The following is a 57671-nucleotide window of genomic DNA, read 5'->3' on the forward strand; positions in this document are numbered from 1 at the left end:
ACCCACTGACTGGCGAGCCGTATGCGGGAGAACCGCACGTACGGTTCTGAGGGAGGGGAGTCCGGCTCAACCGGACTTCCCTACCCCTATCACGATCGATGGCTTGAGTGATCCAGCCTCCGCCGAGGACTCGTTCTCCGTCGTAGACGACGGCGGCTTGGCCCGGTGCGACCGCAGCTTGTGGTTCGCTGAACATCACCTTCATTTGAGTTGGATCGGATTCGTCAATCTCAACACGGCCGGGGTGAGGTTTTCCGTTGTAACGAATCTGGATGCCGACTGATTTGGCCTCGGCAAGTTCTTCCGGTGTCACGAACCAATTGCATTGATCCGCAATCAATCCCGGACGCAGCAATTCTTCTGATCGCCCGATCACAACGCGGCGGGTATCCGGTTCGATGCGGATGACAAAGTGTGGCTCTCCCATCGCGACACCGAGTCGTTTGCGTTGGCCGATGGTGAAGGCTTCGAAGCCGTTGTGTTCGCCGACCACTTTGCCATTGGTGGTCACGATTTCGCCGGCGGTTGCGCCGACCATTTCAGGGCGACGCGATTTGACGAAGTCGCTGTGATGACCTTGGGTGACAAAGCAAATTTCTTGGCTGTCCTTTTTGTCCGATACACCCAGTCCAAGCGACGTCGCCATTTCGCGAATTTCGGGTTTGGTGAAATCGCCGACGGGCAACATCATGCGTGGCAAGCGGGCTGGGTCGATTCCGAACAAAGCGTAGGACTGGTCCTTGTGCCCGTCCAATCCGCGATGCAGTTCGGACCGGCCGTTGGAATGAACCATCCGCGCATAGTGTCCAGTCGCGACGAACTCAGCGTCGACACCATCGGCATAATCGAACAGGCGGCCAAACTTGATCCAGTGATTGCACTTCACACATGGATTGGGTGTACGTGCGGCGAGGTAATCGTCGACGAAGTAGTCCACGATCTTGCGGAAGTCTTCTTGCAGATCGAGCGAGTAGAACGGGATACCCATCGACATCGCGACTCGGCGGGCGTCGGCGGCATCGGTCGCGCTGCAGCAGCCTTGTTTGTGGTCGGCTCGTTTTCCGCCTGCGGAATCGCCCAGCACCGGCAGGTTCAGCGGATTCGCATTTTGGGGCTCGTCGGAATCGATTCGGCAAGCGGCGGCGGAGGCTTCGCCATGGCGCATGAAGACACCGATCACTTCGTGACCGTCACGCAAAAGCAGGTGGGCTGCGACGCTGGAATCAACGCCGCCACTCATCGCGAGAACCACGCGAGACATGTAGAATCCGATAACCAAAAAAGAACAATTGGCGGGCCTTGCACACGCCGTGCACGGCCTCGCCTATTTACCATCATATCCGAGAGGGACATTTCGTCATGGACGCTGAATTAACACAACGCAGCCAAGCGATCCGCAGCCGCCTGGTCCAGCTTCAGGACTCTCTTTGACCACTCTGGCAAAAACGACGCGATCAAAAAAATCGAAGGTCAGATGGGAGCTCCCGATTTTTGGGACGACAGCGAAGCAGCTCAAAAGGTTGTGATGCAGCTGAAGGGTCTGAAGGGAATCGTCTCTCCTTTGAATGAGCTTGAGTCATCAGCCGAGGACTTGGAAGCCCTCTTTGAGATGGCAGAGGAAGACGATTCGATCGAGGGCGAGGTTCGCTCGGAGATTGATCGGCTCGAGGTTGTCCTGGACGATCTCGAACTCAAGGCGTTGCTGAACGGACCGAACGATTCCGCCGGTGCGATCGTGACAATCAACGCTCGCGACGGTGGGACGGATGCCAACGACTGGGCCGATATGCTGCTGCGGATGTACTCCGCTTGGGCGGTGGGCCAGGAATACAAAATCGAACTGCTCGACCGTCAGGAAAACGAGGAGGCGGGGATCAACCATGCCTCGATCGCGGTTCGGGGGCCGATGGCGTATGGCTATTTGAAGGGCGAAGAAGGCATGCACCGGTTGGTTCGGATCAGCCCGTTCAATAGCGAAAGCAAGCGTCAGACGAGCTTTGCTGCGGTGAGTGTTTCGCCTGAGATTGACGATTCGATCGAGGTGAACATCGAAAAGAAGGATGTTCGCGAAGACACGTATCGGGCCAGTGGAGCGGGTGGTCAGCACGTCAACAAAACGGACAGTGCCATTCGTTTGACCCACATTCCGACCAACACGGTCGTGCAGTGTCAGAACCAACGAAGTCAGCACCAGAACCGGGACACCGCCTGGAAAATGTTGCGGGCAAAGATGGCTCGGGTGGAAGAGGAACGCCGCGAAGCGGAGGAAGCCAAGAAGTACGAGACTCAGGCGAGAACCGGTTTCGGTAGCCAGATTCGGAACTACTTCCTGCATCCCGATCAACGAGTCAAAGACGCTCGGACGGGCCACTACGTCGGCAACTTCAACAGCGTGCTCGATGGCAGCGAACTGCAGGGTTTCTTCGACGCATTCTTGCGATTGAAGGCCGGAAAGACAGAAGCCGTCGCTTCGGACGACGACTGATTCTTCAGTTCAGCGAGTGCTGTCGCTGAACGCAACCAACGGGCATAAAAATACCTGCGAGGACCACTGAGTCCTCGCAGGTAAAGTTGGTTTCTAATTCATGACCACTCTCTGTGGTCGCTTTGGCATGTCACTCGGCGACGGGCAAACTCAGCCGCCGTAGCTGTTGTCCAAGGTCAGGCCACCCTTGGTCTTTTCGCTCGATTCCAGTTTGTCCTGGTGGTTCTGAGCGATGCGTTTGACTTCGCTCACCACGTTGGATGCTGCACGCAATTCGAACGAGGTGAAGTAAGGCTCGTTGCCGGTGTACTGGCTTTCCTTGCGGTTCTTAGCAGCAAGCTCGTTCCAGGACATGTCGTCGGTCAGGTGCCAAGTCGCGGCTTGAGCGGTGTTTTGAGCGATGACTCCATTTCCAAGAGCTTCGCACAAAGCGGCAACGGCTGGGTCCTTGGTGACTTTGTCGAGCGGAGCGATTGTGTATTTCATTTTGGCGTTTGGCTCTGGCTTGCCGTGTTCGAGGCAAACTGTGTTGAGGGCCATCTTGGATGTGCGTCCTGGTGCGACTCGCATGAAGCCACCCATGCCACCACCCATTCCTCCCATGCCGCCACCCATGCCGCCGCCCATTCCTCCCATGCCGCCGCCCATGCCGCCACCGCCGCCCATGGCTTGACCGCCACCGCCACCGCCCATGCCACCCATGCCGCCGCCCATGCCTCCCATGCCACCGCCCATGCCTCCCATGCCGCCGCCCATCATGCCTTGAGCAAGAACAGGAACACCAGCGAAGGCTGCAGGAACGTGAATGTGAAGAGGTTTGTCAGTCAAGTTCTTGACCAACAGGTTGGCTTTTGCCGACGACTGAGGGATGAACTTGGCTTCGACGGTCCCAGCGTCCATGGCTTCGAACAAGCCGTTGACGACTGCTTCCTCGCCACCAGCGTTGGCAGTGGAAGGCGATGCAAAACTCGCGACGGCGAAACCGAGAGCGGCAACGCACATCAGAGAGCTCATTCCGAAGAACGAAGTTGGGGTGCAGCGAGAGAAGGTGTGGCGATTCACGGTCAACATCCTGAGAATCAGTGTGCAGGGAGAAGTAATGGTCGGGCGCTGAATCAAAGATGGTTGTTGGACGGCGAAATCCACCATCGATTCGGCACCCTGCGTGAGCGATCCCGTCGCCGAACAAACCACCACACCTGAAAAAGGCTGCAAATCGGTGGTTGAGAGGCTAGACCGGGAGCGATCAAGGTCGGATCAGTATACTTGGTTTCGGCCCCCAAGCCAAATTTTCTTACTGCGTTCACCAAGCATTTCCAACGGAAATCGCTCGTGTTGGCGGCCGATCCGGCTGAGTCGCGGCGGTCGAAAGTCAGTTTTCTTGGCCGCGGACGCTTTGCCGGTACTGGCCGGGGGTCATTCCCAGGTCACGTTTGAACACATAATGCATGTATTCCGGATGATCGAACCCCGCCCGATAAGCAATCTGCTCGGCGGCCATTTCGGTGGTGACCAACAGTTCTCGAACGCGTTTGAGCTGGACGTTGCGGATTTCTTGTTGTGGCGTTCGCCCCAGGTATCGGCGGAGTTGCCGTTCCAAGGTGCTGCGGCTAACGGCAACGTTTTGCAAGACTTCGTCGACGGTCAGTCCTTCGCAAGCATGTTGGCGAATGTAGGCCAAAGCTGATGCGACCTCGGGGTGATCGATCGCGACGACATCGGTCGACAAGCGAGTCGCGACACCGGTCGGGGCCACGACTTGCTGTGATTCGTGATGCGATTCGCCTTTCATCCAACGGGACAAACGTTCAGCAGCCAGGAACCCAACGGCTTCCGCATTCGGGATGACGCTGGAAAGCGGCGGCTGACAGAACTGGCACAGCAGTTCGTCGTTGTCGACGCCAATCACGGCAACTTCTTCGGGGACGGTCAGTTCCAATGTCGAGCAAACGGCCAGGACATGTTGGCCTCGCAAGTCGTTGCAGGTGAAGATTCCGCAGGGTTTGGGGAGCGTTTGCAGCCACTGCGAGATCGCTTGCTGGTCTTCTTCCCAGGGGCGTGCGAGGTTCATCCATGGCGAATTGAAGGAGTCGCAGTGGCCACCTTCTTGTTGGATCGTTTTGACAAAAGCTTCTTCGCGTCGTTGCGACCAAGCTTCGAAGTCGAAGCCGCAGAAGGCGAAGTGTTGGAACCCGCGTTCCATCAAATGTCGAGCCGCCATTTCGCCAATCTTGGCGTCATCGCTGCGGACGTGAGCTTTATCGACTTCGCTGCGATCATTCAGTTCGACCACGGGAATGTTCCGCTGAACTGCGGCCTCGATCATCTCGTCCGTAGATCCTCGCGAAATGATTCCGTCGCCCTGCCAGTCGTTCAACCACGAAGGTGGCGAGGTCATCAGGTCGCGTTGTTCGAGGAAGACCGACCAGTCTTCTTGCGTTCGCATAAAACGCATGATTCCGGAGAGAACTTCACGTCCGTAGACGGTCGCGGTCTCGACCGTCAGAGCCACATGAGGTTTGGAGCGAGCAGGCTTGTTCAACGCGCGTCCTTCGACAGAAAAGTCAGCTGAATAGAAAAGGCGATGGGTATCGCAGGAAAAGTGTGATTGCTTCAGACGCCTTCCGCAAACGCGGGCGAAGCGTCTCCGTCTTGGGTGGAGCCCTCCGATGATTCCGATTCGCGTTTCTTGCGGCCGCTGATCGGCACTGCCAAGGGGCCCCCAAACGCGTCGTAAACCACCAAGAAGTTCAGCAGCCCGGCAATCATCGTGTACCAAGTCCCCATTTCGTATCCCGAACCGCGCCGGGCGTACCAAGCGGCAACTTCGTCAGCCTCCGATTCATCGACGGGACGATGCGGAGGTGCCATGAAACCATTCCACAAAGGCTCGTAGTCCGAGCGGGTTCGACCACGATTGTCCGTCGCCAAACGCATTCGGTTGCCTTGAACCAGAGCGGGCAATGCCGCAGAACCCACGCCGGCCTGAAGAAAATAATGCCAGCGTTTGTCACCGGGATACCAAGAGGCGTAAACGACGTGGAAGCCACCCAAGGCGAAGCCCAACATCCAGATCGAGAGAATACTGATCACGAACAAAGTGCCCTTGGTGTGGCGACCTTGGTAGTAGTGACCCGCACCGGGAACCAGCCACGCCAAAAATGCCGCCAGGTAACGATTTCGCAAGTCGACCTGGATACCGTCGACTTCAATTTGCGAGTCGCCGTTGAACACCTTTGGATTGACTTTGATTTGCTCCGGCTTCGGTTTGGAGCCTTTTGCGGAGTCCGGCTTTGAATCGGTTTCGGTCGATTTCTCGCCAGGATTGGACTCAGCGTCTCGGGATTTGCGTGAACGTTGGGCCATGAGTGTGGAGCAGGCGAAAATTCGGATAGCGGGCGGATGCCCTGACGGTGGGGCGGGCGTGGAACGAGTCATTTTGCGAAATTCAGCCGGTGGGCGATAGCCAGTCCCTCCAATTCCGACGAGCGGAACGCCAATTCGCTGGCAAAGACCTGACGTCACTCGCGGGAACAAAAAGGTAATATGTCTTAGTTGTGTGTGCCGGATTGCTGGTCCGTTCCGAGGCGATCGGCGGACATCGGTCGCCTGACGGGAAGATCAGAGCCATTTACGTGCATCGAAAGGCAGAAAAATCTTTGTGGCGGCTGTAAGCGACCATATGACGCTGTATGGTATGTCGTCTTGCCGCGAACCCATTTGCATGATGCAACCCCGAGGATGTCCATGAACACCACCACGCTGATTTCCTTTCTCTTCTTCACCGGCATGGTGGCGTTTTTGACGTGGTGGAAAACGCGTGGCAGCGATGTGGACACGGATGAGGGCTATTTCTTAGCCGGGCGGTCGCTGACGGGAGTCTTCATCGCCGGTTCGCTTTTGTTGACGAATTTGTCGACGGAGCAATTGGTCGGGCTCAACGCGGACTCGTTCAGCGATGGGCTGTCGGTGATGTGTTGGGAGGTTGTTGCCGGGATATCGCTGGTTGTTTTGGCATTGGTCTTCCTTCCCCGTTACCTGAAATCCGGTATCGCCACGATTCCGCAGTTTTTAGAAGAACGTTACGGTCGCGGGGTTCGCGCCCTGACCGCGGGAATCTTTATCGTGGCATACATGCTGATCCTGTTGCCGTTCGTGCTGTTCCTGGGTGCCAACGGACTGAACAGCATGCTGTCGCTGAACGAAAAGTTCGGTGTCACCGACTACCAAATGATTTGGATGCTGCTCGTCTTCATCGCGTCGCTCGGTGGTGCCTACGCGATTTTTGGTGGTCTGCGTGCGATCGCGGTGTCCGACACGTTCAACGGCGCGGGTCTGCTGGTGGGCGGATTGATGATCACCTACTTCTCGCTGCAAGTCGTTGCCGGCGATGATGGAGGGATCAGCGGAGCTCTTCAGAAAATTCACGAAGCCGACCCTGATGCCTTTCACTCGCTCGGTGCAGAGGATGAATCGACTCACTGGCCGACGTTGTTCACCGGAGTGTTGTTGCTGAACTTTTTTTACTGGACCACGAACCAGCAAATCATTCAGCGGACGTTCGGTGCGAAGAATTTGGCCGAGGGTCAAAAGGGTGTTCTTTTAGCCGCTTTCTTCAAAATTCTGGCACCGCTGATCTTGGTCCTGCCAGGAATCGCCGCAGCCTACTTGGTCGTCACCGCTGGTGATCAGGAGATGATCGATTCGGTGGGCGTCAACGAAGATGGAGAATGGAAGTCGAGCCAAGCCTACGGTGCATTGGTTGCCCGAGTGTTGCCGGAATGGTTGCTGGGATTCTTCGCGGCGGTCGTGATCGGCTCGATACTTTCGACGTTCAACTCCGTCCTGAACTCGGCCGCGACGTTGTTCTCATTGGATGTCTACAAGCAATACATTCGACCGGACGCGACCACCAAACAGGTGCGTCTGTCGGGCCAGGTTTGCAGTTTCGTCGTGGCGATTTTCGCGGTCATCGCCGCGCCGCTCGTGTTCTACGGACGCGACGGTGTGTTCAGCTTTTTCCAAGGTTTGAATGGTGTTTACTTCATCCCGTTGGCATCGGTGATTCTGCTGGGACTGTTCCACAAGACCGCAGACGGGCGATCCGCGATGGTCGCGCTGCTCGTCGGGTTGGTGCTGATGGTGATTGGCACATTCTTCAGCGGAGGTGACGGAGGATGGTTGGCATCGGTCTTCGGCAATGGGTTCCACTACATGGGCGCTGTGTTCGTTCTTTTGGTCGCGTTGCAATTGATCATGGTCGCGATGGGGATCCGCCGAGATTCGCCCTACGAACAACGCGATGCCAAACTGGTTGACCTGACACCTTGGAAACCAGCACCTTATGTCGGTGGCGTTTTAGTCCTGTTGTGTTTAGGTGTTTACGCCTTCTTCGCCATCTGAGTCCGTCGCGACCGCTCGCCAACGTCCCCTGTCAAATTCACGTTTATCGCTTCTTGGAGATTTCAAATGAACCAATCAGTTGCCCAATGGTTCGCGGGTTTGTTGATGACCGGATGCCTCGCCATTCCGGTCTATGCTCAAGACGCGATGCAGGTCGAAGACTTTGATTCGATCGAGCTTTACACTCTGGAAAACAAGTCCGGTGCGAAGGTTCAGATCACAAACTTTGGCGCAATCGTGACATCGATTGTGGTTCCAGATCGTGATGGAGAAATGGGCGATGTTGCGTTGGGTTACGACTCAGTTGAAAGCTACATCAATGCGGTCGACAAGCCTTACTTTGGTGCCATCGTTGGACGTTATGGCAACCGAATCGCCAACGGTGAATTCTCGTTGGATGGCGAGAACTATTCGTTGGCGACCAACAATGGTCCCAACCATTTGCATGGTGGTGTGATCGGGTTCGACAAAGTCGTTTGGGATGCCGAGCCGACCGCGGTGGATGGCAAACCAGCACTCAAGATGTCGTACTTGGCCAAAGACGGTGAAGAAGGCTATCCGGGCAACTTGAACGTTGTGGTCACCTACCAATGGACGGATGAGAACAAGTTGATCGTCCGATACGAAGCGACCACGGACAAAGCCACGCCGATCAACCTGACTCAGCACACCTACTTCAACTTGGCGGGTGAGGGCAACGGAACGATTCTTGATCACGAACTGATGTTGAACGCGTCGAAGTTCACTCCGGTTGATTCGACGTTGATTCCCAACGGTGAGTTACGTGATGTGGAAGGAACGCCGTTTGATTTTCGCAAAGCAAAGTCGATCGGACGCGACGTCGGTGTCGAGAATGAACAACTCAAGTTCGGTTTGGGATACGACCACAATTTCGTGTTGAATGCGTCCGATGAGTCGGGCGAGCTGACGTTGGCCGCTCGTGTGTCCGAGCCAACGACCGGCCGCATGATGGAGATTCACACTAGTGAGCCGGGAATCCAATTCTATTGCGGAAACTTCTTGGACGGTCGGCTGGAAGGGAAGTCTGGCAAGCCTTACGTGCATCGTGGGGGTTTCTGCTTGGAGACCCAGCACTATCCAGACAGTCCCAACCAACCTTCATTTCCATCGTCGATTTTGAAGCCGGGTGAGAAGTACGACACGACCACCGTGTTCCACTTTTCCGCGAAATAGTCGCTGTGGTCTTTGGATGCATTGCGAATCGCTTGGAGGTCTTTGCCTCGAAGCGATTTCGCGTTCCTGGACAGATCGATCCCTTCACCAATTGTGTCCTTTTCCGAAAGCTGCCATCATTCTTAGAGGGAAACCCGTCTCAAGTCCGCGTCTCAGGAATGACATTGGCCGCAAATCAATTTCAGCGAAATGACTGGGTGATCTACCGCAAACACAAAAGCAGTGTTTCGCCGGGACCACGTGCGTCAGACGTTCATGCCGCAGGAAAAGGCAACACCTACCGGTACGTTGTCGAAAAGTACTGGGTCGTGGAGGAGGTTCTTGACGACAGCCAATTGAAGATTTGCACCCGTCGTGGCAAACGCCATTTGGTGAACGCGGGCGATCGATCTTTGAGAAAGGCTCGTTGGTGGGAACGCCTTTTGTATCGAGGTCGATTCGAAGCAATCGACTTGAATTCGCCAGTCAGCTTGGAAGACGAGATCGGCAGCGCAACAAACTGATCACACTCATGTGATCGGTTCGCGAATTCGATGCTCTTGCAGACATGTCGCTGAGCAAATTAGCAGCTCGCCATCGTCAGCTCGCCGGCTCGGTCTCTGGCACCTTTGAGGTCCAGTTTGCCCGTTCCGAGCAACGGGATCTCGCTGACTTCGTAGAAGCTATCGGCTGATGGGATGAACAGGTTGGCCAACCCGGCCGCTTTCAATCCTTCTCGAAGTGAGTCCGGAGTTTGGGATGTTGGCAGGTGCAAGACGATGATTCGTTCACCCTTGCGATCGCAAGGAACTGCGGTGACACAAACACGAACTTGATCGTCGTCATCGCCTTCCGAAAGAAGTTTTCCGAGCTCTTCTTCGATTCGAACGTGTGGCACCATCTCGCCAGCGATTTTCGAAAAACGGCTCAGGCGACCGGTGATGTGCAAGAAGCCATCGCTGTCGATGTGGGCGATATCGCCGGTTGTGTACCATCCATCGACGACGGCAGTTTTGGTCAAGTCGTCTCGATTCGCGTAGCCTCGCATCACGTTGGGGCCGGTGACCAGCAGCATTCCATCTTCGTTCGCGTCCAGTTCGGTTCCATCATCGGGCGAAACGATTTTCGCTGAGATGCCAGGCAATGGACGTCCAACGCTGCCTTCGACTCGGTCGGGTTGAAACTTTGCCGCCGAACGCGAGGGCGGAATGTTTACGCTCACCAACGGGCTCATTTCCGTCGTGCCGTATCCTTCGACAGGACGCACGCCGAAACGTTTTTCGAAGGCGTCGAACAGGTCGGCTGGCATCTTCTCGGCTCCAACGACAGCGACGTCGAGGTTTTTGAACTGCTCCGGAGTGATGCGTCGCAGGTAACCTCGCATGAAGGTCGGTGTGCCGAGCAACACGGTGGCTTTGTACTTCTCAGCGAGCTTGCCGATTTGCTTGGAATCCAAAGGATTGAAGTGATAGACACCCGCGGGCCCCAGTGTTTGTGCTGCCCACAAAGTGACCGCGTAGCCAAATGAGTGAAAGAATGGCAGCACACCGATGACGACGTCCTCGGTGTTGAGACGGATCGCACGATTGACCGCATCGACGTTGTGACTGACGTTCGAGTTGGACAGCAGCACGCCCTTGGGCATTCCAGTGGATCCGCTTGTGAAAATGACCGTCAGCAAATCATCGCTTTGGACTTTGTTGAGGCCCAGGATCCGATCGAGCAACCAGCTTGGAACGATGGTCGCTTGCAATGCAGCGATGACCTTGTCGGCCAAGCTCACCTTCTCTTTGAGTTTGTCCAACGAGACGATCTCTGCATCCAGTTCCACATCGATCTTTTCGAGGAAGCGGTCGCTGGTCAGCACATGCTTGATGCCAACGTCGCGGATGCAGTGATTCATCACTTCGCTGCTGACGGTGTAGTTCAGGTTCGCACTGACGCGACGATCGGCAGCGAGTGCCACGTTCACCGCGACTGCACCCACGCTGGGTGGAAGCAAAATTCCAACGAACTGTTCGTCTTTCGCGAAGACTTCTCGACGAAGGCAACGACGAAGTGCCAAAGTGTTGATCAAAAGTTTTCGGCCACCGACTTCGGTGCCCAAAGTGTCAGCGGCTTGTAGTCGTTTGCCTCGGCGTCGCCAGACCCGCAGGACTTGTCGTGCCAACACAGGAAATTCGCGGCGGTGATCGATTTGGGCTTGGGAACCCAACGCTTGCACTTTGTTGCGAACGGCCGAGATGGGAGCATCGGCGGGAAATGGTTCACCGACATAAACCGTGATCGTGCGACGCAGTTTGTCTGGCCATTTCCAAAAATAGTTGCCGCCGGAGAAGCTGAATATGCTGCCCCACATTCCTTCCAAGTGAACCGGAACGATCTTCGCATCGGTGTTCTTCAGGATCTTGGTCATCCCTGGACGGAACGCTTGCAGTTGCCCGGTTCGGGTGATCGTTCCTTCGGGAAAAATCCCCACCACGTCGCCGTTGTTCAGTCCTTCTCGCGCGTCGCGGATGGCTCGCCCGATCGATTTCGGGCCGCCCATCATGAAGATCGTATCGAAGGCTCGACCGAGATAGTCACCGATCTTGGACGTGAAGTTTCCACCATCGACCACAAATCGAACGTTTCGCGGAAGAGCCCACAGAATCAAGATTCCGTCGATCCACGACATGTGGTTGCTGACCAAGAGGCAGCCGCCTTCGGCCGGAAAGTTCTCCAAACCCACGACTCGTTTTCGATAGAAAACTTCCAGCACCGGACGAAACAAGCAGCGAACAAAAAAACGCGGTTTCCAGACGGCTATGGCGATCGCGATGGCCAGCAAAGCGACTAGAACAATCAGGATGATTAAATATGTGTCCACCGTCAGCGGCTCCACCTACACAAGTCGAAAAGTTTGTGGCCGCATCCTCGTGAGCAGCCCAACGCATGATGATACGGTCTGGAGCCCCGCTTCGAGAGAGCGACTTGCGGAAATCCTCGGTTGCTGCCAAGAAGTCGCGAAAAAGTTACGATGAGCGTTTGCACCAAGAAGGAAATTGGATGAACGAAGAAAACGCCGCTGAAAACGAAACCAGCCAGCCGAAGCCATTGTCCGCCACCGCGAGACGATGTCTGGGCGTGTTGGTTGAAAAGGCCAAGACGACTCCCGACGGCTACCCGCTTTCGTTGGCAGGTTTGATCACGGGCTGCAATCAAAAATCAAATCGATCGCCGCAGATGCAGGTGGATGAGTCCGATGCATTGCTGGCACTCGACGAACTTCGTGCGGCCGGTGCTGCCCGTGAAATTCAAGGCAGCGGGAGAGTGACGAAGTATCGACACGCCGCCTACGAATGGTTGGGAGTCGACAGTCCCGGGGCGGCAATCGTGACGGAGCTGATGCTGCGTGGGCCTCAGACGGCCGGCGAACTTCGCACGCGAGCGTCTCGCATGCACAAGTTTCCTGATCTGGATTCGCTCAAAACCGAACTGGATTCGCTGACCGAAAAGGGACTGGTCGAATCATTGACGCCGCCCGGTCGCGGGCAAACGTTTTCGCATTGCTTGTACACGCCGCAAGAACGCTTGTACCTGGTCGACAAAATCAACAAGCAAGATGCTTCGAGTGCGACGGCGGCGAAATCGGAGCCCGCCGAAACGCTTGCGGCAAAAGCGGCCAATGACGACCGCATCGACAAGATTCAAAATCGGCTCGACAGCGTGACCGCGAAACTCGAGGCTCTCGAAAAACGGTTGGAGTTCCTCGAGTCGTGATGCATTCCGATTAGGCTGCTCGACGTAGCGGCTCGGATTGAGTTGTGTCGGTCTGAGGTTGGGCGGCGGCGAACTGAGCTTCCATCTCGGCCGAAGTGAGTGTCGCCACGCAGGATCCATCGGCGTCGTGGATCTTCAATTCGTGCTCTTCCGTGAACCAGATCGCCGATGCCGAATCGGTTCGAAAACGGCGGCCTCGATAGAATCCGTCGCAGATGAAAACCGATTCGCTCCATTCAGCCTTCGTTTCACTCGGGCGAATTTGAATGGTTTGCGGTGAATCGTCTTCAGGCTGAGCGTTCAGCCAAGCTTGGAAGCAGTGACGAGCCCGAGCCAATTTTTGCGATGGCGTCATGCGTCTGTTCGATCCACGATTGATAGGGCAAAATGGGTTGCCGATGGAAACGACCCAGCACTTACCTTCGGATCAAATCCCGGCCTGGCATCGATCGACCACGTTCCCGCATCAGGGGTGACTCGATCGGGAAATTTGATGCCGTTTCGCCGGTTTGCGCAATCGGAACCATTTAACACTCGTCGCGCGACATTCAATCGCGTTGCCCGCTCTGATCTTCTTCGAACCTCGATTTCACTTTGACCCGCCATGCGAACGCTGATTGACGAATCCCAGCTCGATGACGGCGTTTCCAAGTTGGCCAAGGAAATCGATTCCAACTATGGCGGCCGTCCCATCACGGTAGTTGCTGTGATGACCGGATCATTGGTGTTGTTCGCGGATTTGATTCGCCGGTTGTCGATGCCACAGCGGGTCGGCGTGATTCACGCGTCGAGTTATCGCGGTGGAACTCAAGCGGGCAAATTGGAGATCGATTCCAAAATGCTGATCGATGTGCAGAATCGCGATGTGTTGTTGGTGGACGATATCTATGACACGGGAGCCACCCTGACCAAACTCAGCGCAGCAATCGCCGAGATGGGAGCCTCGAGTGTTTCGACGGCGGTGCTGCTGAAGAAGTTGCGGCCAAAGCAGATCGGTCCGAAGCCTGATTTCGTCGCGTTCGAAATCCCGGATGAGTTCGTGGTTGGCTACGGTCTGGACTACCTCGACATGTATCGCAATTTGCCATTCATCGGTGTGTTGGAACCCGACGAGATTGAAGCGACGGCACGCCAGTGAGTGTGGCTCGGGTGATGTTCGTCGCTCGGCATTTTTGGCCACACTGCGCGGGGCGACACGAAGCGGCCGCGGCAACATTTGATTTGACCCAGCGATTGGCGAACTGGGGCATGCAGGTGGAAGTCGTGACGCCACGTCATGGCAACACATGGCCGACCGAAATCATGTTGGGCGATGTGAAGGTTCACCGTGTGGCCTCGGCCCCGCGAGGTGATTGGTCGACGCAGCGCTACGTTCGGCATCTGAGCCACTGGTTGGTCGAACGGATGCCGCGATTGGACGCGATCGTTTGCGATCAACTGCGAGAGGAGTCGCGAGCGATTTCCATCGCGATGGAGTCAGCGGCTGCGGAAGCACCGCGAGATGATTCGCCGGTGGGTGTTGCTATGTGTGGTGGTTGGGGCGATGACTCCGACACGGAGTGGTGCCAGACCGCGCGAAGTGGACGACGTGCACTTCAATCCTGCAGTCGTTTAGATGCTGTGATCACGGAACACGCCAAGACAGATCGGTTCTTGGTTTCTCATGGAGTCCCTGCGGAAAAGCTTCGGCGACGACCCATTGGATTTCATCGACCAATCGCGGTGACGCAAGAAGAACGCGATGCAGCACGCCGAAGTTTGCGCGGCATCAACCTTGATCTGACCACCGATCTCGATTCGCGAGTCCTTTTGTGGTGCGGTCCAATGTCCGGGCCGGCGTCGTCCAAAAGTGGCGTGGGAGCATTGGTCCAAAGTGCTAGGTTCCTGGCCGCACGCGATCAGGATTTGAGGATCTGGATCCTCGGTGATGGGAAAATCCGCGATTGGGTTCATTCCGAATTGAAGGCGGAAGGCGTTCGCAGCGTCGTCGCGATTCCTGGGTCGTTCTCCGACATGACCGAGATTTGGCGTTCCGTTGACGCGGTCGTCCAGAACGAAGACGCTCAATTGCGGTCCACATTCCCGGCCGCACTGGCCGCTGGAATTCCGATCATTGTCGCGGATCGGCCAGCAGCGCGAGACTATTTGCAAACGCATTTGGATCCATCCATTCTGGATTCCTTGGCTTGGTACGATCCGGCCAAGCCGAGTACGCTTCGCAAGGCATTTCGTTCCGTTTGGGGTGATTTGGAAATGGCCAAAGACCACGCCTTCGAGCTTGCAAAGGATCTTTCGCGGCGTCATCCCTTGGAACAGGAACTGACTTTCTGGCAATCGATTCTGCGTCCCAATCCCAACCAAAACATGCCCAGCCCGAAAGCCTCATGAAGACTGCTTTGGTCATTCCCACCATGGACCGCGGTGGCGCCGAGAAACAGGTGGTCCTGCTCGCGAAAGGGCTGCACGCGGCTGGGCACGATGTTCGTGTTTTCTTGTTGACGCGAGACGGGCCGCGAAGCGAGGAGTTGCGGGAGTCGAGCATTCCGGTCGTTTTGATCGGCAAGCGTTTCAAGGTCGATCCGACAGCGCTCTTCCGGTTGAAGAAGCGGCTTGTCGAGTTCGCTCCAGACGTTGTTCACACGTGGCTCTTTGCGGCAAACAGTTTTGGCCGCGTGGCTGCCAAGTGGGCCGGTGTTCCGGTCATCATTGCCAGCGAGCGATGCGTCGACCCTTGGAAGACAAGCTGGCATTTCCGAATCGATCGCCGACTGCAGAATGTCTCGCATGCGATTACGACGAACAGTTCCGGCGTCCAAGATTTCTATGTTGCCAATGGATTGGATCCGGCGCAGTTCGTGGTCATTCCCAACGGCGTCGAGTCAGTCGAAACGAACCGAAATGTCGCGATCGATCGTGAGGAGGCCTTGCGTCGTCTCGATGTGCTGCCGGATCGTCGCTTGATGGTGGCCGTTGGAAGGTTGTGGCCCCAAAAAAGAATTCGCGATTTGATCTGGGCGGGTGAACTTCTCGCAACGGCTCATGGCGCCACGACGTTGGTGCTCATCGGTGATGGACCACAGCGAGAAGAGTTGGTTCGACACCGTGACGCTGTTTCAGCTCCGTTGCATGTGCGGTTTGCCGGGCAACGGGACGACATCGCGGAATTGCTGCCTCACGCGGACCAATTCTGGATCGCGAGTGAGTACGAAGGCCAAAGCAATGCGGTGATCGAAGCGATGTTGGCTGGCGTGCCCGTGATCGCTTCTGACATTCCTGGCAACCGAGACTTGGTCATTGAAGACGAAACCGGATGGTTGTTCCCGGTTGGTGACGAAGCGGCATTGGTTCGTCGGAGTCTGGCCGCACTGAAAAACCCAGCCGAATGCGATCGAGTTGCAAACCTCGCTCGGCAACGAATCATCACCGAATTCTCGCTCGATGCCATGATCAAGCGTCACATCGAACTCTATGAACGACTTCTCGCCGAGCAGCGATCGAGTCGCTGAGCACACTCGCTCGCCGCACGGCAGCCAGATCAAACGGCAATCACTGTTTTTGATCGTGAGTGCAGTCGGGATCACGATCGACCGGCGTTCCGACTTGGTCGACGGGATGAGTGAAGAGGTATCGCCAGACCGCTTCGTGTTTGTACTCGCCGGTTTTGGGATCCTTGGCGGCCGAGCGTCCCGGTTGCACGCTGCTGTGGGCTCGTCTGGCGTCTCCGTTGACATCGAAGTCCGTGATCAAACGACGAGTGTGTCCGTAAGGAGGAGCTTGTTCGTCGACGTTGACAATCGGACCGAAAGCGTTGAGTCCGAGCATTTCCCAGCTGCGGCAATAGTGGTCATCGACCCAACCACCGTCCAACACGTGCGAGAACGCGAAGTAGCGGTTCGGCGGCGTTGCGGACGGAAGGGCTTGCCAGTTTTGATGCTGATCTCGCGGTCCACATAGGGCGACGACGCGAGCGACCCGTTGGTGCTTGGCGAATCGCGAAGCGGTGGTCGACCCGTGAGAGCTGCCGGCCACGATGACTTTGTCCCAGTTCAGGTCGGTTCGGTCTTCGTTGAAGAATTGGCCCCAGTTCCCGGGGGAGTTTTTCTCGGCCAGCCAACGGACAAACTGAAACGCTCGTTCCGACATCCCGTCCGGTTTAGCCAGGTCAACTTCGTCGGTGTAGTCCTCGCCCGTGGCGGCTTCCAATCGCATGTTCCCGCGACAGGTCGGCGGAACGGGAGTTTCCTGGCAACAAATACTGAACCACTTGTTGGCGTAGTGGACTCGGATCGCGTGCAGGCCATAGTCGCCCAATTTCTCGAACAACTGTGAATTGTGACCCATCAACCAGATCACCAATTGGCCTCGCGAATTGACGTTCGGATTGAACATCGCTTGTTGTTGATCTGCGGGTTTTCCCTTCGCATCCTCGATCAAAAAGTTGATTTCGGGGTACGCCTTCACCCGCGGATCGATCTCAGAAGCACGTGCTGTGATATGAAAACGTTCTTGTTTGGCGGCGTTTTCAACTGGCCCACGGGTTTGGGCTGTGACGATGGAAGGGAAGAGAAGGGCCCATCCGGCGAGTACGGCGGACGTGGCTGACAGACCAGAGGCTTTCAAGCGAGATTTTCGCGGCGAAGGAAATTTGAGTGTGAAACTCGGCATGGGGTCACTTGCGGGGGGACAGGGGATTTGGGGAGGGGACGCTGCAGCGTCGTCACTACGATAGCCAAATTTCAGAGGGTTTTCGTGATCGGACGATCAGTGGTACCTTTAAACCACCGAATTTAGGCCTTTTTGTCGTCCGTTTGACCCGCGGTCGAAGGTGAATGATCGCCCGATCTTGGCCGTGTTTGCTCCACATCAGTTTGCCGTGTGGCACGTTGCCCATCCGTGTTGGCGCGGTCGTTATCTGCATCTGTCATCGAATCGTTCGTCCATTGTTTCATTTTTGACTTCCAGGTAATCCGTTGACCTACTTTGGTTTCGTGCTCAAAGGCCTGTGGCGGCGACCGCTGCGAACGGGACTGACGCTGATGGCCTTGGCCACGGCGATCGGTTCGGTGATGGCTTTGTTGGGCGTGGCCGAAGGGTTCACCGAATCATTTCGAGGCGTCTATGAATCGCACCGCGTCGACGTCGTTGTTTCACGGCAAGGATCGGCGGATCGGCTGAGCAGTTCGTTGGAAGAGGCTTATGTCGCGGACGTCACTTCGGTCGAAGGGGTCGCCGATGCGGCGGGAGTCTTGCTGGAAACTTTGTCAGCGGAAGACCAACAGGTGTACGGAATACCGGCGATGGGGATGAGAACCGATTCGTGGTTGTTCACCGATTACGAAATGCGTGTTGCAGATCAAGAGACAATCGACAATGCCGACGCAATTGGACAGGTCTTTCTGGGTGAGAATTTGGCCGGACGATTGGACTGTGAACCTGGTTCGACCCTGAACTTGTTCGATGAGCCATTCGAGGTCGCGGGAGTTTTCCAAAGCGGAAGCGTTTGGGAAAACGGATCCATGATCGTGCCGCTGCAGCAACTCCAGGAGTTGACCGGACGAGACGGCCAAATCACTTACATCAACGTGGTATTGGATGAGTCCATCGAAGCGATCCAGGTCGGCTCGGTCGTGGAACGGATTACGGCGGTGGATGCGAAGTTGTTGCCGTTGGCCACGGATGAATTCGTTCGATCGGACACGCGGATGCAACTGGCCGGCGCGATGGCTTGGATGACATCGACGATCGCACTCTTGGTCGGTGCAATCGGAACGCTCAACACGATGATGACCAGCGTATTGGAACGGACCGGCGAAATTGGAATCTTGCGAGCGATTGGGTGGCCGGCAAAACGAATCGCGGGCGTGATCCTTTGCGAGTCAGTGATGCTGGCGCTGTTGGCTTCGGTTTTAGGCGGAATCGGAGCGAGTGTGTTGTTGCAGCTGTTGGCGGGCAGCGAAGCGACAGGCGGAATGTTGCAACCGACCATTGCCATGAATGTCTGGGTTCGCGGAGTGGCGGTTGGTTTGGGGATAGGAATTTTGGGGGCATCGTTGCCCATATGGCGTGCGTCGCAGATGCGACCGACGGATGCCCTCCGCCACCAAGGATGACCGGTGAGCGATTGACAAATGACAGCTACGAAACTTTTGAAGACAGGGACTGGCGTGAGGAACGAACCACTTGCCGTTGTGGGCATCGGTTGCCGCTTCCCAGGGGATGCGAATGATCCGTCCTCCTTTTGGGATCTGTTGGCATCGGGAAAGGATGCCATCTCCAAAACGCCCGAGGACCGTTGGAACTTGCAGAAGTTCTATCGCCCTGGTGAGCCATTGCCGGGCAAAACCCAAAGCCAATGGGGCGGCTACGTTCGCGGCATTGACCAGTTCGATCCAACGTTGTTCGGGATCTCGCCTCGCGAAGCGGCAGCGATGGATCCGCAGCAACGCATGTTGTTGGAGGTCGCTTATCGGGCGATGGAAGACGGAGGTGCGCCGCTTGGATCGTTGGCTGGTCGCCCCGTCGCTGTGTTCACTGGCATCAGCAGCATTGATTATGCGGTCGCCAGTTTGAGCTTTGAAGATCGCGGTGAACTGGGGCCCTACACCAACACGGGATCCTCCAGCAGCATCGCAGCCAACCGTATTTCATATTGCTTTGATTTGCGAGGCCCGAGTGTTGCCGTTGATACCGCGTGTTCATCGTCCTTGGTTGCGCTTCACATGGCTTGCCAAGCGATTTGGAACGGCGAAGCCGAAACGGCGCTGGCCGGGGGCGTCAACGCGCTGATCATGCCCGACTTCTATGTCGCATTCAGCCAACTTGGCGTGCTTTCGCCCGATGGTCGTTGCAAGACATTTGATTCGCGCGCCAACGGTTATGCGCGGAGTGAAGGCGCTGGAATGGTGATGTTGAAACCACTCCGCGAGGCGCAGAAGGATGGCGACCGGATCTACTGTGCGATCCGAGCGACGGCTCTGAACCAGGACGGACGAACGCCTGGGTTGACCGTTCCGAGTGGCGAACAGCAAGAGCGTTTGGTCAAACGCACTTGCGAGTTGGCCGAGGTGGATCCCTCCGACGTGCAATACTTCGAAGCTCACGGAACCGGAACCTCCGTCGGGGATCCAATCGAAGCAGGGGCTTTGGGGCGTGTCATCGCTTCGAGCAATCAAAACCGCGAATCGCCGTGTCGGATTGGTTCGGTCAAAACCAACATTGGCCACTTGGAGGCCGGTGCCGGAATCGCGAGCTTGATCAAAGTCGCGTTGTCGATGCATCATCAAGCTATCCCGCCTCACTTGCATTTGCAGACGCCCAATCCAGAGATCGATCTTCGTGGTTGGAACCTGCGAATTCCGACTGAACTGGAGACTTGGAATGCTGAGGGTGCGGCACGAATCGCGGGCATCAATGGGTTCGGTTATGGCGGAGCCAACGGCCATGTGATCGTCGAGGAAGCTCCAAGGCGTAAGAAATCGAGCGTTTCGGTTGTTGGTGGATCAGGTGAAGGTCATGCCGGATCGGAGCGGGGAAACAAACAAGAGCGGAGCACCAAGGCGATCGTTTTGCCTGTCTCAGCGACCGATCGCAAGTCGCTGGCGAAGGTTGCTGAGCATTGGAATGGATGGCTGACCAAACAAGCAGAATCTAACGACAAAAAACTCGACATGGCGGCGGTCGCCGCCGTCGCGGCTCATCAACGAACGCATCATGACGTCCGCACTTTGGTCCTCGGCGATGATCTGGAATCGCTGCAAGACGAACTGAGCCATTTGTCCAAATCGTTGTTGACCGACGGAAGCACGAACGAAGCTCCCGCCGTACCGTCACGATTGCCCAGCGAAGATCGATCCAAGGGGATTGTGTTTTTGTGCTGTGGTCAGGGACCGCAGTGGTGGGCGATGGGACGTGGGCTTTATCGAGACAACATGGTGTTTCGGCAGACCATCGAGCGGATCGACGGTGAGTTTCAAAAGCATGTGTCGGATTGGTCGCTGATCGAAGAGCTTCATCGCGACTCGGAAACGACTCGCATGAATCGCACTTCGATTGCGCAGCCAGCTTTGTTTGCAATTCAAGTCGCTCAAGCCGCCATGTGGGCTTCGGTGGGTGTGCGGCCGAGTTTGATCATCGGGCACAGCGTCGGCGAGATCGCGGCGGCTCACTTGTCTGGTGGGTTGGATTTCGCGGACGCTTGCCGAGTGGCGATTCATCGCGGCCGGACGATGGATTTGGCAACCAGTCGTGGTGCGATGATCGCAGTGGGGCTGACTGAAAAGGAAGCCGAACGAAGGATCGCGAATCTTGCGAGTGTTGATCCACGAATGCCAGAGTCTGTTGCCATCGCGGCGGTCAACGGTCCCGCTTCGATCACTTTGTCCGGTGACAGCGACGCGATCGAACGCTTGGCGACTTCGATTGAAGACGATGGGATCTTCTGCAGGCGTTTGGCGGTGGAGTATGCATTCCACAGTCCGCAAATGGATCCGGTTCGCGACGAATTGTTGCGATCGCTCGACGGGATACAGACTCGGCCTCTGCACACCCCGATGATTTCGACAGTGACGGGACGAGCGATCGTCGAATCGGATTCCTTGGCGGGTGATTATTGGTGGACCAATGTTCGGAATGGCGTTCGGTTTGCCGACGCGGTGATGACGGCTGCCGAAGCGGGTCACGGAGTCGGCATTGAGCTTGGGCCGCACCCGGTGTTGGCTTTCGCGACGACGGAATGCTATGGCCACACGACCCAGAACATCCAGTTGATTGCGACGGCCCGTCGACCGAAGTCGGATGGAAGTTCGAGTGATTCGGAGTTGTTTGACGAGGACGAAAACCAGTGGCTCGATGGAGTCAGCGACCTGTTCTCATACGGGTTTGATCTCGACTGGTCTGGATTGGTTCCACGGCCAAGTGAACGAGCGGAGTTGCCGCTCTATCCAATGCAGCGACAATCGTTGTGGCAAGAATCCGAGCAATCGCATCGTTGTCGTTTGACGGCGTCTGCGCACCCATTGCTCGGTGACGCCGACCCATCAGCCGACCCCGTTTTTCGCGGCCGAGTTGATGGCGACAATCAAGCCTATTTGCTCGATCACCGCGTTCGTAGCGCAGCGATGTTCCCGGCGGCGGCCGGAATCGAGATGGCTTTGTCGGGAACGCGGTCGGTGTTGTCGCGGGCCAGCGAAGTGGTGGGCGATCCCGAACCAACGCGGATCCGGCTTCAGCGATTGCAGTTGCTCAATGCGTTGATCTTGGACGAATCACAGCCGCACCGACTGGAAACCTCGTTGGCCGGTGATCGTCGCTCGATTGGAATTCGATATGGCGAGATTCCCGGCGATGCGTGGACATCATTGCTAGCGGCAACCCACGGGACTCCTTCGCCGATCGATGGTGATGCCAAGCGAGCGGACTTAGACGCGGGCCGAGCACGGTGTCAGCAAACATTCAGCACCGATGATTGCTATAAGTACTGCCGGTCCATTGGGTTGAACTACGGTTCCGCGTTCCAGGGCATTCGTGAAGGCGTTCGTCGCGATGGTGAGTCGATTGCTACGGTGCAGTTGGATGAGTCCGTTCGCACGCCCGCTTTTGATGCGGAGGGATCGCTGTATTTGGTGCATCCCGCTGTGCTGGACAGTTGCTTTCATGCGATGGTCGTTTGCGATCCGCTGTTCGGTCGTTCGCCGGGCGGGTTGTACTTGCCACATGAAATTGAAGACATCCAAGTCGATGTCGAGGCTATTGCATCAGCGGGACTGGATTGCCCGCTCACCGTGCATGCGAAGATCCGCCTGAAAACGGAACATCGCCTCTTGGCGGATCTGGATCTCTATCTCGAAGACGGAACACACGTTGGATCGATTGTCGGATTTGAGAGCCGCCGGGTGGGCGCAGAGAGCGAACAGTCGACCAAGGATCTGATGTATCGGTATCGTTGGCAGGCCGACGAGTCGGAAGACGTTTCCATTGCAGCGGACGAGAGAATCGTCGTTTTCTCGCCGGCGGATTTGGCGGATGAGCTCGTTCGAGGTTGGGGGAAATCTCGCGAAGATTTCATTTGGGTGCATCCCATCGATGATGCAACTCAACGAGCGGAACAGTTCAACGGTGGTGTTTCGGCTGACCCGAACTGTTATTGGGTCGACGCCGACGATCTGCAATCGTTTTCGCGGTTGTGGGATGAGCTTGGGATCAACAAGCCAGGCAACAACTGGCATTTGGTTTATTTGTGGGCCATCGATGCATTGGACCCGCTTTCTTTGGAAGCGATGTCGCCGAGAGACGCCAGCGATGCGCTGCGTGACAGCACGTTGATGACCACACGGGCTCCGCTGCACTTGGTTCAGAGCTGGGAAGCGATGTCCGATCGGCCTGCGAGCCGGTTCACCATCGTGACATTGGGGGCTCAGTCGGGCGACGAATTGGATCAGCCCGTTGCTGCGATTCAAATGCCTTTGGTCGGAATTGGCCGAGTGATCGTCAGCGAAATTGGATCGCTGCAAACGCGTCTAGTTGATTGCGACCCGGCTGCCAATTTTCCGTTGGAAGGTCTGGCGGCCGAGTGGGCTCGCGATGACTCAGAAGACGAAGTGATGCTTCGCGATGGCGTGCGTTATGTGCACCGTTTCGTGCCCGACACACATCGGGAATGTCAATTGACGCAGGTATCACCGGGCGAGCGACCTGCGTGCCGTTTGACGAAAGGGGCTGCATCGGGCGTCGATGAATTGAAGCATCAAGCCTATGGCCGGACCGCTCCAAATGTGGGCGAAGTTGAAATAGAGGTCGCTGGAGCGGGGTTGAACTTCAGTGACGTGATGAAGGTGCTGGACTTGTATCCTGGGTTGCCACCCGGGCCAGTTGCGTTGGGCGCGGAAGTCAGCGGCACCGTCACGGCAGTTGGAGAACGGGTCGACGAATTCGCGATTGGCGATGAAGTCATTGCGGTCGCACCCGGTGGATTCGCGACGCATGTGCTGGTCAACGCCGCGTTGGTGGCCAAAGCTCCCGAGGCAATTGACCTTGTCGATGCGTCGGCGATCCCGGTGGCATGGTTGACGGCGGACCATGCAATGAGCACTTGTGCTCGGTTGAGGAACGACGAGTCGATCTTGATTCATGCCGCCAGTGGCGGTGTGGGGTTGGCTGCGATCGAGGTGGCTCAAGAGTTGGGCGTCGAAATTTTCGCGACAGCGGGGAGCGATCTCAAACGCGATCACGTGCGATCGATGGGCGTCGAGCACGTGCACGATTCTCGTTCGCTGAATTTTGTTTCCGAGATCGCGAATTTGACCGAGGCTCGTGGCGAACCGGGGATCGATGCGATATTGAATTCGCTTCCGGGTGAGGCGATTCCGGCTGGGATGAGTTTGCTTCGTGTCGGCGGCCGTTTCTTAGAAATCGGCAAACGCGATATCTATTCGGATCAGTCTTTGGGGATGTACCCGCTCCGCAACAACCTTGCTTTCTTTGCGATTGATCTGGATCAATTGTTTCAACAGCACGCCTTGCGAATGGGCAAGCGTTTGCGAGACGTGGTGCAAAAGTTCAATTCGCAAGTTTATCGCGGACATGTCCCCAAGCGATTCGAAGCTTCGGAGGCCACGGCCGCGTTCCGCTTCATGCAGCAGGCCAAGCACATTGGCAAAGTGATTGTCGACTACACCGCTCCACCCGCCAAAGTGCGAGCACGCGATGAGAACGCAATTGAGTTTCGTGCTGATGGCACGTATTGGTTGGCTGGTGGACTGGGTGGTTTTGGTTTGCGAGTCGCGGATTGGATGTCCGAGTCTGGTGCCGGCACGTTGGTGTTGAGCGGCAGAAGCAAGACGATTCGCGAACAAGCCGTGCCGGTGATTGAGCAGATGCGATCGCGAGGGACTCAGGTGGTTGTTCTGCCTTGCGATATCACCGATCCGGACGACATACAGCGGACGCTGGATCACATTGATGAAGAGTTGCCACCATTGCGTGGTGTGTTGCACACGGCGATGGTGCTGGAAGACAAGATGATCGTCGACTTGGACCGGGAGACCTTGGACCGTGTCTTGTGGCCAAAGGTTCTTGGTGGATGGAATTTGCACCAAGCCACTCGCGATCGTGTGTTGGATCAGTTCATTTTGTTCTCGTCGTTGTCCAGTGTGTTTGGTCACGCCGGACAAGCCAATTACTCCGCGGCGAATGCGTTGCTGGACGGGTTGGCTCATCATCGCCGAGTGTCTGGATTGCCCGCGACGGTGGTCAATTGGGGACACCTCGGCGAAGTCGGCTACTTGGCCGAGCGAGAAGAGTTGAGCGAGCGATTGAGACGCCAAGGTGTGCTTGATTTTTCGTCATCCGAAGCGACCGAATGCCTGGCTCGTGCGCTGCATCGTGGAGCCACTCAGTGCAGTGTGTTGCGGATGGATTGGAGTCGCTGGCGAGGGTTGGGGTTGACCAAAGATGTCTCGCCTCGATTTGCACATTTGATTCGCGGAGGCAGCGACGCCGAGCAGACCATCAACGGTGAGTCACTGCGTCAGATCCCCGCTTCGGATCGTGAGCGGTGTTTGACCGAAGTCGTGTCGGTGAAGCTGGCTTCATTGCTGGGCGGCAACGTTGCGGAGTTGGATGCCGATCGGCCATTGCTGGAGATGGGGTTGGACTCGTTGATGGCGGTTGAGCTTCGCAACTGGATCGAAGGCCAACTGCAACTGAAGCTGCAAATCGGCGCCTTGATGCGAGGATCGAGCTTGCGGTCGTTGATCGAGACGCTGAGCGAATCGTTGGCGATGGAAACGGGCGACTCGGCTGGCGTGCCGATGCAGGTTGGTGCGGTCGCTCAAGAGGAAATCGCGGATGACCCGGCGATGCAAAATCGTCAGTGCTATCCGATGTCCGATCAGCAAACGGGGCTTTGGTACGCGTTTCGACGCAATCGAAACGGGACGGCATTCAACGTCTTCCTGCCGACTCGTTTGAGGTCACCGCTGGATGTCGAAGCGTTGCAGAAGTCGATGGAAAGTGTCGTGCAACGCCACGCGGCGTTGCGAACGACTTTCACTGATTCTTCTGGTGAGCTTCAGCAAATTGTGCATGACGAATTAAAGCCGGAGTTTGTTGTTGAGGATTGGTCAACGACGAACGGGCGCGTCAGAGATGAAGATGAGTTGCTTCAATCGGTGATCGAGGAAACCCAGCGACCGTTTGATTTGCAGAACGGACCGATGATGCGAACGCGTCTGTTCCGATTGGCGGAAGACGATTGGGTTGTTGTCGCGACGACGCATCACATCGTGGTCGATTTTTGGTCGTTGATTTTGATTTTGGGTGAGATCAAACAGTTCTACCCGCAGTTTCTGTCCGGCGACGTTCCCGCCATTGTTCCGCCGGAAAAAGACTACTTTGAGTTGGTCCTGCGTCAGCGTCACTTGTTGAATTCGCAACGAGGCCAATCTTTGAAAGAGTATTGGGCGTCGACGCTGGCGGATGTACCCAAAGTACTGGAAGTGCCTACCGATCGCGTTCGTCCGACCACGTTCACTCAGGCTGCCAAAGTCGTTGGGATCGAATGCGGTGATGAAGTCGGTGCGGCGATCAATCAAGTTGCCAAACAGGCTCAAGTGACATCCTCATCGGTGGTCATGGCGGCTCTTCAGGTGATGTTGAAACAGGCCAGCGGACAAGAAAAGTTTGTTATCGGAAGTCCATTCGCGGGAAGAACGTATTCGGACTTGGAAGACACAGTTGGGTTCTTCGTGAATATGTTGCCGTTGGTCGCGGACGTTTCCGGCAACCCATCGTTCGTCGATTTGGTGCGGCGTGCAGGCGATCGCTTGGTCGATTCGATGCAGAACGAAGAGTATCCGTTTGCCCAAATTGTCCGTGATGTGGATCCGCCACGAGACACAGGACGAAGCCCACTGATTCAAGTTTCTTGCACGTTTGAGAAAGCTCATGTGCGAGAGGAGGAAGGTCGTGCGGGTTACTTGTTCCCGTCGGCGACTGAAGTCAAAGAAGTGGCGGGATTGAGGCAGGAGAGTTTCCCCGTCCCGCATCAAACCTGTCATTACGATTTGGAGTTCATCTTCGAAATGACAGGCGATCACCTCGTCGGGATGATCGTCTATTGCGAGGATTTGTACGAAGCCGACACCATGCGGGCGATGTCAGATCAGTTCGTTGCGTTACTCGCAAAGTTGGTTGCCGACCCGAATGCGTTGATCGAAACGGTCCAGGCTGTTGAGACTGCCAAGTCTGGCAAAGTGCAATCGAATGGATTGCGAAACGGTGCTGCGAGGAACGAACCTCAGACGTTAAACGCCTTGATCGTCGATGGTGCGAATAGGCCAACCAAGGTGGCGACCTCAGATTCCCGAGAGAGCGTTTCAGTTGGACACAACGGCGGTCGATCATTCAATCGGTTGTTCCGTTCGCCAAAATTGAAGCCAGCCAGTCCTTCGCTGCCGGGGACATCCGATCCAGTTGTTCCGGGTTCGATGGCGACTCGAGAGGTGATTGCTCGGAGTTTGCGATCGCATCACGTGGAAGCCGGCAATCACGTGCCTGTGCTCGCAAGGCCTGGGAAGCGGGCGATGGATTTGATTCTGTCCTTGCAGCAAATTGGGGCGATTCCAATTCCTTTGGACGCCACTCGGCCATCTGTGATGCTGGATTTGGTGCTTGAGCAAACAGGTGCCAATACATTGGTCGTGGATGAGCCCATCGGCAATCGGACTTCTGGATTGCAGACGTTGACTTGGGACCAATTGACGAGTTCGCAGAACGGTGCATCAAATGGGAACGGCAAGTCATCGGCCAATGGGAAATCCAAAACTCACGCTATCGTGCCGGATGACGCTGCCTATGTGATTTACACATCGGGGACGACTGGCGTGCCAAAGGGTGTCGTCGTTTCGCACGGTGCAATCGCGAATACGTTGCGTTGGCGCGGTCGGATCACGCCGTTGACTACCTCTGACAAAATGTTGATGCCCTTGTCGCATCAGTTCGATGCGGGGTTGGGGATGACGCTGTTCGCTTATTCGCAGGGTGCCGAAGTGATTTGGCCGGACGCGGATCGAGTGGCCGACATCGACTCGGTCGTGGAGCAAATCATTCGCGACGAGGTGACGGTTCTGGTCGGGGTGCCGTCTTGGATCGATTTGATCGCGTCTCATCGTAAGTTCGCTCACTGTCACTCACTCCGCCATGTTTGGATTGGTGGCGAGGCGATGCCGGAAAGTTTGCCACGGCTGATTCGTCGTAGCAGCGAAGCTCAGATTTGGAATTGCTACGGGCCAACCGAAGCCGCGGTGGAAGCGACCGCGTACCGCATCAACGATGTGAATTCTCGTCGTCGGATTCCAGTTGGTTTGCCTGCTGATCACACCGACGCAGTTGTGGTGGATGAGAACCGTCGTGAAGTCGCGCCGACGTTTGCGGGCGAAATTGCGTTGGTTGGAGCAGGTTTGGCGGACGGATATCTCGGCGATGAAGGCTTGACCAAGCAACGATTCGTTACGTTGACGGACGGAAGGCGAGCCTACCTGACTGGTGATCAAGGCCGCCGCCGTGTTGATGGATTGGTCGAAGTGTTGGGACGCATGGATCGGCAGCTTAAAGTCGGTGGTTATCGCATCGAACCTACCGAAATCGAAACCATTCTGCGGGATCATCCCTCGGTCGCGCAGGTGGCCGTGGTGCCTCGCGAAATCGGTGACTCTGAGTCGACCAAGTTGATTGCATTCGTTCAGTTGGATGCGATTGACTCAGCGATGAAAGAGAACGCGAACGGTCGGCCGGTACAACAGGCAGCTTGGAGTGACGTTGTGCTGTCATTGCAGCATCACGTTGCCGAGCATTTGCCGCCGTACAAGCGACCGGCGCATATGCAACACGTCGAATCGTTCGTCATGACCGCGAGCGGAAAAGTGGATCTGAACGCTCTGCCCGAACTCGCGTTGGACGCATCTGATCTCACCGCTCATCAGCCTCCGAGAACCGATCTGGAGCGGCATCTTGCCGATCGGTGGACCGACGTGCTGGGAGTGCATTCGATTGGGATCAATCAGAGCTTCTTCGAGTTCGGCGGCAGTTCGCTTCAGGCGGCAATGTTGACGAACCGGTTGAGCGAAGATTTGGGCGTCGACGTTCCGTCTTCGCTGTTGTTCGATCTTGCCGATATTTCCGCAATGGCCGAACGGTTGGCTTCGCTCTATCCAAGCGAATTGTCACGTCGGTTCGGAGAGTCTTCGGTGTTGTTCTATGCCGACGAATCGAACCAGCGAAATAACGGGCTGAATGAATTGCTGGCACCGCTCAAGGTCACTGGCGATCGGGCTCCGCTGTTCATGGTCCACCCACCCGGTGGGATCGTGGTGTGCTACCGAGAACTAGCGGCGCACCTTCCAGACGACCAACCGATGTACGCGATTCGAGCTCGGGGATTGCACGGAAAAGAGGAGTTGCCACCCACGATGCAGGCGATGGCAGCCGAATATGTCGAAGCGATTCGCTCGGTTCGACCCGAGGGACCTTATGTGATTGGCGGATGGTCGGTGGGCGGGGTCATTGCCATGGAAGTTGCGCAGCAATTGATCGCTGACGGGCACGAAGTCGACGGATTGATTCTGTTGGATTCGTCGATTCCAAGTGGCGCCAGCGATTTGGTTCCCGCCGAAGATCAAACCAATGTGGGATTGGAATACGGCATTGATTTGTCGTTGGATGAGTTGTTGCAACTACCGAGTGAAGAGCAGTTGCCGTTCTTGTGGCAACACGCGGAAAAGCTGGGTGTGCTCGATCAAAACACGCCGGCCGACGTGGCCGCTCGGGCGATCGACGACTTGAAAACTTTGTTCCATCACCATTTGAAATTGACCACCCAGTACAAGATGCAACCTATCCCGACGCGAATCGTTTTGTTCCGTCCGACGGACGTGCCGTTTGAAACCGAGGGCAGTGCTGATCGTGGATGGTCGCACCTGGCCCATCGTGCGGACGTGATTTCGACTCCTGGCCATCACCACAGCATGGTGCAGGATCCTCACGTCAAGCAATTGGCCCAGTCAATTTGTGAAACGTTGGATTCGAGCGTTGTTTTAAGCGACGCGAATTCCAGCGTGAGTCACGCGGGTGGCTGAACTGACGAATGACACGCACAGCCGTGATCTCAAGATCGGATTGGTGTGCGCGCTGCTGGCTCACACAATGTGGGGCTTGTTTCCGATTTACTGGCGACAAATCGGCGGCGCAGATTCCTTGGAGTTGGTTTGCCACCGAGTTGTTTGGTCGTTTGTAACGCTCGGTTTGGTGTTGCCCGTGATGTTATGGCGGGGCCGTTGGGGCGGGTTCTCGGCTGTCTTCCGCGAACTTCGAAGTCGTCGCGTGTGGACGATTTATGTCATCGCCGCTGTCATGATTGCGATCAATTGGTTGGCGTTCATTTGGGCGGTCAACAACAATCGCGTGTTAGAAGCATCGCTGGGGTATTACATCAACCCGCTGCTGAACGTGGTGCTTGGGGTCGTCGTCTTGGGCGAGCGACTTCGGTGGCCGCAGTGGATGGCGGTTGGGTTCGCAGCCATTGGTGTGTCGGTGATGGCGATCGGCAATGGAGGTTTGCCATGGGTTTCGATGGCCATGGCGACATCGTTTGCGATCTACGGCCTCGTGAAGAAGAAGGCCTCGCTTCCCGTGCTGCTTGGTTTGATGTTGGAGGTCACCGTGCTGGTGATTCCAGCAGCGATCTATCTGGGCATGAGATTGGCGGACGGCGTGTCCACGATGCAGACGGGCACATCGGTCGAGTTTGGGATGCTGCTCGGTGCTGGATTGATCACGATTGCGCCGCTGGCGTTTTTCGCAGCGGCTGTTCAACGAGTTGACTTGTCGTTGATGGGAATCTTGCAATACATCGGCCCGACGTTGCAGTTCCTGGTCGGCTATGTCCTGTTTGGTGAGACGCTCGACACGTCGCGCAAGATTGGCTTCGTTTTCGTGTGGACAGGGTTGCTGATCTTTTTGGTCGCATCCCAATTCAAACGACGAAGATCGACATTGGTCGCGGAAGCAACTTAATTCTCGCTCGACCGTTGGGTCTGCCGCGGACTTTGTTTCGCCCGACTGCCAGCTGAGACGGCTAGTAAATCTGAATCTCGATCGGCTCTTCGCTGTTTTCTGGGCGATCGATCACCGCCTCTTCGAATGCCGGCGGTCCAAATTTTCCACGAGCATCGTTGCTGAAACCATATCGCTCCGCGGGAATCCCAAACTGGTTTCGCGTCAGGGCGCCGTCATTGTTCGTGTCATGGAACGCGGCGATGGCGAAGCGTTTGGGAAGCTGGTCGATAGGAATCGTGCACGCGGCAACGCCGTTGGGCTGGACCGGGACCTGCGCCGCGACCAAAGCGTTCTCTGGATCGTTGAAGGAGGCCTCTGCGTTGTAGATCGCCAGCCACACCAGAGAGTCGCTGGGGATTGCACCGATCACGCGAATCATGATTCGATCGGTCGATTCCTCGCCACCCTGGAAAGATGCTTCACCGCTGGCCAAATCCAAGGTTGCCGTTTGATCATCATTCGGCGGAACGATGCTGGATGCATCGGGAAAGGCCGGCGGGCGAAACTGGTTGCGTCGGTAGGTGAGGATCCCAATTCCGGTCAAAAACACAAGCGTTGCGAAAACCATCAGCAAAGACCCGTGGTTTTGCTGCCATCGTTCAGGGAGGGATTGCCAAGCGTTCCAGCTTGGTTCCATCTCAACCTCTTCAACGGGGGCCGGTTTGGTTTCTGCTTGGGATTCGAACCCGTTTTCCATCTGTTTCATTCCCGACAAGAATCACCCGAGTGGGCTATTGTTCCGCCTAGCGACGGCATTTTGCGAGATTCGAAGGCGAATCGATCGTAGGCAAACCGTTTCCAGGCATCGCCGATTGCGAACAACATTTCTGACAGAGTAACCGAATTGCCGGCTCAATGCGATGAAGCGTTTCACGCAGCAAGTTCGTCATTCTGCGTTCTGGATGGGTTTCGCAAAAACGATGATTGACCTACACTAGCGGAGCGATCTGCTCGATGGTGGCGACCCTTGCGACTGTGAGTCGTGAACCTGGTCAGGCCTTAACTGGAGCAGCCATAAGCGGTGTAACTTTGTGTGAGGGTTGCCGCCACCGAGCAGACGCGATTGCCAGCTGGTTTCCTGCCCGTTTCTACGACTTCACGTGAATCTGTGAGCGACGATCAATCTGCGGACAACGGTTCTTACGTCGTTGTCGCAAGACGCTATCGGCCGCGGGACTTCACACAACTGGTTGGCCAGGATCACGTCGCCCGGGCTTTGCAGGGCGCGATCGAAACTTCTCGCGTGGGGCACGCTTACCTGTTCACAGGTGCTCGCGGGGTCGGCAAGACCAGCACGGCTCGGATCTTTGCAAAAGCACTCAACCATCCCGACGGTCCGACGGCGAACCCGGACAACGAAAGCGACGTCGCTCAAGCGATTGATTCGGGAGAAGACGTCGATGTGATCGAGATCGACGGTGCCAGCAACCGCGGCATCGACGAGATCCGTTCGTTGCGAGCCAATGTGGGCGTGCGTCCCAGTCGCTCGCGGTACAAGATCTACATCATCGACGAAGTTCACATGTTGACGGGAGCCGCGTTCAACGCACTTCTGAAAACATTGGAAGAGCCGCCCGAGCACGTCAAATTTATCTTCTGCACGACGGATCCGGAGAAGATTCCGATCACCGTGCTCAGCCGTTGCCAGCGATTCGATTTCGCTCCGGTTGAGAGCGACAAGATCGTGCAGCGTCTGCGAGAAATCGTCGAAGCGGAAGACAACACAGTCGAAGACGAAGCGTTGGAATTGCTGGCGCGTCGTGCCGCTGGTTCAATGCGAGACAGTCAATCGTTGCTCGAGCAAGTTTTGAGCTTCAGCGATGGCCACCTGACAGCGGACCATGTCCACACGATGCTGGGGACGGCGGATGATCAGCGATTGCATCGATTGGCCGAAGCCATGGCCAATCGAGATGCGTCGGCTGCCCTTCTTCAAATTGATGAAGCGGTTGCAGCCGGTGTCGACGCGGGACGCTTGGCGGAACAGATGCTCGGCTACTTCCGCGACTTGATGGCTGTCGCGGTTGGTTGCGAAGCATCGTTGATGCGTTACGCGGCTGCATCGATGCACGGTGCGCTTGGCGAACTGGCGAGTCGTTGGGGTTTGCAGACCGTGCTCGCGATCGTTGGTTTGGTCGACGAAACACTGGTCCGAATCCGGCACAGCGTTCACGCTCGAGTGTTGCTCGAGGCCACTGTGATTCAGGTTTGTCATTTACCCGATCTGCAAGCGATCTCGGACCTGGCCTCGGCGGCGTCCGGAGCGGGTGGCAAATCAGCGGGCGAAAAAAAAAAGCGAGCCGCGGTAGCTAGTCCGGCCGCAAAATCGGTTGCGGCCCAACCGGCTTCGGAGCCATCGGGTTCGGCACCGGCTTCGGTGGATGAGCCTGCAAAAATGCGAGTGGATTCTGCGGCGACTCCTTCCGGGGGCCATCTTGCAGTCGCGAATTCGGCTGCTCCGGCCGCGGTCGCAGGGGTTCCTTCCGGTCGTGTTCCCCCGGTAGCTTCATCCTCTCAGGCAGGTGTTCAACCTCAAGCCGTTTCGGCGACTGACACCGGTTCGGCAGGCTCGGGGGCTCCTTCGCAGTCGACCGCGGTCGCTGAAAAGCCAGCCGCGTCAGCCGACTCCACGACATCGACTGATGGCTATCCGCAGATCTCCGGTGACGAGGCCAAGACGAGCTGGACCCAGGTTTTGCAAGAGATGGACCCGATGACGGCGACGCTGGCGAAAGCCGCCGAACGGGTCGATTCACCAGAGCCCGGCGTGCTTCGGTTGATCTTCCCCGGCAACTCGGGGCTGGCATTGAGTCGTTGCCAAATGCCCGAGCACAAAGAGGAAATCCTCCGCACGCTTTCACGAGTGACTGGACGGCGTGCTACCTTGCAGTTCGAAGCAACAGCGGTCAAAAAAGTTGAGCCAGTTGCTGCTGCGAAACCGAAGAATCGAAATCGAATGCAGCGAATGCGCGAGATTCAGGCCAACCCTTTGGTCCAGTCTTGCGTCGAATTGCTCGGAGCCGAAATCGTTCGCGTCGATACGCCTCGCGGATGAGGCCGGTCGACTCGATCGGCTTTTGCTCACCCATCGTTAACTTGTCATCACTGACTCTCGTTCCACTGGATTGGACCCATGTTCAAAGGCCTCGGCAATCTCGGCAACATCGCATCGATGGTTGGCAAACTGCAAGAAATTCCGCAGAAGATGCAGGAACTCAACGAGCAGATGCGGAGCGAACGTGTTTCCGCCAGTTCGTCATGCAATCACGTTGAAGTCGTGATGAACGGTATCGGTGAAGTTCAATCGGTCGAGATTGCACCCGAAATTTTGGGTGTCGGCGGTGGTGAAGTCGTCGCTCCCGAAGACCTGGAACATGCAATTCGTGATGCCACCAACGCGGCGGGCGCAGCGGCCAAACAGTTGTACGCCAGTGCGATCAGCCAGCTTGCATCGGACATGGATCTGAACATGCCCGGAGTCGATGGTTTGCTAACGAGCTTGACGGGCGGCAATGGATGAGCGGACACGCCGGTGCGGTATCCGATCTGGTAGACCAGCTCAGCAAGCTCCCCGGAATCGGGCGCAAAAGCGCTGAACGGTTAGCGTTTCATTTGTTGCGAGTCCATGAGGACGAAGCTTTGGCTTTGTCGACGGCCATTCGCCGCGTGCGAACCGACGTTCGCTATTGCTCGGTTTGTTTCAACCTGTCAGAGAACGAGCTTTGCCGAATTTGCTCTGATCCAAAACGCGATGCGACACGTTTGTGTGTCGTCGAGCAGCCACGCGACCTACTCAGCCTGGATGCTTCCGGAGTTTATTCCGGGATGTATCACGTGTTGCTCGGGCGGATTGCACCCCTCGATGGGATCACTCCAGACCAGTTGACCATCGATTCGCTGATCGAGCGGGTTCGAACTGGAAATTTTTCCGAGATCATCATGGCGACCAATCCGACGGTCGAAGGTGACGGCACATCCCTGTATTTGTCAAACTTAATGCAGGAATTTCCGGTGGAAATCACGCGGTTGGCCCGCGGAATCACTTCGGGCAGCGTCCTGGAATATGCGAATCGTGAGATAATTGCCGATGCGTTGACGGGTAGACAGCGGTTATAATCACCGTGCCAGTGATGAATTGGCATCGAATTCGCTCACTCGGTTCTCACTGATGTGGCGACCTTCCCTTTGATTCGCGTCACGCATTTCAGAAAAGATTCTCATGCGGATGTCAGTGGGGCTTCAGGCCCGGCAAAGCCAAGTACAAAAACTCGCTCCACGGATGATCCAGTCGATGGAAATCCTGCAGATGCCCACGTTGGCATTGCAGGAACGCATCGAGCAGGAGATGAACGAAAATCCGTTGCTGGAGCAGCAAACCGGGGACCCATTGAACCCGGATGACGGCGATGACGAGGTCCCTGACAAAGACACTCGAAGCGAGAACGAAAAAGAGTTGGTTGTCGACAATGATCACGACAACAAAGACGACTTCGAGCGTTTACTGAACATGGACTCGGATTTGCCGAGCACGTTTGACGATTCTTTTCGTCAGAGTGCCAACCGCATGTCCGAGGATGCTGATCGTCGCCATGACATGATGGCGAATGCCCAGTCGCGGCCCGAATCGCTGAATGACTACCTGCTGCACCAACTTGCAGAGATGGACATTGACGACGAGGTCGAGCAAATCGCCGAGCGAATCATCAGCACGTTGAATGCGTCCGATGGTGGTTACTTGCGAATGCCGTTGGCGGACTTGTTACCAGCTGGTCATTCCAAGGAAGACTTTGACAAAGCTGAAGAAGCGCTGGCCGTGGTTCAGTCTTTGGAACCCAGTGGCATCGCTGCTCGTGATCTAAGTGAATGCTTGATTTCACAGTTGGATTCTGCGGTGCCCCACTTCGATGAGCTGTCGACTTTGATTCGGTCGCATCTCAACGATCTCGCCGAAAACCGACTGCCGCAGATCTCGAAGAAAACCGGTTTCTCAATTGAGCTGATTCAAGAGCTCCGCGAAGATTTGCATCTTTTGAATCCGAAGCCCGGTGCAGCGTTCCTGGAAACGTACGTACCGAACGTGACGCCGGACATCATTTTGGAGCAGGACGAGTCCGGCGAATATCGAGTTCGTTTGGATGATGATCGTGTGCCGACATTGTTCATCAGCGAGTACTACCGCCGCCGTTTGCAGGCTTCTGATTGCAGCGATGCGGAGCGGGAGTTCATCAAGCAAAAAATCAATGGTGCTCAGTGGCTGATCGATTCGATTGAGCAACGACGAAGCACGTTGACTCGAGTTTCTGAAGCGATCGTCGAGCATCAAAAGCGATTTCTGGATGAAGGTCCTGAGGCGATCGAGCCTTTGAAGATGCAGCAAATCGCCGACAAAGTTGGCGTTCACGTGACGACGGTCAGTCGTGCGGTGGACGACAAATGGATTCAGACCCCGCGAGGTATCCTCCCGTTGCGTCGATTCTTTGTCGGTGGCACCCAAACCGAAGATGGAGATGATGTGGCTTGGGATACGATCCGCCTGAAACTGCAAGAGCTGATCGACAAAGAGGACAAGAGCAGACCTTACAGCGATGAGAACTTGGTCGACGAACTGAAAAAGGCGGGCATGACAGTCGCCCGCCGGACGGTCACCAAGTACCGCAAGAAAATGGGCATCCCGAGCAGTCGTCAACGGCGTGACTGGAGCCTCACCAATTCCTGATGTCTGCCGTGAAGCGATCCATCATCGTTGTCCTGGCGGTCATGAATCTGAGCTTGTTGCTCATGGTGGCTGCATCTCTGTTTTTGCGTCCTGTCCTCACCAAGCGATCTGACTCCTCGACCGCATCCGATCAACCAAACGCGGTATCCGGCGTGCGTGATGGTGCGTCGCAAGATGTTCCTGTGCACGCTCCGACCGCTGGCAATTTGGCGGACACCGAGACGCGAACGATCGAACTGTTTCGGGTCACTTCTCCGTCCGTCGTTCACATCACGACATCCAAAGTGGCTCGCGATTACTTCAGCATGAATGTGCAGGAGATTCCGCAAGGCAGCGGGACTGGGTTCGTTTGGGACAAGGCCGGACACATCGTGACCAACAACCACGTCATTCAAAACGCGGATGTCGCGATGGTCGCCTTCGATGATCAAACGAGCTACCCAGCGAAGCTGGTGGGTGTCGCACCGGACAAAGACTTGGCCGTCTTGTTGATCGATGCTCCCGCGGAACGATTGCGTCCCATCCCTCGAGGCGTGTCGGCGGATTTGGAAGTGGGCCGGACTGCACTCGCGATCGGCAATCCATTTGGATTGGATCAAACGCTCACAACCGGTGTCATCAGTGCCCTGGGACGCGAGATCAAGTCGGACTCAGGCGTACCGATCAAGGATGTGATTCAAACCGACGCTGCGATCAATCCGGGAAACAGTGGCGGCCCGTTGTTGGACCGATCCGGTCAATTGATTGGCGTCAACACAGCGATCTACAGTCCGTCCGGTGCCTACGCTGGAATCGGATTCGCGATTCCGGTCGACACGGTTCGCTGGGTGGTTCCAGAACTCATTGAACATGGACGCATCATCCGGCCCGGAATCGCGATCACCGTTGCAAGCGATTCAATGAGTAAGCGATTCAAGCTCCCGCCCGGGGTTTTGATTCTTGATGTGCCGGAAAGAGGCAATGCGGTGGACGCCGGTTTGCAGCCCACTCGTCGGACTCGGTTTGGCGACATTGTGCTCGGCGATATCATCGTTGCTGTCGATGATATGAAAGTCACATCGACGGCGGATCTGACGCTCATCTTTGAGAACTACGAAAGTGGCGATGTTGTTGATGTAACGGTCATTCGCCAAGGAACCGAGCTGGATTTATCGGTTGAACTCGAAACATTGGATTGATCGAATTCGCACTTCTTCTCAGACCGATCCCGCTCCATGGTACGAAGTGGAGAATGTCGACCAGGTCTTTTCTCCGGCGTTGTTGATCCACCCGGACCGAGTCCAAGCCAACCTAGATCGAATGATTGAGATCGCGGGTGGAGCGGACCGACTGCGGCCTCACGTGAAAACGCACAAGATGCCCGCGGTGGTCGAGATGAACATCGCCGCGGGAATCTCGCGTTTCAAAGCAGCGACGATTGCGGAAGCGGAGATGACAGCCGCTGCTGGTGCAAAGGATGTTCTGTTGGCAGTTCAGCCAGTTGGACCAAACATCCAGCGTTTCGTAAGGCTCGTCGAAAGTTATCCTTCCTGCGAGTTCTCCTGTCTCGTTGACGACTCGTCAATTCTGACGCAATTGGAAACAGAGTTCCGAGCTGCCGATGTGCAGGGACGCGTTTGGTTGGATCTGGATGTTGGAATGAACCGGACGGGCATTGCACCATCCTGTGCGGCGACGGAATTGGTTCGGTTGATCGACGCGAGCAAGCATGTTCGCTTGGCGGGACTTCATGTTTACGACGGTCACCTGCATGACACGGACACGGAGCACCTGAAGCAACAGTTCGATGAATCAACGAAACCGTTTTGGGATTGGTTTGGCGAATTGCAGCGGACTCTTGGACACACCGTGAAGTTGGTCGCCGGGGGAACGCCCACATCAGCTTTTTGGCAGGCGGAATCGCGATCGCGGAACGTCGAGATCGAAACAGGGGCGGGAACGACCGTTCTTTGGGACGCGGGCCAGCCGACGTTCTCACCGGTGATGCCGTTTGAGCCCGCCGCGTTGGTGATGACTCGCGTGATCAGTCGGCCAACCGAGTTCGATGTTTGCCTGGATCTCGGTCACAAAGCGGTCGCATCGGAAATGCCGTTGCCGCGAGTGAAGTGGCTGAACTTCGATGCCGACCACGAGGTTGTTGGGCACAACGAAGAGCACATGGTTCTTCGGATGACGCGGCCTAGCCCACTACGGTGTGGCGACGTGCTGTACGGAATTCCCGTGCATATCTGTCCGACCGTTGCATTGCATCAGCACGCAGAGTGCGTCAAAGATCACCGAGTGATCGAGAAATGGCCTGTGGTGGCACGCAACCGAATGTTGACGATCTAAAGACTCGCTTTTCGACTTTGATGACTTCGCGTCAGTGGATCGCCAACCTAGTTCACTTGAACTGGGTTGGTTGCCTCTTTAATTTTTTTCCGCATCAAGTCGATCGAAGCTTCTTGGCCAGTGAAGAGCTTGTACTGATAAGCAGCTTGGCGGACAAACATGTCCACACCCGTGATCACGCGAGATTGTTTCTGGACCGCCTGCTTAATCAGCAAAGTGTTCTCTGGGTTGTAAACCGTGTCGAAAACGACCATGAACTGATTCAGTGAGGACTGGTTGAACGGGGTGTTGTCGACATCGGGGTGCATGCCGATTGGCGTTCCGTTGATCAGTAGCTGGACCTTTGCCTCGTGGCGTTCTTCCCAATCAATGACCCGGCAACCGATGTCGGCGGCCAGCATCTCAGCACGTTCACGGGTTCGCGAACTGATCGTGACGTCGCATTTGCGTTGACGCAGCCCCCATGCAATGGCTCGCGAGACGCCGCCGGCACCCAAAATCAACGCAGTCTTTCCCTGCAGTGAATTCTCGGTGCCGCGTTCGATTTTGAACGCTTCTTCGATGCAGTCCATCGCAGCGCGGTAGTCAGTGTTGTAGCCGAGGCAATCGTCGCCGTTGAAGATCATCGTGTTGATCGCGCCGATACCCGTGCAGCTGGATTCGGCTTGCGTGCAGTACTGCAACGCCGATTCCTTGTGAGGAATTGTGATGCTGATTCCTTGAATGCCCAGTTCTTTGCAGGTCCTCATGAAGGACGGCAGGTCATCCTTCGGCACGCGAAGTGGCAGGTAGCGTGCGTTCAGTCCCGCATCGACGAACGCGGCGTTGTGGATCAATGGGCTGTGGCTGTGGGCGACCGGATCCGCGATCACGCCGAACAACGCAGTGTCTTCCTTGATCGTTTCGTAGTGATAAACGCTGTTCATTTCCTTCCAGTTGAGCTGGCCGGGGGCAAGCTTTTTGTCGGAACTGAACGTCGCGTAGGTGAACGGAGATCCGACACGGTTGGCAAGGATTCGCGTCAGCATGCCGATTTCGCCCATGCAGATTCCGATCGTCGGAATTTTCGCGTTCTTGCACAGGTTGATCATTCGGATGTTGTCCGAGAATGAATTCGCCATGCAAGCGATTTTGACGATGTCCGCGTCTTCGGCGGCCATGGCCTCGTGCAATTCGTCCAAGTTCTCCGGCGTGCCACTGAAGTCGTGGTAGCTGATGATCCGTTTGGTGTTGCCGTAGCGAGGAATCTGAGCCGCGACGTCGGCTTCGATATCGACGTACTCGGCACCTGCCGCGATGACACTCCGCAGAAGCATCAAGCGATCTTGTTCGGATCGTTCCCATCGACCGCCATCTTCTTTCCTGCGAACCGTGGCGACCACAGGGCCCGGACGGTCATTGAGTAATCGTTTCAGGTCGACGGCGCGGGAAATGTAATCGAGACGCAGTTCAACGAGCTGAGCACCTTGTTCGACCAAGAACTGGTGTTCGGCAATCATGCGTTTGTGGCGGGCGCGGCCGAGACTGACACAAATCATAAATGTTCGGTGGTCGGGATGGAGGATGGATGGGGCGAGACTTCGCCACGAGGTTATAATAGTCGGCAGCGTTCCGAAGGGCAGTACGGGAGGCCGATCTCAACGTCACAAATTGTGCTGAATTGACCATGTTTTACTGCCGCCAAGACACGTTTCAACGCTTCCAAGACAACTCGTCGGCCAGAAAGGTTCCCACCATGCTTCGCTTCGGTTGCTGCTTTGCCTTGCTGCTGGGTGGATTCGTTTTGCCATCGGTGACGGCAGAGGATCTCAGCTCACAGATTTGGCCCACGTCCAGAGGCGATTTTGCCGCAACAGGTGCTCGCTCGAAGGGAGTTGCCGACGAGTTGGTTCTGCAATGGGAAACGAAAACCGCCGAGGCAATCGAGGCGGCTCCAGTCAGCGACGGCAAGCATGTTTTCGTCGTCGATGTAATGGGCGGAATGGAAGCTCTCGAGCTGTCGACGGGAGAATCGCTCTGGCGTCACGAACTGGATACTGGCTTCGTCGCTTCGCCTTCGTTGTTCGTTCCGCAAAACATCAGCCAGGCAATTGGTGCGGTGAATGTTTTGGATGCCGGTGATCTGCCCGAAGGGACCACTCCGATGACGACGGAACAGATCGATGCATGGTCGGCGACTCAAGCCACCGTGTTGGTGTCGGGAGACGTCGAAGGGAATGTCGTCGCCTGGGATCCAGCCTCGGGGGAGCAGCTTTGGAAAGGTTTGACGGATGGTGAGATCAGTGCTTCGCCATCGTTTTATGTGCTGCGTCGTCTTGGAGCATCCGGTGAAATCGAGCTGCAACCAAGAGCTTTGGTGACTAGTCAGGACGGCAGCCTGTATTGCTTCGCGATGAAGTCTGGAGAGCTGGTTTGGAAATACGAAACCGGCGATCAGATTCGGTGTGGAGCTTCTGTCGGCGATGGGAAGACTTATTTAGGAGGGTGCGACGGTGGCCTTCACGTGGTGGATTTGACCACTGGGAAGGCTTCGCGGGATGCAATTCCACTTGGCGGACCAACTGGAAGCACGCCAGCGATCCGCGACGGCAAATTGTTTGTGCCGATCATGGATGGAGTTTTGTACGCGTTCGCTCCGCAGGGCGATTCCGAAGAGGACGGCATGCCGACGTGGGAGTACAGCGATCCGGATCGAGCCCAAGAATATCGCGGCAGTGTTGCGGTGAATGATGATGTGGTGATCGTCACGAGCCGAAACAAGACGGTGGATGCGATCGAGCGATCAACGGGCAGACTGCGCTGGAGGGTGACACTGAAACGACGTGCTGATGCCTCGCCCGTTATCGCCGGTGACGATGTCTGGGTCGCTTCCACTGACGGACGACTCTTGCGTTTGTCGATTGAGAATGGGGATGAAAAATGGAATTTCGAGATTCGGGGGGCCTTCATCGGCGAACCTGCCATCGTAGGGGAACGCTTGGTCATCGCGGATGACGAAGGCGTGGTTCGAAGTTTTGGGCCGAAGTAAACATTCTTAAGAAATGCGTTTCTGAACTCGATTCGGAGCTCACCGGTTCGGTGTTTGCAGCCAATCGACTATTCTGAAGTAGACCATTCGCACGCAAACGGGAAACCTATGACGACTGCATCGACCCAGGACGAGTCTCGCGAAAAACAGCCCGAAGGCAGCAAGACTGAAGTCGGTAGTTACTTCATCAGTAATTATCCGCCCTACAGTCAGTGGAAGGCGGATTCGCTCGATGAAGTGAAGCAGCGGATGGCTTCTGCGCCGACCAGCGAAAATCCGCTGGGGTTGTACCTGCACATCCCGTTCTGTCGGAAACGCTGCAAGTTTTGTTACTTCAAAGTCTTCACTGACGTCAAAGCACAAGAAGTCCAGCGCTATGTCGACGCGTTGTGCAATGAAATTTCGATGGTCAGTCAGTTGCCAGTGATGGGCGATCGACCGTTCCGCTTCGTTTATTTCGGCGGAGGGACACCCAGTTTTCTGTCCCCGAAACAATTGACGAAACTGGCCGATCGATTGCGTGAGCACATCACTTGGGATGGTGCCGAAGAAGTCACGTTTGAGTGTGAACCGGGCACGCTGAGTGAGACCAAGGTCAAAACGTTGCGAGAGCAGTTGGGCGTGACCCGATTGAGTTTGGGAATCGAAAACTTCTCTGATAAGTTGCTTGAAGAGAACGGTCGAGCACACCTTTCCAAACAAGTTTTCTCGGCCTGGGAATGGATCGAAGCAGCTCAGTTCCCCAACGTGAACATCGACCTGATCTCGGGAATGGTCGGAGAAACCTGGGAAAACTGGAAAGACAACATCCGGCGAACAATCGACATGTCACCGGAGAGTGTGACGATCTACCAAATGGAATTGCCCTTCAACACGGTTTATAGCGCCGACATCTTGGGCAACAAAATTCAAAGTCCTGTTGCGGATTGGCAGACCAAGCGTGACTGGGTCAGCTATGCCTTCGACGAAATGACATCGGCGGGCTACAAAGTCAGCAGTGCCTACACGTTGGTCAAAGATACGGGGAAGGTGAACTTCTCTTACCGCGATAACCTCTGGCGAGGAGCGGATTTATTGGCAACAGGAATCGCGAGTTTCGGCCACGCCGCAGGAGCTCACTACCAGAACTTGCCGCACATGGAGCAGTACCTCGGTGCGATTGAAGGTGGAGAGCTGCCTTTGGGACGTGGGTTTGTACCGACCGAGCATCAAGCGTTGATCCGCGAGATGATCTTGTTGCTCAAACGTGGGTTCCTCGAACGCGAATATTTCCAGTCAAAGTTCGGCGTTGATATCGTCGAAAATTGGAAATCGGTTTGGGAAGGCTACGTTGAAGAAGGGTTGGCGGAGATCCATCCAGATGAGGTGAAGTTGACTCGCGAAGGGTTGTTGCGAGTGGATTCGATGCTCCCTGCGTTCTTCGAACCTGAACACCAGAACGTTCGCTACACATGATGCAGCGTGCTGTTTGGCGGACTTCTCGGCGCGATTTAGAAATCGGCCGGCGTCCGCTGGTGATGGGGATTCTGAATGTCACCCCAGATAGCTTCTCGGATGGCGGTCGATTTGTTTCTCCCGGTCAGCAGCTGACCACCTCGGAAACATTGGACCTAGCGGTCGAGACCGCGTCGAAGATGCAGGCTGATGGAGCCGACTTGATCGACATCGGCGGCGAAAGCACGCGGCCGTATAGCGATCCGGTGGATGCGGAAATTGAGACGGAACGAGTGGTTCCGGTGATCGAGCGGTTGGCGAATCACTTGGCCATTCCAATCAGCATCGACACCAGCAAAGCGTCCGTCGCCAATGCGGCCATTCAGGCGGGCGCGGAAATCGTCAACGATGTGAGTGGTCTGGAAGGCGATCCGGAAATGCCAGCGGTCGTCGTCAAGACACGTGTTGGCGTCTGTGTGATGCACATGAAGGGCACTCCGCAGACGATGCAGGACGATCCCAGCTACCGCGACGTTGTTGATGAAATCGAGCGGTACTTGCTGGCTCGACGGCAGGCTTGTTTGGACCAGGGAATCGAGCCCGAGCGAATCTGCCTCGATCCCGGCATCGGTTTCGGGAAAACACACGACCACAATTTGACCTTGCTGCGAGCGACCCATCGTTTTGCTTCCATCGGCTCACCCATTTTGATCGGTCATTCCCGAAAAGGTTTTATTCGCAAAGTCTTGGATCGAAATGAACGTGGTTTAAATGACGAGTACAACCCGATGGCTGGCACGTTGGCTGTTTCAATGGCGGTAGCAGCGGCGGGGGCTCACGTCATTCGCGTGCACGATGTCGCAGAAACCGTGCAGGGGTTGGATTTGTTTGAAGCATCAGGTGGCCTAGCTGTCTCAACCGATAATCGTGCTTTCTAGAAAGTACCGATTGAGGAACGCTTGGCGTTCCTCTGCTGGTGTCGCTGCAAACTGCACCATCGCATACAGACGTTTTTGATCTCGCTGTCGTTTCTCCGCCAGCCAATCGTTGTCACGGAACTTCTCTGGCAAAACGCCAATCAGCTGAAAGCATTCCGGTTCTCTTGGGCCTGCGACAACACCATGTCGATCGAGCATCGCAATGGCTGTGTCGACCCGGTGGTCATGTGGACTGACCCGTTGCAATTCCTTGCGAAGCCAGTCCAAGCCGTAGGCGGTGCATCGATCCGCATGATGTTCCAGAGCGAACATGAGACGGTCGTAGAAATCCGCATCGGGGTTGGCCCACTCGATGAATTGCATCTGCGTCATCAAGTCGTCTTGATCGTAGAGCCAAAGGCAGCGGCTTGGTTTGTCGTCACGGCCCGCTCGACCAATCTCCTGATAATAGGATTCGATCGATCCAGGGGTTTCAGCGTGGATGACCAGCCGAATATCTTCTTTATCGACTCCCATTCCAAATGCGGGAGTGGCCAAAACGAGGTCTCGTTCGCCGGACATGAATTCGTTTTGTATCCGACGGCGGTCCCTTCGTGATTGATCACCGTGGTAGCAGACGTGATCGATAGACCGTGCCAACAACAGGTCGCTGAAACGGGCCAGTGTTTTGATCAGCGAGAAGTAGATGATTGCGCCGCCAACGGGCGTATCGTCGGTTGGAGAAAATGGTGGGGCCGAAAGTGCTTCGAGAATCGTTTCGAATTTTTCGTTCTCGCCCATCACGGACTCGACGTCGATCCGCAAATTGGGACGATCAATCCCTTCATGGAACAGTCTCATCTCGCCTTCGGCCAGGCCAATTTGATCCACGATGTCCGCCCGGCATTCCGCGGTTGCCGTCGCGGTCAGGGCAATCGTGGTGGGAGAGCCCAGTTGTTTCCGGATGTCGGCGATTCTGCTGTAATCTGGTCGGAAGTCGTGGCCCCACTGGCTGACGCAGTGTGCCTCATCGATTGCGAGCAGCTGAATGTTTCGGCCCGAAATTGCGTCTAGGAATTCAGGTTTGCGAAATCGTTCAGGCGTCACGTATAGCAAACGATATTGGTTGTCGCGTAAGTTCTTCTGCCTCTTTTCGCGTTCACTTCGATCCAAAGAGGAATTGATGAGCGTCGCGTCGACGCCTTTTGCTACCAGCCCATCGACCTGGTCCTGCATCAAAGCAATCAGCGGAGAAAGTACCAACGTCAGATCGGTGCCGGTCCCCAGCAACGCGGGAATTTGGAAGCACATCGACTTGCCACGCCCTGTTGGCATGATCACCATGGCGTGCTCACCGGCGAGAACGTGCTGAATGACGGCAGATTGGCTGGGGCGAAATGAGCGATGCCCAAATACGTCCTGCAGGATCTTCTGGGCTTGGTCCAGCGAACGCTTACCCAACTTCAAATTCGCGTTGGCTGACTCACCCATCGGTGACGAAACTTTCTATTTTGGGATTCGAGAAACATGAGCGAAGTCGACGTCATCTACGAAGACAACCATTTGCTCGTGGTAAACAAACCGACCAAGTTAGCGACGATGGGAGCTGCTGGGCAGCCGACTTTGCATTCGCTCGGTTGTGATTACATCCGGCGGACGTGCAACAAACCGGGGAAGGTTTACTTGGGCATCGTCAGTCGATTGGATTCGATGACATCAGGAGTCATCGTGTTGGCTCGGACGAGCAAGGCAGCGAGCAGGCTGACGCCTCAGTTCGCCAATCATTCGGGTGATGGAGCCCGGAAAACATATCTTGCCGCAGTATCAGGTCGAGTCGAGCAGCAGCAAGGTGAGTTGGTTGACGACGTCTACAAAGATGAGACTGCCCACCGGATGCGAGTGGCTCATCATGCAAGAGCAGATGCAAAAGAAGCTCGTTTGGAGTTTCATTTGATGGGATATCACAACGACTCAACGCTACTGAGGGTGACGCCGCTCACGGGTCGGAAGCACCAGATTCGCCTGCAATGGTCGGAGGCTGGCTTTCCTATTCTGGGAGACCAAAAGTACGGGAGTGAGCGAGTTTGGCCGAACGGCATCGCGCTCCATAGTTGGCGGCTCTCAATCATTCATCCAACGACGAAAGATCGCATGGCATTTGAGGCTCCCATTCCGGAGGCTTGGAAGAACCGGCTCGGATCGAGCTTATTCACGTAGGCGTTTGATGCTTTTTCTTGGCTGGATACGAAAAAACGCCGCACCCAAAGGATGCGACGTTCGAATGCAGCGACTTAGAGCTAGCGATCTAGTTGCCTCGCAGCAGTTCCTGGATGCCGTAGGTGAAGAAGGTACCGAGGCTAAAGTTCAGCAATTCTTCTTCGCACTTGTATTGCAAGATCAGAGTGTCTCCGGGCTGTACCAGAGGTCGGCTCCGTGGATCGTTGATGGATCGAGCAAGGTCGACTTCGATGGCAACCTGTCCGTTGCAAGGTGTTTGACGAAGCACGTAAAGCATTCCCGGTGGGACGCCACCAACGGAACTCGCTCCGCCTAGGCCTCCCATCCCACCCCTGCCTGATTGACCGATGCCACCCCCGGCGATCGCCATCGCTCCGAGAACATCGAGGTCGTAGTCACGAGGCAGTGGGAACTCTCCGCCAGGCAGCAAGCCGCCGGTGTAGAACACTTCCGTTTCGCGATTCTCGATGTAGACGATGTCGCCGTCTTGCAGTTCCACATCTTCAGGTGTGATGTTCGGAATGACTCCAGGTGGCAACCGCAATGGGATGCGAAGGATTGATGGGTCTGGCGGAAGTTCAGGCGGACAAACACATGGGTCGAGCATGGCGTTGCGTTGCGAGGCGTAGAAGTCTCGAACAAACTGAGCTCGTTTGCGTTTGTCAGCTTCGCTGGCTCGCAGAACGCGAACTTCGTTCTTCGCGTTCAGGCCAGGCAATCCGCCGGTCTCAACCAAAGCGTGCAAAATGTCGTTCTTGTACGCAGGAAGTTTGACCAAGCCGCCACTGGCAGATCTGTCGCGGCCTCGAATGAACTCGCTGGACTGAGCTTGAAGTGATCGTTGATTGCCTTCGCCCAAGCCGTCTTCCCGAACCACGATCACGTCGTAGGTTCGTTCTTTGATGAGCGTGACAATCGGACGAGCTTTCTCTTCTCGCAGAATGTCATTGTCGATGTAGGCTTCACGAATCTTTTCGCGGACCTGATCGAGCGTCAGCCCTTCGACCTCAAGGGGCTCGATCAGTGGCAACGACAGAGTTCCATCATCCTGAACCGCAATCGGGTAACCGATCGACGGCGGCAGGGTGCTGTCCTGTTCCGGGAAATTGACCGGAGGTGGCTCAGGTGGAGTGTTGGGCGGATTGAATGGCAGAACGCCTTCAATGTAGACACCGAGGATGTCATCGGGGCCGAGCTGGTAGTCACGTGGTGGCTCGAGAGACAGCAACGCGATATCAACCGGAACCAAGTTGTTCTTGGGGGCCGGAAAGAATTCAGGCGGCAATCGGTGAGCAGGAACACCATCGATTGGCTGGGTCAGTGACGAGCAGCCGGTCAATGAAGCGACCAGCGAGGCGGCCACGCCAAGTCCAACCGTGGTGCGAATGTGTTTCCACACTCGAGTTTGAAAGAGGTTGATGTTCATCCTTGAACTCTCTGAAAGTGCAATCGGGTGCAAAGCCGCCCGGACTGGTCTGTGGTTGAGGAACGGTCAGAAATCAATCGAACAAAAATTGCATCGATTGATTGTTTGCAGGCGATTCGACTGCTTCATTTGATTGGGCCTGACGATCTGGCCGTCCGAAAATCTCTTCGATTACCGAATCAATTTCGTCTTGGGTTGGTTCAGCCACGTTGGTGCTGACCGGAGTTTGCTGTGTCCGCGGGACAAGGTCTGATGCGCTGGTGTCTTGAGGAGACGAGACGCTGTCAACATCAGGGAACAGTTGTTTGATGTTGGCTGAGCCACCAAACTGATCACCACTTGTTGGTGGAATGTCACTCAACATGGCTCCCGCACCGTCCGCAACGAACCCTTCGTTACTTTGCGAAGGTGCAACCTGTGAGAATGGATCGTCGGTGACATTCGATTTCGGTGCTACCGATTTGATTGCTGGCGGTGCAGGTGGTGCTTGCTGTTTCACGCGATTCATGTCCACGTTTGTACCGGTCAGTTCATTTGCTTCTTCGAACGTGACTCGGCCTGGCACCAGAGTTTCACCTTCACCCAACTGAATGCCTGGCGGCAAGACGTTGGCCGTCGGGGTGGGCGGTACGGGAGCGACTGGTGTCGGCGCCATTGATCCAGTCATGGCCGGCTGAGTTGGTTGCATCGGTGTTTGGATGCGGATTTGGTTGTAGTATCCGATTCCGTCCTGTTCGGCAGCTTTCACGCCGAGGGGGAATCCTTCAAACCAAGCGTTGACAGCACTTTGCCCGTCGCCGGATTGATGCTTCCAACCCCAGTAGTCAGGAGAGACGACTGCTGGAGTGCATCCCGATCCGCCGGTCGCCACTTCCATGTATCCATCGATGAAGCCCTTTCGCAGGTCCTTCATGTGACGGTGTTTTTTGTGGCAGTGAGAGTTTCGCAACCAAGCCTTCTCTGCCATCACTTTGTTGCGATGCGAGACCATGAAGTCGTCGATGCACTCACTTCGAGTCAGCTTGGATTGCAGGCCACCCATGATGGTGCAGCCGGTCATCCCCGTTGTCAAAATGCCCGCCGCAAGACTCGCCAAGAAGGCTCGTTGAGCTCGAAGACGAATGATGTTTCGCCTCGATAGCTTCGGGCGGACGGACGCGTCATGTCGATTAAGCTGGGTCATAATGCCGGCTCCCCTAGCGGCGGATCTATCTGGATCACACGACTCGTGCGTGCAACATTTCCAGTCGCCATCTTGCCTATGAAACTGGCTGCAACGGCGTTCGGAATCGGGGTCGCACCGTTTGCAGCGATTCTGCTAGCGGGCGATGTCCCCGCACTCTTTATCGCCCCTTCTGCGATTCCGGTTTAGCCAAATGTGCATGAAATGGGGGTGCTAGCAGTCCGCCTGGTTAGTGAGACTGTTCCGGGGGGCAGCGGAACCACAGGTGTCCCGACCTCGGAATCGTGGGAATTCCAGTATTTGGTGGGGGCGTTGACCCTTCTCAAGACGCCCAATTTGGCGAGATTTGCGGCTTGGAACGATTGCTCGATACAAATCCTGCCAAGTTCAGTTAACTTCCTGCAAGCCGAAGGGATGGCTTTTCGGCTGGCGCGTAAGATGATGCAACACGGGATCGTTGTACTAGAATAGTGAGCTATTCTTTTCGCACTGGGTTTACCGGTCCTCCACCGGCTGATGCTGTCACCGCGGTGACGCCTGCTGCCTCTACCGTGTCAAACTGCCCTTCTCTGATCGAATCAATTCGCAATGACACCATTCATCCTCGTCACTCTCACCGCTGCTTTCATTGCGATGCTGGTATTGGTGCCGGTGGTGCGTGCATTCGCAATTCGAGTTGGGTTGGTGGACAATCCGGACGCTGAACGCAAGCTGCACGACAGGCCCATCGCTCTGGCAGGCGGGCTGGCCGTTTTCATCGCAACTGGAATCGCGTTCCTCGTTGGCGTCGCCTACGAAAGTGGGTGGGCGGAATTCAGCAAGATGACAGAGTTGTCGTCACGCTGGTATATCTTGCTGGGTGCTTCGTCGGCGATATTGATCGTCGGCCTGATTGACGATAAGTGGGCACTCCGAGGAAGACAGAAGCTACTTGCTCAATGTGTCATTGCGATGGTTGTTGTTGGAAGTGGTACCGTTATGCGGTCGGTTTCGCTGCTCGGATTCGAAATTCCTCTCGGGATTTTCGCGATTCCCGTGAGTGTTCTTTGGTTGCTTCTCGCAATCAACGCTCTGAACTTGCTGGATGGAGCCGATGGGATGGCGACCACCGTCGGGGCATTCGTTTGCGGTGGGTTGGCATTGCTCAGTGCATCCAGTGGACATTCGGCTTCTACGGTTATCGCTGCCACTGCTCTGTGTGGTGCATTGCTTGGCTTCTTGGTTTTCAACCGTCCACCCGCCACCATCTTTTTGGGGGACGCGGGAAGCATGATGATTGGTTTGATGGTCGGCGTTTTAGCGATGTGGTGTTCTTTGAAAGAATCCGCAGTTGTTGTGGCCGCTCCTGTGGCGATTTTGGTTCTACCTCTGTTTGACTCGTCCGCTGCAATCATTCGTCGATGGATGACTGGCCGCAGTATGTATGCGACGGACCGAGGTCACTTGCACCATTTGCTGAACGAAAAGTTCGGACCAAATGGGATGCTGTTGGTCGTCGCGGGGCTTTGCACATTCAGCTCAACCGTTGCGGTTCTATCGGTTCGCTTCAACCAAGACTGGTTGATCCTTGTGGGAGCTGTCGCCGTTTTGGGGTTCCTGGTTCTGACGCGAACTTTTGGGCATTCCGAATGCCGCCTTCTTCTTGGGAGGTTGTATCACTTCGCTCACTCATTCGCGGTTCGCCCAAAGGACTGCGAGTCATCGAAGCATTTGAGAAGCGTTCAAATTCAAGGCGAAGGTTGCTGGGAGCCTGTTTGGGAACCCTTGGTCGAATTCGCGAAGCGACATGATCTTGCAAAAGTCCAAATCGACGCGAATATGGCTTGGCTGCACGAAGGCTATCACGCGACTTGGCAAAGTGTCCGTCTGCCTGAGAAGTCGGTCCAAAGTGTCGTCCGAATTCCGTTGTTCGCAACACGGCCTGGCGAAGTCGAGGCAGTACCGATAGGCAAAGTCGAAGTCATTGCTAATTCGTCTCACGAGTCATTGGCTCAGCTGAGCTATTTCCTGGAGCACGCTGAAGAGCTGCAGGAACAAGTGAGTTACTTGGTTGGTAACCTTGGAAAGAAGAACGCAGCTGCACGCCAGAAAGCGGCGAACGCTACAAAGTCACTGGAAAGCGGCGATCAGGTTGTCGGAAGCGAAGAAGTCGAAGCGGCTGCGAGCCGATAGTCGATCAGGCCGGCTCTTCGATGGCGTTGCCTCGTGTCGACCAGGCGATGATAGAAATGCCAACGATGACTAAGATCGCGGCAGCGGCGAGCCAGGTTGGCGGCAGGTGTTTGGAGCCCTCTGCATCGCTGAGCCCGAGGAAGTCCAGCTGTTCATGGTAGCGAGCGGCCAGTTCCAGCATTCCGTTGTGGAAGAAATGCAGTACGACGCCCGGCCACACGCTTCCTGTTCTGAAGGCGACCCACCCCAGCAGCAACCCGAGTAGCGTGGTGGGAAGGAAACGCTCGACCAGCAACGTGCTTCCGACGAACACATGGAAAAGCCCAAATAAGACCGCAGTGATGCAGACTGTTTGCCAAGGGCGGAGGACATTCGAAAAAGCGGAAAACAAGTAACCGCGAAAACAGAGTTCTTCGATGATCGCCGGTGTAGCTGCCATTGTCAGTAAGAGGATCCATGGCGGGACCGTCTTCCACTTGTCCAGCAAGGACCTTGTGCGTTCGATTTGATCGTCCGATAGCAAAGCGATTCCAAATTGGTCGGCCAGTGCCAAAGCTTCATGAGCGAATGCCCAGGCTCCGCCCGCAAGCACCACCGCACCCAAGAGAGACGCAAGCGGTGGTGTGGAAAAGCGATACGTGGTCAGGAATCGATGCTTACCGATGATGGTTGCGAAGAGTGGGGTCAAACCGAAAACTAAGATCAAGCTCAATGCGTTGAGCAGCAACTGGGAACTGACCGAGATCGTACCGGATACCATTCGCAACCACTGCATCAGACCATTCGAAATCAGGAATGACGCAGGCAAAAGCAAGGCGATGACCAGGCCAGCTTGGCTCATGCTGGGATGATTTGTGATTGCATTGGGACGCTGGAAAAGTGATCCAAATGACTTCTGGCTCGTTCTCTCTACCGCGTCACTACCGAATAGTTTCGCCGCAATTCCCAAGGTAGCTGCTGCGTAGAACAGTGTGCTAGTAACTGCGACGACTGCACCTGCCGCTGTCGCCGTACCCGACAGGATATCCCGAGCTAGCAAGACAATATTCAACAACGGCGCGACAGCCAGTGGCCCTTCCAAGTTCACACCGGGCATCAGCGAAAGCATCGCTGGGCCGAGAGACAGCAGCATCACTGGGATCAAATATGCCTGAGCCTCTTTGAAGGACTTTGCAAAGCTGGTTAGTGAAAGCAGCAACGCCGAGAAGAAGCAGCTGAACAGCAGCAGCAGGCCAAGGATCTGCGTGATCTGTAGCAGTCCGATCGAGGAGTCTCCAGCCAGCATGCTGGCCAATCCCGTGACCTTTATCGTTACGAACATGGCTAGCAAGTTCGCCATCGCAGTGAGGAACGCAACAAAGACGACGGCCAAGTACTTCGCGAGCAGTACCCACCAACGTGGCACGGGCGATGCCATCAACGCCTCCATCGTGCCGCGTTCTCGTTCGCCAGCGGTCAGGTCGATCGCTGGATAAACTGCTCCAGTGATGGTCATCAGAACCAAAACGAGCGGGATCACGGTTCCGAGAATGGATCCCGAAGCTTTCTCACCAATCGATCGAATTCGCAGATCGATTGGTTTGTAGTTGGGATCAATTTGCTGAGCGATTCGCATGGTCTCTGAAAGCTGCAACCACTGCAGGCGTTCGGTCAAAATGCGTTGAGCCGTGCTGCTTCCTTGGTCATTGTTGTACGAGACGATCTCAACCGATTGAATTGAACTCGGACCTTGCTGGAACTGAACCGCGATATCGAGCAAGTTGCGTGACAATGCCTCTTCGGGCGAAATTTCTTCGGGGACGACCACTTCGAAACGAGCTAGTTGACCACCGTTGACTTTGAGGATTGGCTCCGGAGGAGCACTGCGAGGGTCGTCGATCAACGTCTGCAAGAAATCACGTTCCGCGGGCGATGAGACACCGACCATGAACGCTTGTTCGGCTGGCATTCCCGATGAAAGCAGGAAGCGGTTCAACGCCATGCTAAGCAACGGATACACCAACAATGGCATCATGACCAAAGTCAGCATTGTCCGTCTGTCTCGCAGCGTTTCCCGAAGTTCTTTTTGAGTGAGTCGGCCTAGCCGGGACCATGAAAGTTTCACGCGTGGTCCTCGGTCAACGTCGGGTCAGTGGATTGCATCAAGTCAACGAACATCTCAACGAGGTGCTCTCGTCCGGTTTCTCCGCGAAGATCGTTCAGCGTCCCGCGATATCGGATGCGACCGCGATGGAGCAGACCGAATTGGTCGCACAGTCGTTCGGCTTCGTCCAAGCGATGAGTGCAAACCACCACGGCTTTTCCCGCAGATCGCAAATGTTCGATGTACTCGAAGATCGTCTGAACGCCGACGACATCCAGTCCGCGAGTAGGTTCGTCGAGCAACATCACGGGAGGATCGTGGATCAACCCACGAACCAAGGTCACGCGTTGACGTTGGCCCGTGCTGAGAGAACCGGCGCGACGATCGAGTAGGGACTCGATCTGCATCACGCTGGCGAGTTCCTGCAATCGCTCCGCTGCCTTTCCCGGATCAACTCCGTATAGATCTGCGAAGTACAAAAGCATCTCGCGAACGGAGAGCCACGGGTAGACACCGTCACTGGCCGAGACAAATCCCAGTTTCGCTTTGGCGGCGAAAGGATCCTCTGACGTCCGGATACCGGCCACTTCCGAATAGCCTTCGTCCGGTTCCAGGAGCCCAAGCACCATTCTTAGGGTGGTCGTTTTCCCGGCTCCGTTGGGGCCGAGCAGTCCAAAGACTTCACCGGGTGACACTCGCATCGACAGCCCGTCGACGGCGTGAACCGTTCCGCTTTCGATCGAGAATCGTTTGGTGAGCGAATCGATCAGAAGCATGTTGACGACAGAGTGATTCGAAGAGAGAAGCAACGACGTACCGCTGCCAGTGCACTGGACTGCTACGTTGCTGGGACCTCTTCGGGTCTGCTTCAAACTCGGAAAAGCAAAGGTTTAAGAAAGCATCGCTTGATGACCCGTGACGAGTCTCGGAGGCAGATGCGTGACACTGTTGAGGGACGTCAACTTCCAGCCCATCGTTGACCATTGTAGGGACGTGACTGACGTATTTGGGATCGGGCCGATCGAGTCCATCGCCACTCGCCCGAACAACATATGAAAAAGCATTTCTCGCAGGAAATCAGCGTGAGCGACCAGGACGACAACAGGACCATCGCGGGTGCCGAGCATCTCATCACCGGGCTGTTGGGTGAACGTTCTTTCAAACCGTTCGACCACACCTCGAGAACGCTCGCTCATTTCTTCGGGTGACTCGCGATCTCTGCCGCTCCACCACCCGGACTCCTCGATTTCAGAATCCAGTTTCACCGGAGGCGGTTCGTGATCGGGGAACTGAGCGGCGATGTCTCGAAAGAAAGTGTGGATCGCGGTTTTGCCCAGCCCATCAGCACCAGTGAAGTTCTTTTCATGGTGGCCGTGGTAACAGCCACCATTCTCAAAAACGTCATGCCACACCGAGATCGGGTAACGTCGAGGTGCGGTGTGTGCGTGTTGAAGAATCGATCGAGTGGTTTCGAGCGTGCGAAGGAACGGGCTGGTGATCAATTGATCAATCGCCAGACCAGAAATCCACTTGCCCAGGCAGTCAGCTTGCAGTCGACCCCGCGCCGTGATGCTCGGATCGCAGACCCGGTTGTGAACCGGTTTTGCGTTGTTCTCGCTTTCCGCGTGGCGAATCAGAAGCAACTGCATCGATCGGGATCAACCGTTGCGTCCTTGGCGACGACGATCGGATTCCTTCAGAAGAATCTTACGCAGGCGAATTGATTCGGGAGTCACCTCGACCAATTCGTCGTCCTCGATGTATTCGAGGGCGGCTTCGAGAGACATATCGCGTGGTGGCTTCAGGATGACGTTTTCGTCACTGCCGCTGGCACGCATGTTCGTAAGCTTCTTCTCACGGCAGGGGTTCACAGTCATGTCATTTTCGCGAGCATTTTCGCCGACGATCATGCCTTCGTAAACTTCTGTGCTCGGTGGAACGAACAGCTCGGCTCGATCTTGCAAGGCGAACAAAGCGAATGGCATCGTCTTGCCGCCGACCATCGAGATCAACACGCCATTGGCACGTCGAGGCACATCACCTTCTACGACGCGATAGCTTTCAAATCGGTGGTGAATGATGGCGGTTCCGCGAGTGGCGTTGAGCAAGCGGGTTCGCAATCCGATCAGGCCACGCGAGGGAACGATGAAACGAAGCAGGCTGTAGTCGCCACGCTGTTTCATTTCTTCCAGTTGTCCGCGTCGCAGACCGACTAGTTCCATGACCGGCCCCATCACTTCGGTTGGGACTTCCACGCGTAGAGTTTCGAAAGGCTCGTGTTTTTTGCCATCAATTTCTTTGAAGACCACGCGAGGTTTTCCGACACTCAGTTCGTAACCTTCGCGACGCATCGTTTCAATCAAAACAGCGAGGTGAAGCACACCACGTCCGGCGACCGCATACGCTTCGGTGCCTTCGATCATCGAAACACGAAGTGCGACGTTTCGTTCGAGTTCCTTTTCCAAGCGAGCTTTGATCTGACGCGTCGTCACGTACTTGCCTTCACGGCCTGCAAGAGGCGATGAGTTGACGCTGAAGACCATTTCCAATGTCGGTTCATCGACTTTCAGTCTTGGTAGAGCTTTGCCGGTTTCCGGCGCGGTGATCGTGTCACCAATTTCGACGTCATCAAGACCTTCGAGTGCAATGAGGTCGCCTGCTCCAGCGGATTCGGCGGGGACTCGGCCTAGCTTATCGAAGACGTAAAGACCCGATGCTTTGATCTTTCGAACGATTGGATTTCCTGAGGAATCAATCGTGTGGACGTCCACCGCTTGGCCAGTCTGGATCGTTCCCGCGTTGACGCGGCCGACGGCGATCCGGCCAACGTACTCGCTCCAATCCAAGGTCGTGACCATCATCTGAAAGTCGGATTTGGTGTCGACGGTCGGCCCGGGCAAATGGTCAACCAACAAGTCCAACAGAGGACGCATGTCTTCGGTGGGTTTGGCTGGATCGTCAGTCGCGTAGCCTTCTTTGGCACTGGCAAAAACGTATGCGGCACTGTCGAGTTGTTCTTCTCCGCCCAGATCGGCAAGTAGCTCGAGTGCCTCGTCGAGAGCTTCGGGTGGACGACCATCAGGACGGTCGACCTTGTTCACCACAACGATCGGCTTTACACCGGCTTGCAGTGCTTTCTCCAGCACAAATCGAGTCTGCGGCATCGGGCCTTCCGCGGCATCGACCAGCACCAATGCACCATCGGCCATCCGGACAACACGTTCGACTTCGCCACCGAAATCGGCGTGACCCGGGGTGTCGATCAAATTGATTTTCACGCCGCGGTAGTGGACCGCGATGTTCTTCGACAGAATGGTGATTCCGCGTTCTTTTTCGATGTCGTTCGAATCCAAGATCCGTTCGCCTTTGAGCTCGGCGTCGCGGTACTGGCCACTTTGCCGAAGCAAACAATCAACCAGCGTGGTTTTCCCGTGGTCGACGTGAGCAATAATGACGACGTTTCGGATCTCATCACGAACAGCGGTGTTGTTCGAGGTATCGATGCCGGTGTCTTGAGAAGGGGATGCGGTGGAAGACAAAGGACAGCTTTCAATGGATAAACGTATCAGGCGGAAGCCCACGTTCTAACGATCCTTTCGAAAGTCAACTAGTCAAAAAGCGTTTTGCGTGCCCTGTGTTCACGCTAACGGCTTCTAAGTGGGTTCATTTTTGCATTTCGAGGTTTTTGCATGCTCGTCGCAGTCACCGGCGCGACCGGTTTTGTCGGTCAACACGTTGTTTCCAATCTGTTGCAGAACGGCCATTTCATTCGAGGATGGACTCGGCGCAACGATCCCCCTGAACTGGAGGGCGTGGTTTGGGTCCGTGGCGACCTGGATGATCAGGACTCAATTGAGCGGTTGGTAACGGGCTGTGATGCCGTGGTTCACACTGCGTTAGCTCGCGAAGGCGACAGCTTCATGGATGTCCCCGAGCATCCTCTCGAATACATCCGGACCAATTTGATGGGTTCGATCGCGCTGCTGGAAATGGCGTGCACCCACTCCGTGGATCGTTTTGTTTTTGTCTCGTCGGGAGCGGTTCATCAGAACGTCGTCGACCGTATTCCGTTGGATGAACAGCATCCGCTACGTCCTGGCTCGCTGTACGGGGCCTGCAAAGCGTCGATGGAAACCATGATCCACGCCTACGGCAGTTCCGGTCGAATCAACGCGGCGACGTTACGACCCGTCTCGATCTACGGAGTCGAGA

Annotated in this window: 39 protein-coding genes and 1 other RNA gene (1 of these 40 running past the window's edge); 24 read left to right on the forward strand and 16 right to left on the reverse strand. The window is 55.8% G+C overall.

Annotation, left to right across the window (positions count from 1 at the left end):
• Positions 1-1261: tRNA 2-thiouridine(34) synthase MnmA (mnmA, locus tag CEE69_RS14015; RefSeq protein ID WP_233215217.1), on the reverse strand; the 1261-nt coding region annotated here is incomplete at its 3' end.
• A 98-nt stretch (positions 1262-1359) separates the two neighbouring features.
• On the opposite strand from mnmA, the gene prfB reads away from it, so the two are divergent.
• Positions 1360-2485, forward strand: a protein-coding gene (prfB, locus tag CEE69_RS14020) for a peptide chain release factor 2 (protein WP_390179973.1) whose coding sequence is annotated in 2 segments (ribosomal slippage) — positions 1360-1428 and positions 1430-2485 — 1125 coding nt in all. Because the reading frame shifts where the segments join, the coding sequence is not laid out codon by codon here.
• 150 nt (positions 2486-2635) lie between these two features.
• Here prfB and CEE69_RS32840 read toward each other — a convergent pair.
• The 3 genes from CEE69_RS32840 to CEE69_RS14050 all read right to left on the reverse strand — a co-directional run bounded on the left by CEE69_RS32840 (position 2636) and on the right by CEE69_RS14050 (position 5851).
• A complete protein-coding gene (locus tag CEE69_RS32840) occupies positions 2636-3556 on the reverse strand; it encodes a hypothetical protein (RefSeq protein ID WP_199169872.1) in 921 nt (306 codons plus the stop codon).
• A 301-nt stretch (positions 3557-3857) separates the two neighbouring features.
• On the reverse strand, positions 3858-5027 hold the full coding sequence (locus tag CEE69_RS14045; RefSeq protein WP_315852526.1) for an AraC family transcriptional regulator: 1170 nt from the start codon (positions 5025-5027) through the stop codon (positions 3858-3860).
• 71 nt (positions 5028-5098) lie between these two features.
• Positions 5099-5851, reverse strand: coding sequence for a DUF6677 family protein (locus CEE69_RS14050; RefSeq protein WP_233215218.1), 753 nt, complete (start codon positions 5849-5851; stop codon positions 5099-5101).
• 381 nt (positions 5852-6232) lie between these two features.
• Between CEE69_RS14050 and CEE69_RS14055 the strand changes: the two genes are divergently transcribed.
• From CEE69_RS14055 to CEE69_RS14065, 3 genes are all read left to right on the forward strand, one after another.
• The gene (locus CEE69_RS14055) at positions 6233-7888 is read left to right on the forward strand and encodes a solute:sodium symporter family transporter (RefSeq protein WP_233215219.1); all 1656 of its coding nucleotides are present in this window, start codon (positions 6233-6235) and stop codon (positions 7886-7888) included.
• A 66-nt stretch (positions 7889-7954) separates the two neighbouring features.
• Positions 7955-9082, forward strand: a complete 1128-nt coding sequence (locus tag CEE69_RS14060; protein WP_099261274.1) for an aldose epimerase family protein — start codon at positions 7955-7957, stop codon at positions 9080-9082.
• A gap of 158 nt (positions 9083-9240) precedes the next feature.
• Positions 9241-9585: a hypothetical protein gene (locus CEE69_RS14065; RefSeq protein WP_099261275.1), complete on the forward strand. Its 345-nt coding sequence runs from the start codon at positions 9241-9243 to the stop codon at positions 9583-9585.
• Between the two features lie 59 nt (positions 9586-9644).
• On the opposite strand, the gene CEE69_RS14070 is transcribed toward CEE69_RS14065, so the two are convergent.
• Positions 9645-11945 carry an AMP-binding protein gene (locus CEE69_RS14070; protein ID WP_099261276.1) on the reverse strand — a complete coding sequence of 767 codons (2301 nt, stop codon included), beginning with the start codon at positions 11943-11945 and terminating at the stop codon, positions 9645-9647.
• A 164-nt stretch (positions 11946-12109) separates the two neighbouring features.
• Between CEE69_RS14070 and CEE69_RS14075 the strand changes: the two genes are divergently transcribed.
• Positions 12110-12823: a YceH family protein gene (locus CEE69_RS14075; protein ID WP_099261436.1), complete on the forward strand. Its 714-nt coding sequence runs from the start codon at positions 12110-12112 to the stop codon at positions 12821-12823.
• A gap of 10 nt (positions 12824-12833) precedes the next feature.
• Here the strand turns inward: CEE69_RS14075 and CEE69_RS14080 are convergent, their stop codons facing one another.
• The gene (locus CEE69_RS14080) at positions 12834-13178 is read right to left on the reverse strand and encodes a hypothetical protein (RefSeq protein WP_099261277.1); all 345 of its coding nucleotides are present in this window, start codon (positions 13176-13178) and stop codon (positions 12834-12836) included.
• Between the two features lie 249 nt (positions 13179-13427).
• On the opposite strand from CEE69_RS14080, the gene hpt reads away from it, so the two are divergent.
• Genes hpt through CEE69_RS14100 form a run of 3 tightly spaced genes read left to right on the forward strand, consistent with a single transcriptional unit; the run spans position 13428 to position 16329 of the window.
• On the forward strand, positions 13428-13961 hold the full coding sequence (gene hpt, locus CEE69_RS14090) for a hypoxanthine phosphoribosyltransferase (protein WP_099261278.1): 534 nt from the start codon (positions 13428-13430) through the stop codon (positions 13959-13961).
• A complete protein-coding gene (locus CEE69_RS14095; RefSeq protein WP_233215221.1) occupies positions 13958-15211 on the forward strand; it encodes a glycosyltransferase in 1254 nt (417 codons plus the stop codon). Before hpt ends, CEE69_RS14095 begins: the two co-directional genes overlap by 4 nt.
• Positions 15208-16329, forward strand: a complete 1122-nt coding sequence (locus CEE69_RS14100) for a glycosyltransferase family 4 protein (RefSeq protein ID WP_099261279.1) — start codon at positions 15208-15210, stop codon at positions 16327-16329. The genes CEE69_RS14095 and CEE69_RS14100 overlap by 4 nt, the downstream gene beginning before the upstream one ends.
• Positions 16330-16369: 40 nt before the next feature.
• Here the strand turns inward: CEE69_RS14100 and CEE69_RS14105 are convergent, their stop codons facing one another.
• A complete protein-coding gene (locus tag CEE69_RS14105; protein ID WP_099261280.1) occupies positions 16370-17488 on the reverse strand; it encodes an alpha/beta fold hydrolase in 1119 nt (372 codons plus the stop codon).
• A 305-nt stretch (positions 17489-17793) separates the two neighbouring features.
• Between CEE69_RS14105 and CEE69_RS14110 the strand changes: the two genes are divergently transcribed.
• Genes CEE69_RS14110 through rarD form a run of 3 tightly spaced genes read left to right on the forward strand, consistent with a single transcriptional unit; the run spans position 17794 to position 30889 of the window.
• On the forward strand, positions 17794-18933 hold the full coding sequence (locus CEE69_RS14110; protein WP_099261281.1) for an ABC transporter permease: 1140 nt from the start codon (positions 17794-17796) through the stop codon (positions 18931-18933).
• 18 nt (positions 18934-18951) lie between these two features.
• Positions 18952-29952 carry a type I polyketide synthase gene (locus CEE69_RS14115; protein WP_233215223.1) on the forward strand — a complete coding sequence of 3667 codons (11001 nt, stop codon included), beginning with the start codon at positions 18952-18954 and terminating at the stop codon, positions 29950-29952.
• Positions 29945-30889: an EamA family transporter RarD gene (gene rarD / locus CEE69_RS14120; protein ID WP_099261282.1), complete on the forward strand. Its 945-nt coding sequence runs from the start codon at positions 29945-29947 to the stop codon at positions 30887-30889. The genes CEE69_RS14115 and rarD overlap by 8 nt, the downstream gene beginning before the upstream one ends.
• A gap of 61 nt (positions 30890-30950) precedes the next feature.
• Here rarD and CEE69_RS14125 read toward each other — a convergent pair whose 3' ends face one another.
• Complete coding sequence (locus CEE69_RS14125; protein ID WP_099261283.1) at positions 30951-31637, reverse strand: DUF2141 domain-containing protein; 687 nt, start codon at positions 31635-31637, stop codon at positions 30951-30953.
• A 250-nt stretch (positions 31638-31887) separates the two neighbouring features.
• Between CEE69_RS14125 and ffs the strand changes: the two genes are divergently transcribed.
• The 7 genes from ffs to CEE69_RS14160 all read left to right on the forward strand — a co-directional run bounded on the left by ffs (position 31888) and on the right by CEE69_RS14160 (position 38978).
• Positions 31888-31982, forward strand: an RNA gene (ffs, locus tag CEE69_RS14130) — signal recognition particle sRNA small type.
• Positions 31983-32039: 57 nt separating this feature from the next.
• Entirely contained in the window at positions 32040-33986 is a 1947-nt protein-coding gene (gene dnaX / locus CEE69_RS14135) for a DNA polymerase III subunit gamma/tau (protein WP_099261284.1), read from the forward strand.
• 78 nt (positions 33987-34064) lie between these two features.
• Positions 34065-34451: a YbaB/EbfC family nucleoid-associated protein gene (locus CEE69_RS14140; RefSeq protein ID WP_099261285.1), complete on the forward strand. Its 387-nt coding sequence runs from the start codon at positions 34065-34067 to the stop codon at positions 34449-34451.
• Complete coding sequence (recR, locus tag CEE69_RS14145; protein ID WP_099261286.1) at positions 34448-35047, forward strand: recombination mediator RecR; 600 nt, start codon at positions 34448-34450, stop codon at positions 35045-35047. The genes CEE69_RS14140 and recR overlap by 4 nt, the downstream gene beginning before the upstream one ends.
• 109 nt (positions 35048-35156) lie before the next feature.
• A complete protein-coding gene (gene rpoN, locus CEE69_RS14150; protein WP_449314204.1) occupies positions 35157-36647 on the forward strand; it encodes an RNA polymerase factor sigma-54 in 1491 nt (496 codons plus the stop codon).
• Positions 36647-37825, forward strand: coding sequence for a S1C family serine protease (locus CEE69_RS14155; protein WP_099261288.1), 1179 nt, complete (start codon positions 36647-36649; stop codon positions 37823-37825). The genes rpoN and CEE69_RS14155 overlap by 1 nt, the downstream gene beginning before the upstream one ends.
• Positions 37803-38978 carry a D-TA family PLP-dependent enzyme gene (locus CEE69_RS14160; RefSeq protein ID WP_233215225.1) on the forward strand — a complete coding sequence of 392 codons (1176 nt, stop codon included), beginning with the start codon at positions 37803-37805 and terminating at the stop codon, positions 38976-38978. The genes CEE69_RS14155 and CEE69_RS14160 overlap by 23 nt, the downstream gene beginning before the upstream one ends.
• Positions 38979-39025: 47 nt before the next feature.
• Here CEE69_RS14160 and aroE read toward each other — a convergent pair whose 3' ends face one another.
• A complete protein-coding gene (aroE, locus tag CEE69_RS14165; RefSeq protein ID WP_099261289.1) occupies positions 39026-40516 on the reverse strand; it encodes a shikimate dehydrogenase in 1491 nt (496 codons plus the stop codon).
• A 128-nt stretch (positions 40517-40644) separates the two neighbouring features.
• Here aroE and CEE69_RS14170 point away from each other — a divergent pair, with 128 nt between their 5' ends.
• The 3 genes from CEE69_RS14170 to folP all read left to right on the forward strand — a co-directional run bounded on the left by CEE69_RS14170 (position 40645) and on the right by folP (position 44378).
• Positions 40645-42006, forward strand: coding sequence for an outer membrane protein assembly factor BamB family protein (locus tag CEE69_RS14170; RefSeq protein ID WP_099261290.1), 1362 nt, complete (start codon positions 40645-40647; stop codon positions 42004-42006).
• A 108-nt stretch (positions 42007-42114) separates the two neighbouring features.
• Positions 42115-43461, forward strand: a complete 1347-nt coding sequence (locus tag CEE69_RS14175) for a coproporphyrinogen-III oxidase family protein (RefSeq protein ID WP_099261291.1) — start codon at positions 42115-42117, stop codon at positions 43459-43461.
• The gene (folP, locus tag CEE69_RS14180) at positions 43458-44378 is read left to right on the forward strand and encodes a dihydropteroate synthase (RefSeq protein ID WP_099261292.1); all 921 of its coding nucleotides are present in this window, start codon (positions 43458-43460) and stop codon (positions 44376-44378) included. The genes CEE69_RS14175 and folP overlap by 4 nt, the downstream gene beginning before the upstream one ends.
• Here the strand turns inward: folP and CEE69_RS14185 are convergent.
• Positions 44355-45848, reverse strand: a complete 1494-nt coding sequence (locus tag CEE69_RS14185; RefSeq protein ID WP_099261293.1) for a RecQ family ATP-dependent DNA helicase — start codon at positions 45846-45848, stop codon at positions 44355-44357. The genes folP and CEE69_RS14185 overlap by 24 nt on opposite strands.
• A gap of 36 nt (positions 45849-45884) precedes the next feature.
• Here CEE69_RS14185 and CEE69_RS14190 point away from each other — a divergent pair, with 36 nt between their 5' ends.
• Positions 45885-46574 (forward strand): RluA family pseudouridine synthase, encoded by a 690-nt coding sequence (locus CEE69_RS14190; protein WP_099261294.1) that lies wholly within the window; start codon positions 45885-45887, stop codon positions 46572-46574.
• An 88-nt stretch (positions 46575-46662) separates the two neighbouring features.
• Here CEE69_RS14190 and CEE69_RS14195 read toward each other — a convergent pair whose 3' ends face one another.
• Positions 46663-48021, reverse strand: a complete 1359-nt coding sequence (locus tag CEE69_RS14195; RefSeq protein ID WP_099261295.1) for a polysaccharide biosynthesis/export family protein — start codon at positions 48019-48021, stop codon at positions 46663-46665.
• Between the two features lie 73 nt (positions 48022-48094).
• A complete protein-coding gene (locus tag CEE69_RS14200) occupies positions 48095-49204 on the reverse strand; it encodes a hypothetical protein (RefSeq protein ID WP_099261296.1) in 1110 nt (369 codons plus the stop codon).
• A 588-nt stretch (positions 49205-49792) separates the two neighbouring features.
• On the opposite strand from CEE69_RS14200, the gene CEE69_RS14210 reads away from it, so the two are divergent.
• On the forward strand, positions 49793-51376 hold the full coding sequence (locus CEE69_RS14210) for an MraY family glycosyltransferase (protein ID WP_099261298.1): 1584 nt from the start codon (positions 49793-49795) through the stop codon (positions 51374-51376).
• Positions 51377-51380: 4 nt separating this feature from the next.
• On the opposite strand, the gene CEE69_RS14215 is transcribed toward CEE69_RS14210, so the two are convergent.
• From CEE69_RS14215 to typA, 4 genes are all read right to left on the reverse strand, one after another.
• Entirely contained in the window at positions 51381-53480 is a 2100-nt protein-coding gene (locus CEE69_RS14215; protein WP_099261299.1) for an ABC transporter permease subunit/CPBP intramembrane protease, read from the reverse strand.
• On the reverse strand, positions 53477-54235 hold the full coding sequence (locus tag CEE69_RS14220; RefSeq protein WP_099261300.1) for an ATP-binding cassette domain-containing protein: 759 nt from the start codon (positions 54233-54235) through the stop codon (positions 53477-53479). Before CEE69_RS14220 ends, CEE69_RS14215 begins: the two co-directional genes overlap by 4 nt.
• 114 nt (positions 54236-54349) lie before the next feature.
• Positions 54350-55108, reverse strand: a complete 759-nt coding sequence (locus tag CEE69_RS14225; protein WP_099261301.1) for a histidine phosphatase family protein — start codon at positions 55106-55108, stop codon at positions 54350-54352.
• A gap of 9 nt (positions 55109-55117) precedes the next feature.
• Positions 55118-56998: a translational GTPase TypA gene (typA, locus tag CEE69_RS14230; RefSeq protein ID WP_099261302.1), complete on the reverse strand. Its 1881-nt coding sequence runs from the start codon at positions 56996-56998 to the stop codon at positions 55118-55120.
• Positions 56999-57148: 150 nt separating this feature from the next.
• On the opposite strand from typA, the gene CEE69_RS14235 reads away from it, so the two are divergent.
• Positions 57149-57671, forward strand: the 5' portion of a protein-coding gene (locus tag CEE69_RS14235) for an NAD-dependent epimerase/dehydratase family protein (protein WP_233215226.1). Its footprint extends 362 nt past the window's final position; only the first 523 of its 885 coding nucleotides appear in the window; its start codon is at positions 57149-57151; its stop codon lies beyond the right edge, outside the window.

It is taken from the genome of Rhodopirellula bahusiensis (assembly GCF_002727185.1).
Taxonomy (GTDB): Bacteria; Planctomycetota; Planctomycetia; order Pirellulales; family Pirellulaceae; genus Rhodopirellula; species Rhodopirellula bahusiensis.

Bases quoted from the DNA above. Each gene is read 5' to 3' on its own strand.
- CEE69_RS32840 (WP_199169872.1), bottom strand. From the start codon at position 3,556: ATGTTGACCGTGAATCGCCACACCTTCTCTCGCTGCACCCCAACTTCG.
- CEE69_RS14050 (WP_233215218.1), bottom strand. From the start codon at position 5,851: ATGGCCCAACGTTCACGCAAATCCCGAGACGCTGAGTCCAATCCTGGC.
- CEE69_RS14055 (WP_233215219.1), top strand. From the start codon at position 6,233: ATGAACACCACCACGCTGATTTCCTTTCTCTTCTTCACCGGCATGGTG.
- CEE69_RS14060 (WP_099261274.1), top strand. From the start codon at position 7,955: ATGAACCAATCAGTTGCCCAATGGTTCGCGGGTTTGTTGATGACCGGA.
- CEE69_RS14065 (WP_099261275.1), top strand. From the start codon at position 9,241: ATGACATTGGCCGCAAATCAATTTCAGCGAAATGACTGGGTGATCTAC.
- CEE69_RS14075 (WP_099261436.1), top strand. From the start codon at position 12,110: ATGAACGAAGAAAACGCCGCTGAAAACGAAACCAGCCAGCCGAAGCCA.
- CEE69_RS14080 (WP_099261277.1), bottom strand. From the start codon at position 13,178: ATGACGCCATCGCAAAAATTGGCTCGGGCTCGTCACTGCTTCCAAGCT.
- hpt (WP_099261278.1), top strand. From the start codon at position 13,428: ATGCGAACGCTGATTGACGAATCCCAGCTCGATGACGGCGTTTCCAAG.
- CEE69_RS14100 (WP_099261279.1), top strand. From the start codon at position 15,208: ATGAAGACTGCTTTGGTCATTCCCACCATGGACCGCGGTGGCGCCGAG.
- CEE69_RS14105 (WP_099261280.1), bottom strand. From the start codon at position 17,488: ATGCCGAGTTTCACACTCAAATTTCCTTCGCCGCGAAAATCTCGCTTG.
- CEE69_RS14115 (WP_233215223.1), top strand. From the start codon at position 18,952: ATGACAGCTACGAAACTTTTGAAGACAGGGACTGGCGTGAGGAACGAA.
- CEE69_RS14125 (WP_099261283.1), bottom strand. From the start codon at position 31,637: ATGAAACAGATGGAAAACGGGTTCGAATCCCAAGCAGAAACCAAACCG.
- CEE69_RS14140 (WP_099261285.1), top strand. From the start codon at position 34,065: ATGTTCAAAGGCCTCGGCAATCTCGGCAACATCGCATCGATGGTTGGC.
- recR (WP_099261286.1), top strand. From the start codon at position 34,448: ATGAGCGGACACGCCGGTGCGGTATCCGATCTGGTAGACCAGCTCAGC.
- rpoN (WP_449314204.1), top strand. From the start codon at position 35,157: ATGTCAGTGGGGCTTCAGGCCCGGCAAAGCCAAGTACAAAAACTCGCT.
- CEE69_RS14155 (WP_099261288.1), top strand. From the start codon at position 36,647: ATGTCTGCCGTGAAGCGATCCATCATCGTTGTCCTGGCGGTCATGAAT.
- aroE (WP_099261289.1), bottom strand. From the start codon at position 40,516: ATGATTTGTGTCAGTCTCGGCCGCGCCCGCCACAAACGCATGATTGCC.
- CEE69_RS14170 (WP_099261290.1), top strand. From the start codon at position 40,645: ATGTTTTACTGCCGCCAAGACACGTTTCAACGCTTCCAAGACAACTCG.
- CEE69_RS14175 (WP_099261291.1), top strand. From the start codon at position 42,115: ATGACGACTGCATCGACCCAGGACGAGTCTCGCGAAAAACAGCCCGAA.
- folP (WP_099261292.1), top strand. From the start codon at position 43,458: ATGATGCAGCGTGCTGTTTGGCGGACTTCTCGGCGCGATTTAGAAATC.
- CEE69_RS14185 (WP_099261293.1), bottom strand. From the start codon at position 45,848: ATGGGTGAGTCAGCCAACGCGAATTTGAAGTTGGGTAAGCGTTCGCTG.
- CEE69_RS14190 (WP_099261294.1), top strand. From the start codon at position 45,885: ATGAGCGAAGTCGACGTCATCTACGAAGACAACCATTTGCTCGTGGTA.
- CEE69_RS14195 (WP_099261295.1), bottom strand. From the start codon at position 48,021: ATGAACATCAACCTCTTTCAAACTCGAGTGTGGAAACACATTCGCACC.
- CEE69_RS14200 (WP_099261296.1), bottom strand. From the start codon at position 49,204: ATGACCCAGCTTAATCGACATGACGCGTCCGTCCGCCCGAAGCTATCG.
- CEE69_RS14210 (WP_099261298.1), top strand. From the start codon at position 49,793: ATGACACCATTCATCCTCGTCACTCTCACCGCTGCTTTCATTGCGATG.
- CEE69_RS14220 (WP_099261300.1), bottom strand. From the start codon at position 54,235: ATGCTTCTGATCGATTCGCTCACCAAACGATTCTCGATCGAAAGCGGA.
- CEE69_RS14225 (WP_099261301.1), bottom strand. From the start codon at position 55,108: ATGCAGTTGCTTCTGATTCGCCACGCGGAAAGCGAGAACAACGCAAAA.